53 protein-coding genes and 1 other RNA gene (2 of these 54 only partly in view) are annotated in these 57,671 nt (G+C 49.3%); 28 read left to right on the forward strand and 26 right to left on the reverse strand.

Features of this window, described 5'->3' with window-relative positions:
- The 9 genes from IOQ59_RS01335 to smpB form a co-directional block, all read right to left on the reverse strand.
- Positions 1 to 638, reverse strand: partial view of a type II toxin-antitoxin system HipA family toxin gene (locus IOQ59_RS01335; RefSeq protein WP_193951452.1) — the 5' portion only. The gene continues 310 nt to the left of window position 1, outside the view; 638 of the gene's 948 nt are visible here — the first part of the coding sequence; it begins with the start codon at positions 636 to 638; the stop codon falls past the left edge of the window.
- A 53-nt stretch (positions 639 to 691) separates the two neighbouring features.
- Positions 692 to 1,012, reverse strand: coding sequence for a HipA N-terminal domain-containing protein (locus tag IOQ59_RS01340; protein WP_193951453.1), 321 nt, complete (start codon positions 1,010 to 1,012; stop codon positions 692 to 694).
- A complete protein-coding gene (locus IOQ59_RS01345; RefSeq protein WP_193951454.1) occupies positions 1,000 to 1,308 on the reverse strand; it encodes a helix-turn-helix domain-containing protein in 309 nt (102 codons plus the stop codon). Before IOQ59_RS01345 ends, IOQ59_RS01340 begins: the two co-directional genes overlap by 13 nt.
- Before the next feature lie 276 nt (positions 1,309 to 1,584).
- Entirely contained in the window at positions 1,585 to 2,601 is a 1,017-nt protein-coding gene (locus tag IOQ59_RS01350; protein WP_193951455.1) for a cell envelope integrity TolA family protein, read from the reverse strand.
- Between the two features lie 134 nt (positions 2,602 to 2,735).
- On the reverse strand, positions 2,736 to 4,511 hold the full coding sequence (locus tag IOQ59_RS01355; protein ID WP_193951456.1) for a restriction endonuclease subunit S: 1,776 nt from the start codon (positions 4,509 to 4,511) through the stop codon (positions 2,736 to 2,738).
- On the reverse strand, positions 4,511 to 6,007 hold the full coding sequence (locus IOQ59_RS01360; RefSeq protein WP_193951457.1) for an N-6 DNA methylase: 1,497 nt from the start codon (positions 6,005 to 6,007) through the stop codon (positions 4,511 to 4,513). The genes IOQ59_RS01355 and IOQ59_RS01360 overlap by 1 nt, the downstream gene beginning before the upstream one ends.
- 75 nt (positions 6,008 to 6,082) lie before the next feature.
- Positions 6,083 to 8,521, reverse strand: a complete 2,439-nt coding sequence (gene hsdR / locus IOQ59_RS01365; protein ID WP_193951458.1) for an EcoAI/FtnUII family type I restriction enzme subunit R — start codon at positions 8,519 to 8,521, stop codon at positions 6,083 to 6,085.
- A gap of 226 nt (positions 8,522 to 8,747) precedes the next feature.
- Positions 8,748 to 9,105: a transfer-messenger RNA gene (gene ssrA / locus IOQ59_RS01370) on the reverse strand.
- Positions 9,106 to 9,149: 44 nt separating this feature from the next.
- Positions 9,150 to 9,626: an SsrA-binding protein SmpB gene (gene smpB / locus IOQ59_RS01375; protein WP_193951622.1), complete on the reverse strand. Its 477-nt coding sequence runs from the start codon at positions 9,624 to 9,626 to the stop codon at positions 9,150 to 9,152.
- 190 nt (positions 9,627 to 9,816) lie between these two features.
- Between smpB and IOQ59_RS01380 the strand changes: the two genes are divergently transcribed.
- The 3 genes from IOQ59_RS01380 (at position 9,817) to IOQ59_RS01390 (ending at position 12,038) form a co-directional block, all read left to right on the forward strand.
- Positions 9,817 to 11,184, forward strand: a complete 1,368-nt coding sequence (locus IOQ59_RS01380) for a sodium-dependent transporter (RefSeq protein ID WP_193951459.1) — start codon at positions 9,817 to 9,819, stop codon at positions 11,182 to 11,184.
- A 110-nt stretch (positions 11,185 to 11,294) separates the two neighbouring features.
- Positions 11,295 to 11,723 carry a type II toxin-antitoxin system RatA family toxin gene (locus IOQ59_RS01385; protein WP_193951460.1) on the forward strand — a complete coding sequence of 143 codons (429 nt, stop codon included), beginning with the start codon at positions 11,295 to 11,297 and terminating at the stop codon, positions 11,721 to 11,723.
- 15 nt (positions 11,724 to 11,738) lie between these two features.
- Positions 11,739 to 12,038, forward strand: coding sequence for an RnfH family protein (locus IOQ59_RS01390; RefSeq protein ID WP_193951461.1), 300 nt, complete (start codon positions 11,739 to 11,741; stop codon positions 12,036 to 12,038).
- 35 nt (positions 12,039 to 12,073) lie between these two features.
- Here the strand turns inward: IOQ59_RS01390 and IOQ59_RS01395 are convergent, their stop codons facing one another.
- Positions 12,074 to 12,403, reverse strand: coding sequence for an outer membrane protein assembly factor BamE (locus tag IOQ59_RS01395; RefSeq protein ID WP_193951462.1), 330 nt, complete (start codon positions 12,401 to 12,403; stop codon positions 12,074 to 12,076).
- Positions 12,404 to 12,489: 86 nt separating this feature from the next.
- Between IOQ59_RS01395 and fur the strand changes: the two genes are divergently transcribed.
- Positions 12,490 to 12,915 carry a ferric iron uptake transcriptional regulator gene (gene fur / locus IOQ59_RS01400; protein ID WP_193951463.1) on the forward strand — a complete coding sequence of 142 codons (426 nt, stop codon included), beginning with the start codon at positions 12,490 to 12,492 and terminating at the stop codon, positions 12,913 to 12,915.
- A 68-nt stretch (positions 12,916 to 12,983) separates the two neighbouring features.
- On the opposite strand, the gene recN is transcribed toward fur, so the two are convergent.
- Positions 12,984 to 14,651 (reverse strand): DNA repair protein RecN, encoded by a 1,668-nt coding sequence (recN, locus tag IOQ59_RS01405; RefSeq protein ID WP_193951464.1) that lies wholly within the window; start codon positions 14,649 to 14,651, stop codon positions 12,984 to 12,986.
- Positions 14,652 to 14,856: 205 nt separating this feature from the next.
- On the opposite strand from recN, the gene grpE reads away from it, so the two are divergent.
- The 9 genes from grpE to IOQ59_RS01450 all read left to right on the forward strand — a co-directional run bounded on the left by grpE (position 14,857) and on the right by IOQ59_RS01450 (position 25,980).
- Complete coding sequence (gene grpE, locus IOQ59_RS01410) at positions 14,857 to 15,462, forward strand: nucleotide exchange factor GrpE (protein ID WP_193951465.1); 606 nt, start codon at positions 14,857 to 14,859, stop codon at positions 15,460 to 15,462.
- A 129-nt stretch (positions 15,463 to 15,591) separates the two neighbouring features.
- Positions 15,592 to 17,514, forward strand: coding sequence for a molecular chaperone DnaK (gene dnaK / locus IOQ59_RS01415; protein ID WP_193951466.1), 1,923 nt, complete (start codon positions 15,592 to 15,594; stop codon positions 17,512 to 17,514).
- 164 nt (positions 17,515 to 17,678) lie between these two features.
- Positions 17,679 to 18,809 (forward strand): molecular chaperone DnaJ, encoded by a 1,131-nt coding sequence (dnaJ, locus tag IOQ59_RS01420; RefSeq protein ID WP_193951467.1) that lies wholly within the window; start codon positions 17,679 to 17,681, stop codon positions 18,807 to 18,809.
- 56 nt (positions 18,810 to 18,865) lie between these two features.
- The gene (gene cysE, locus IOQ59_RS01425; RefSeq protein ID WP_193951623.1) at positions 18,866 to 19,666 is read left to right on the forward strand and encodes a serine O-acetyltransferase; all 801 of its coding nucleotides are present in this window, start codon (positions 18,866 to 18,868) and stop codon (positions 19,664 to 19,666) included.
- Between the two features lie 36 nt (positions 19,667 to 19,702).
- A complete protein-coding gene (gene dapB / locus IOQ59_RS01430; RefSeq protein WP_193951468.1) occupies positions 19,703 to 20,506 on the forward strand; it encodes a 4-hydroxy-tetrahydrodipicolinate reductase in 804 nt (267 codons plus the stop codon).
- 353 nt (positions 20,507 to 20,859) lie between these two features.
- Positions 20,860 to 23,373 (forward strand): putative bifunctional diguanylate cyclase/phosphodiesterase, encoded by a 2,514-nt coding sequence (locus IOQ59_RS01435; protein ID WP_371871807.1) that lies wholly within the window; start codon positions 20,860 to 20,862, stop codon positions 23,371 to 23,373.
- Between the two features lie 183 nt (positions 23,374 to 23,556).
- Complete coding sequence (locus IOQ59_RS01440; protein WP_193951470.1) at positions 23,557 to 23,973, forward strand: rubrerythrin family protein; 417 nt, start codon at positions 23,557 to 23,559, stop codon at positions 23,971 to 23,973.
- Between the two features lie 60 nt (positions 23,974 to 24,033).
- On the forward strand, positions 24,034 to 25,380 hold the full coding sequence (locus IOQ59_RS01445) for a heterodisulfide reductase-related iron-sulfur binding cluster (protein WP_193951471.1): 1,347 nt from the start codon (positions 24,034 to 24,036) through the stop codon (positions 25,378 to 25,380).
- A 12-nt stretch (positions 25,381 to 25,392) separates the two neighbouring features.
- The gene (locus IOQ59_RS01450; RefSeq protein ID WP_193951472.1) at positions 25,393 to 25,980 is read left to right on the forward strand and encodes a DUF3501 family protein; all 588 of its coding nucleotides are present in this window, start codon (positions 25,393 to 25,395) and stop codon (positions 25,978 to 25,980) included.
- A 62-nt stretch (positions 25,981 to 26,042) separates the two neighbouring features.
- On the opposite strand, the gene folX is transcribed toward IOQ59_RS01450, so the two are convergent.
- From folX to IOQ59_RS21495, 4 genes are all read right to left on the reverse strand, one after another.
- Entirely contained in the window at positions 26,043 to 26,405 is a 363-nt protein-coding gene (folX, locus tag IOQ59_RS01455) for a dihydroneopterin triphosphate 2'-epimerase (RefSeq protein ID WP_228050591.1), read from the reverse strand.
- Positions 26,406 to 26,459: 54 nt separating this feature from the next.
- Complete coding sequence (locus tag IOQ59_RS01460; RefSeq protein WP_193951473.1) at positions 26,460 to 27,356, reverse strand: D-hexose-6-phosphate mutarotase; 897 nt, start codon at positions 27,354 to 27,356, stop codon at positions 26,460 to 26,462.
- A 79-nt stretch (positions 27,357 to 27,435) separates the two neighbouring features.
- Positions 27,436 to 28,200, reverse strand: a complete 765-nt coding sequence (locus IOQ59_RS01465; RefSeq protein ID WP_193951474.1) for a slipin family protein — start codon at positions 28,198 to 28,200, stop codon at positions 27,436 to 27,438.
- Positions 28,197 to 29,585 (reverse strand): NfeD family protein, encoded by a 1,389-nt coding sequence (locus IOQ59_RS21495; protein WP_371871808.1) that lies wholly within the window; start codon positions 29,583 to 29,585, stop codon positions 28,197 to 28,199. The genes IOQ59_RS01465 and IOQ59_RS21495 overlap by 4 nt, the downstream gene beginning before the upstream one ends.
- A 214-nt stretch (positions 29,586 to 29,799) precedes the next feature.
- Here IOQ59_RS21495 and IOQ59_RS01475 point away from each other — a divergent pair, with 214 nt between their 5' ends.
- The 7 genes from IOQ59_RS01475 (at position 29,800) to IOQ59_RS01505 (ending at position 35,187) form a co-directional block, all read left to right on the forward strand.
- Positions 29,800 to 30,912, forward strand: a complete 1,113-nt coding sequence (locus tag IOQ59_RS01475; RefSeq protein ID WP_193951475.1) for a 4Fe-4S dicluster domain-containing protein — start codon at positions 29,800 to 29,802, stop codon at positions 30,910 to 30,912.
- Complete coding sequence (locus IOQ59_RS01480; RefSeq protein WP_193951476.1) at positions 30,909 to 31,772, forward strand: FAD/NAD(P)-binding protein; 864 nt, start codon at positions 30,909 to 30,911, stop codon at positions 31,770 to 31,772. The genes IOQ59_RS01475 and IOQ59_RS01480 overlap by 4 nt, the downstream gene beginning before the upstream one ends.
- 1 nt (position 31,773) lies before the next feature.
- Positions 31,774 to 32,559: an NADH-quinone oxidoreductase subunit B family protein gene (locus IOQ59_RS01485; RefSeq protein WP_193951477.1), complete on the forward strand. Its 786-nt coding sequence runs from the start codon at positions 31,774 to 31,776 to the stop codon at positions 32,557 to 32,559.
- The gene (locus IOQ59_RS01490; protein WP_193951478.1) at positions 32,552 to 33,844 is read left to right on the forward strand and encodes a Ni/Fe hydrogenase subunit alpha; all 1,293 of its coding nucleotides are present in this window, start codon (positions 32,552 to 32,554) and stop codon (positions 33,842 to 33,844) included. The genes IOQ59_RS01485 and IOQ59_RS01490 overlap by 8 nt, the downstream gene beginning before the upstream one ends.
- On the forward strand, positions 33,841 to 34,296 hold the full coding sequence (locus tag IOQ59_RS01495; RefSeq protein ID WP_193951479.1) for a hydrogenase maturation protease: 456 nt from the start codon (positions 33,841 to 33,843) through the stop codon (positions 34,294 to 34,296). Before IOQ59_RS01490 ends, IOQ59_RS01495 begins: the two co-directional genes overlap by 4 nt.
- A 54-nt stretch (positions 34,297 to 34,350) precedes the next feature.
- The gene (locus tag IOQ59_RS01500) at positions 34,351 to 34,803 is read left to right on the forward strand and encodes a hypothetical protein (protein ID WP_193951480.1); all 453 of its coding nucleotides are present in this window, start codon (positions 34,351 to 34,353) and stop codon (positions 34,801 to 34,803) included.
- Positions 34,804 to 34,875: 72 nt separating this feature from the next.
- The gene (locus IOQ59_RS01505; protein WP_193951481.1) at positions 34,876 to 35,187 is read left to right on the forward strand and encodes a YqfO family protein; all 312 of its coding nucleotides are present in this window, start codon (positions 34,876 to 34,878) and stop codon (positions 35,185 to 35,187) included.
- Position 35,188: 1 nt separating this feature from the next.
- Here the strand turns inward: IOQ59_RS01505 and IOQ59_RS01510 are convergent, their stop codons facing one another.
- Positions 35,189 to 35,770 carry an NUDIX hydrolase gene (locus IOQ59_RS01510; RefSeq protein WP_193951482.1) on the reverse strand — a complete coding sequence of 194 codons (582 nt, stop codon included), beginning with the start codon at positions 35,768 to 35,770 and terminating at the stop codon, positions 35,189 to 35,191.
- Positions 35,771 to 35,889: 119 nt separating this feature from the next.
- Here IOQ59_RS01510 and IOQ59_RS01515 point away from each other — a divergent pair, with 119 nt between their 5' ends.
- From IOQ59_RS01515 to IOQ59_RS01545, 7 genes are all read left to right on the forward strand, one after another.
- Positions 35,890 to 36,453: a CoA pyrophosphatase gene (locus IOQ59_RS01515; RefSeq protein WP_228050592.1), complete on the forward strand. Its 564-nt coding sequence runs from the start codon at positions 35,890 to 35,892 to the stop codon at positions 36,451 to 36,453.
- 10 nt (positions 36,454 to 36,463) lie between these two features.
- Positions 36,464 to 36,991, forward strand: a complete 528-nt coding sequence (locus IOQ59_RS01520; protein ID WP_193951484.1) for a gamma carbonic anhydrase family protein — start codon at positions 36,464 to 36,466, stop codon at positions 36,989 to 36,991.
- Positions 36,991 to 37,176 carry a DUF1289 domain-containing protein gene (locus tag IOQ59_RS01525; protein WP_193951485.1) on the forward strand — a complete coding sequence of 62 codons (186 nt, stop codon included), beginning with the start codon at positions 36,991 to 36,993 and terminating at the stop codon, positions 37,174 to 37,176. Before IOQ59_RS01520 ends, IOQ59_RS01525 begins: the two co-directional genes overlap by 1 nt.
- Positions 37,177 to 37,221: 45 nt before the next feature.
- Positions 37,222 to 37,527, forward strand: a complete 306-nt coding sequence (locus IOQ59_RS01530; RefSeq protein WP_371871809.1) for an MTH1187 family thiamine-binding protein — start codon at positions 37,222 to 37,224, stop codon at positions 37,525 to 37,527.
- A 202-nt stretch (positions 37,528 to 37,729) separates the two neighbouring features.
- The gene (locus tag IOQ59_RS01535; protein ID WP_193951486.1) at positions 37,730 to 38,686 is read left to right on the forward strand and encodes a UDP-glucose 4-epimerase family protein; all 957 of its coding nucleotides are present in this window, start codon (positions 37,730 to 37,732) and stop codon (positions 38,684 to 38,686) included.
- Positions 38,686 to 39,708, forward strand: coding sequence for an MraY family glycosyltransferase (locus IOQ59_RS01540; protein ID WP_193951487.1), 1,023 nt, complete (start codon positions 38,686 to 38,688; stop codon positions 39,706 to 39,708). The genes IOQ59_RS01535 and IOQ59_RS01540 overlap by 1 nt, the downstream gene beginning before the upstream one ends.
- A 52-nt stretch (positions 39,709 to 39,760) precedes the next feature.
- Positions 39,761 to 41,722 carry a polysaccharide biosynthesis protein gene (locus IOQ59_RS01545; protein ID WP_193951488.1) on the forward strand — a complete coding sequence of 654 codons (1,962 nt, stop codon included), beginning with the start codon at positions 39,761 to 39,763 and terminating at the stop codon, positions 41,720 to 41,722.
- A gap of 316 nt (positions 41,723 to 42,038) precedes the next feature.
- Here IOQ59_RS01545 and IOQ59_RS01550 read toward each other — a convergent pair whose 3' ends face one another.
- The 7 genes from IOQ59_RS01550 to IOQ59_RS01580 all read right to left on the reverse strand — a co-directional run bounded on the left by IOQ59_RS01550 (position 42,039) and on the right by IOQ59_RS01580 (position 50,804).
- On the reverse strand, positions 42,039 to 43,220 hold the full coding sequence (locus IOQ59_RS01550) for a glycosyltransferase family 4 protein (protein WP_193951489.1): 1,182 nt from the start codon (positions 43,218 to 43,220) through the stop codon (positions 42,039 to 42,041).
- A 168-nt stretch (positions 43,221 to 43,388) separates the two neighbouring features.
- Positions 43,389 to 44,696, reverse strand: coding sequence for a TolC family outer membrane protein (locus IOQ59_RS01555; RefSeq protein WP_193951490.1), 1,308 nt, complete (start codon positions 44,694 to 44,696; stop codon positions 43,389 to 43,391).
- Positions 44,697 to 44,712: 16 nt separating this feature from the next.
- On the reverse strand, positions 44,713 to 46,020 hold the full coding sequence (locus IOQ59_RS01560) for an HlyD family type I secretion periplasmic adaptor subunit (RefSeq protein ID WP_371871810.1): 1,308 nt from the start codon (positions 46,018 to 46,020) through the stop codon (positions 44,713 to 44,715).
- Between the two features lie 52 nt (positions 46,021 to 46,072).
- Positions 46,073 to 47,770, reverse strand: a complete 1,698-nt coding sequence (locus tag IOQ59_RS01565) for a type I secretion system permease/ATPase (RefSeq protein ID WP_193951491.1) — start codon at positions 47,768 to 47,770, stop codon at positions 46,073 to 46,075.
- A 256-nt stretch (positions 47,771 to 48,026) separates the two neighbouring features.
- Entirely contained in the window at positions 48,027 to 48,230 is a 204-nt protein-coding gene (locus IOQ59_RS01570; protein WP_193951492.1) for a DUF6447 family protein, read from the reverse strand.
- A 50-nt stretch (positions 48,231 to 48,280) separates the two neighbouring features.
- Positions 48,281 to 49,525 (reverse strand): DUF4214 domain-containing protein, encoded by a 1,245-nt coding sequence (locus IOQ59_RS01575; protein ID WP_193951493.1) that lies wholly within the window; start codon positions 49,523 to 49,525, stop codon positions 48,281 to 48,283.
- A gap of 115 nt (positions 49,526 to 49,640) precedes the next feature.
- Positions 49,641 to 50,804: a tyrosine-type recombinase/integrase gene (locus IOQ59_RS01580; RefSeq protein WP_193951494.1), complete on the reverse strand. Its 1,164-nt coding sequence runs from the start codon at positions 50,802 to 50,804 to the stop codon at positions 49,641 to 49,643.
- A gap of 329 nt (positions 50,805 to 51,133) precedes the next feature.
- Here IOQ59_RS01580 and IOQ59_RS01585 point away from each other — a divergent pair, with 329 nt between their 5' ends.
- On the forward strand, positions 51,134 to 53,275 hold the full coding sequence (locus tag IOQ59_RS01585) for a beta strand repeat-containing protein (RefSeq protein WP_193951495.1): 2,142 nt from the start codon (positions 51,134 to 51,136) through the stop codon (positions 53,273 to 53,275).
- Between the two features lie 449 nt (positions 53,276 to 53,724).
- Here the strand turns inward: IOQ59_RS01585 and IOQ59_RS01590 are convergent, their stop codons facing one another.
- The 3 genes from IOQ59_RS01590 to IOQ59_RS01600 all read right to left on the reverse strand — a co-directional run.
- Positions 53,725 to 56,436 carry a beta strand repeat-containing protein gene (locus IOQ59_RS01590; protein ID WP_193951496.1) on the reverse strand — a complete coding sequence of 904 codons (2,712 nt, stop codon included), beginning with the start codon at positions 56,434 to 56,436 and terminating at the stop codon, positions 53,725 to 53,727.
- A 195-nt stretch (positions 56,437 to 56,631) separates the two neighbouring features.
- Positions 56,632 to 57,261 (reverse strand): DUF4214 domain-containing protein, encoded by a 630-nt coding sequence (locus tag IOQ59_RS01595; protein WP_193951497.1) that lies wholly within the window; start codon positions 57,259 to 57,261, stop codon positions 56,632 to 56,634.
- Positions 57,262 to 57,637: 376 nt separating this feature from the next.
- Positions 57,638 to 57,671, reverse strand: the final stretch of a protein-coding gene (locus IOQ59_RS01600; protein ID WP_193951498.1) for a tetratricopeptide repeat protein. Its footprint extends 1,340 nt past the window's final position; 34 of the gene's 1,374 nt are visible here — the last part of the coding sequence; its start codon lies beyond the right edge, outside the window; the stop codon is at positions 57,638 to 57,640.

Consider the following 57,671-nt stretch of genomic DNA (forward strand, 5'->3'; position numbering starts at 1 on the left):
AACTCAGTACAAAGGTTGTCGTAGTGCGGTGTCAGCTTGTCATATATGCGGTCTTTATTATCGGGTAATCGCATGACGCTGATATTCTTCAGGTGAAGATCATCGTTGCCGATCAGGTAAGCCAGCAACACCCGCTTGAAGTAGTCGTCCAGAACGGCCACCTTGCCACCTGTCGCCTCTGCGAGGATACGACCGGCCGTTTCATAGGTGCTGTTGTACTTATCGTCCTTGAGCTTGTCAGACAGTGAGCACAAGTCTTCCTGGTGAAGTTTTCCGTTTATAGTACGGTCAAACCGTTTGGTGATATAGGCCCGTTCTCCATCTGAGAACTCCACCAGTCCGCACAACGCGGTTTCAATCTTCAAGGTGCGGCTAATCTCCATGCTCAGGTGTTCCATTTCTGCACAATAAGGCAGGCCGTCCGGAGTCGGTTTGAGAATATACTCCCCGTCTTTATCGGTCGGGATCAGCGTGTTCGTGGTCGGGTCGAGTTTAAGGGACAACTTCTGCTGCACGCCTGAGATTGACATACCTTGGGTAAACTTCACACCTTGGGCGAACAGCTCCTGGCGGGTGATGTTTAAGCGGGCATTGACCTTGTTATTACCGTACAGTTTGATCGCCGCTGAATCTTTCATCAGCAGGTTTCTGTTCCGTTCAGATAAGGTATCCAACGTTATATAACACTGTGTCATGCGCTTATTTCCTTCAGGGACACCGCCCCAATTAGGTCATCCCCATTTCGTATCAACAGACCGAAGGTGTCCTGTTCATCAATCTTCATGCGGGTGGATTGCATTCTTTTCATCCAGCCCTCCGATGCTAAATTCTCAAAGAACGGAAACAACACATCTGATTCAAAGGGGACGTCTTGCAACGGTAAGCGGAATGCCAACGGTGCCCCATGAGCCAGATAATCCGGGTGGTATTCAAAGCGGTAACGCGTGTCATCTGTCTCGGTCAGCGTACCCGCCCGATAACCGTTGTAATACACTTCGGCTATCCGACCCACAGGTCCATACCCAGTGCCTTGAGCACCGCACGCAGTTTTTCCGTATTGACGTTAACCTGCCCCTTTTCGATCTTGCCAATTGTGACCTCGGAAACACCGCTGTAACTCGCCAGATTCTCAAGGGTTAGATTTTGACGTAGACGCGCTTCGCGAATCGTTGAACCGACTTCGTCGAACGGTTTGAGATGACGCTGGCCGCGTAACTGAGCGATCTCTTTAGCCTGAGCATCAATATAACTGCCGACTTCGTTCATCAATGACAGAGCATCATCGGCCGTTTCAGGTTTGTCAGTCATATAAATAACCAAATATTTTTTAATTTTTAAGGGTAATTTGTTCGGTTTTGTAAATAAATATTAGCACTCTGTTTCTAAAAGTTAAACTTTCTAAGGGACTCTGTTGTTGGGGGGGCTTTTATTAAAAAATATTTATTCTACAGGTGGGGGATATTGAGCATGATGGATGATGCTAACCAACATATGTGGTGTTGGTGTGATGATATTGTTGGTTTTAAGGGGCGGACAGCTAAGGTGTTCATCAATCTTAGATGCCCGCGTACGAACAAGGTTGGCTTATTGTGTATCTGTAGCTGCGTCTACATGGGCGTTTGTCCTTGGGCTGATATATTCGGCCCAGACTGTGTAGGCGTTTTCAAAGTGCTGAGGGGTTAGCTCCACTAAACTCAGCAATGATAGGAGGGAGAGAAGGCTGAGCGCAATGGTAAGGCGTGTGGCACGTTTATTCAGCTGCTTTTCGCGTTGCTGTTCTTTCACCCAGAGAGCTTTGTCTCGTGCCTTCTCTTCCTTGATCTGTTGTTGTTCCCGTTCACGCTCATGTTTGAGTGTCTCTTTTTCCCGTTCGATACGTGCCTGATCGCGCTGCTCTTTTAGCATCAGCGAGAATCCAGATAGCTGTTCAGTCATTTCGCGATTGGTCGCTTGCAGGCGGAAGTGTCTGGCCAGCAAGTCCCACGCGGTAGATAACTCGTGTCGATCCAGGTGGATAGGATGGCGGAAGTAGTCTGCCGCATTAAAACGCAGAATCTGTTCGTATAATTTCAGGGTGACTTCGGTGTTATCTGACTTAACGGATTCGGAGAGGTCGGTCATGCACTGGTACATCACCCGTTTGTAGGCTATTGCGAGTGCTTGTATTAAAATGATGCGGCGGAAATTCCGTTCATTACCTGAAAAGTAAGCGATCGCTTCCCGGTCGGTCACCATACTGCGCGTTGACGTCAGGGGCTGCACGTTGTCGATGGTCAGCGTGCCTGAATTCCGTACGAACTGGGATGCCGTCACGATTAGGTGCTTGCTAATCGCGCCTTTGTCTTCAGTATCCAACCAGATCGCTTTTGCCAGAGGGTAACCGCTGACCGGAGTGTCCGAGCTATCAAACTGGATGCGAAAACGCTGCTCGAACGGGGTGTTTTTAAAAAAACAGACCGTCCAGTGATCACCGCAGGATGATTGCACCATCGAGGTGTTTTTTAGCACCGGGTCGACAAAAAAGCTCACACCTTTGCCATCGATTTTGAGGGGATTGCTGTAGCGTGCGTTGTCTTCTCTCAGAAAAATATAGGCTTTCATTTAACATCCATATCGGGCTGCACATGCCTTGTGCAATGTCTTTGCTGTTCAAGTTTTAAACGGCTCCGGTAGTCGCGCCACTCGCAGCGTGCCTGTCTTGGGCATGATGGGCATTCCATTGCCGTATGTGGGTGTTACTTCAGCGACTCCTGAATCAGTGTGTCGGTCAGCAGCAGTTGGGTATGCTGGTTCTGTTGCAGACGGTCTTTTAGCTGGTCGCAGAGGGTAAAGAGTTCGTTGACCTTCGTGACGATGCGGTGTTGTTCTTCTAGCGGAGGAACTGGGAAAATTAGGGACTTAAGAATGCTTTGATTCAAAAATAACCTAGTTGTACCCGCGCATAGTTGCTCCAGTCTTTCTAATACGAAGTCGTTACCTTTAAATATGAAACAAAAATATTCGGGCATTACTATTGAATCTAGTAATGAGACTCTTAGAAGATTGGTTGAAATCAGGCCGTTCTCGGTACCAGCTGGTATCGTGCATATTTCATCAATTGTTCCAGATCTGGAAATAATTAGATCCCCGGGAGCAGCGTTAAATGCCTTTAGTTCCTTAGCTTTTTCACTTGAAACAAATATTTTATTTCTATGCGTAAATCGACCGTGCTTAATTGACTCAATTCCCCAAACAGGCACCCCGCTTTCCTGATGCTCGCTCTTCTTTAAGGCAGACCCAAAAGGCCCAGTGATCATTCCTCGTTTTCTAAAGTCTAGGAAGTGCTCAATTCTAAGTAATGACCATCCTATTGGAATAGCAGTAGGCCTTTCATCACTATTAATGGGGGGGATTGGCTTTTGCTTTTTGATCTTTTTCTCTTTGATCAGTTGTTCTTTTTCGGTGGCGATACGTTTCAGCAGTTCGCTGGCGGGTTCGTCGTTGGGGTTTTGTGGCACGAGTTTGCCCATCACGGCCAGTTGCAGGATGGTTTGTTTCAACTGGTCGATGCTGGCGACGGTGGTGAAGAGGGTGCCGAAGTGCTGGCTCAGGCGTGCCCAGTTTTCGGCTAGTGCGTCGGCGTTCTGGCTTTGGGTTAAGGTACCGAGCAGGATATCCACCAGCTGCTGGTGGGCGTCGATCTGCCGTTCGGTCTGCTGCTCCAGCTGGTCGCACAGGGCCATCAGTTCATCGACTTTGGTGACGATACGGTGTTGTTCTTGAAGCGGAGGAAATATCACAATGCATTCAGTTATATCTTCACGAGATATACCGGGGATGGCTATACCTGTGCCTTTAGATTGAAAATAACCATACAAAGAGTCAACGAAGAGTTTGATGTACGACTTGTTAATGAGCAAAGGTTGAATCGACATAAGCTGTCGACTGATGGCGAGCGTACGATTTGAAATATTTGTTTTGCCAATGCCTGAACCTTTGCAGGTGATAAGAATATCGCCAGTTTGTGCAAGGGCTCTTTTTTCAATAGTGTATTTTGAGAAGGTGGGGGATATACAGCCAAATTCGGCTGGTCCAGTTATATATGGAATACCATCTTGAATACATTCGCGACTGTACTCTGTTGGCTTTAAGTGCTGGCCGGATACCAGATTAATCAGCGCTCCAAGCCTCGCATACGCCCACCCCTCTGGCAGCTCAAGCGGCGGTTCCTCGTTTTCGATCTTTGGCAGCTTTTTCGGCTTCTTAATTTTATTCTCTTTTACCAGCCGGTCTCGTTCTACCGCGACCTGTTCCAGCAAAACACAAGCCGGTTCATCATTTGAATCCTGCGGCACCAGTTTGCCACGCACGGCCAGTTCCAGAATCAGCTCACGCAGCTTCTTGATGCCGTGCAGGTGTTTCTTGCCATTGTTGCCACGACCTGCGCTGCTTTTCTGTTCGATGGTGCCGGTCCAGAGGTCGATATTACCGGTGAGCAGTTGTTGTACTTTATCCACAGCATCCACAGCCATCAGTGATTCTCTCCCTGTTGTGGGGCGAGGGCGGTGGCGAGGATATCTTTAATCTGGTTACGCAACTGGCCGATCTCGGCTTGCTGCGCCTGATAGTCGGCCAGCAGCTGTTCAGGATCGTGAATGATTACTTCTTCTTCGTGCGGGTTTTTGATATCGAGGTTGTAGTTTCGCTCGATAATTTCGTCGATATCAACTTTCCACGCCTGCGGGTTGCCTTGGCGGTTCTGGCGTCTGATCTTCTCGCTGAGCGTATCACCTTCGCCCCACCAGTCGCGGCAGCTGTCCAGATGTTCCAGCTTCATGGGTTTGGTTTTGTTAAAGGCTTTGACACCGTTTGGCAGTGGCAGCTCGTAATACCAGACCTCTTGGGTCGGTTCGCCTTTTTCAAAGAACAGAATGTTGGTTTTGATGCTGGTGTAGGGGGCAAACACAGAGTTGGGCAGCCGTACCACGGTGTGCAGATTGCACTCCTCCAGCAGCAGTTTTTTGATCTTGGTTTTTACACCTTCACCAAACAGAGTGCCGTCGGGCAGGACCACGGCGGCGCGACCTTTTGTTTTGAGAACCTCGATAATCAGCTGCAAAAACAGGTCGGCGGTTTCGCGGGTCTGGTACTCGGATGGGAAGTTCTTCTCGATACCGTCTTCTTCGGTGCCACCAAAGGGTGGATTGGTCACGATCACGTCTACCTGATCTTCTGCTTCCCAGCTGGAGAGCGGTTTGTTCAGGGTGTTGGCGTGGCGCACTTGCACCGGCACTTCGATACCGTGCAGCAGCATATTGGTGGTGCAGAGCAGGTGGGGCAGCTGTTTCTTCTCAACCCCGCGGATCTGCTGTTGCAGGGTCTGATGATCGGCGGCGCTATCGACGTAGTGGCCCTTCACATGGTCAAACGAACAGGCCAGAAAGCCCCCGGTGCCACAGGCCGGGTCAAAGATGCTTTCGCCCAGTTGTGGGTCTATCATCTGCACAATAAAGCGGGTGACGGCGCGCGGGGTGTAAAACTCACCGGCGTTACCGGCGCTTTGCAGGTCACGCAGAATCTGTTCGTAGATATCACCAAACAGGTGGCGCTCTTTTGAGTCGGTAAAGTCGATCTCGTTCAGCTTGTTGATCACCTGCCGCAGCAGGGTGCCGTTTTTCATGTAGTTAAAGGCATCGCTGAACGCTTCTTTGGCGACAAAGCCGCGTGGATTCAAGCTGATCGGTGCGGTCAGGTTTTTCAGATCGGGAAACAGATCGTCATTGATAAATTCCAGCAGCTCTTCGCCGGTTATGCCTTCCGCATCCGCTGCCCAGTGACGCCAGAGGTATTGTTCCGGGATGGGCGTTTTATAGTTGTCCTGCTCGAACTCCAGCAACTCTTCCTGTGCGTCGAATACCTTCAGGAATAATAGCCATGACAGCTGGCCAAGGCGCTGGGCATCACCGTCGACACCGGCGTCTTTGCGCATAATATCCTGAATCGATTTAATCACTGAGCTGATGGACATGTTGGAGCATTCCTTAAAAACGAAAAAACGGGCTGATCTTAACTGACCTGCCCGTTATAAAAAATGGGTAATGACTCAGGCTGAGCGGGGTTCGTCGCTGTACAGCTCAGCCTCTAGTTCACTGATCGCCTGCTGGTACTGGGGTTTACCGCCAAAACCCTTTTTGATGATCTGCATGGTGTTTCCCAGCTGATCCAACGGTTTGACCTTGAGCACGTCCATGCTTTCGATCTCATGTACTCCGGCATCGGCGTATTTATCCAGCAGGGTGTCCAGTACGGTTTGTGCGGTATCAGAGTATTTAGTGAAATAGTTGCGCTTTTTAACGTTATTGGCTCGCTCCTGACGGGTGAGCGGTGGCTGGTCAAAAACGACGTGGCAGATCAGATCAAAGGGGTCGAGGTCTTTGCCGACCTCTTCGCTCAGGGCTTCCCAGATCACACCGGCTTCGGCCAGCTCGTCAATGATCGCCTGTTTACGTTCGCTGTCCTGCCATTTGCGGGTAAAGGCATCCAGCGAGGTAAACTGCTTCTGCACGGTTTTACGGGTGTAATCTTTAAAGGATTCGGTCACCAGTTTGCCGTCACTGTCGTAATACTGCACGCGCTCGGCGAGCTTTTTCACCGTTACGCCGGAAACGTGGTATTTGATGTAGCGTGACTCATCTGCGTCGTTCCACGCACCTTCGCCTATGGTGTTCGCCGTTGCCGAATCATAAGCACCAGCATCGTCGCTTAGATTGGAGTCGGGTGTATATTCGTCGGTGTGTTCGGTGTCCGGCTCTACGCCGTTCAGCTCATCGAGAAAGTCCTGATTACCTTCATCGGTGATATCGCCGGGCTTAGTGACCATGATCTTTTCGGGGATACCGTCGAAACGTTCATCTGCAAACAGCTCAGTGGCTTTTTTGAAATCCAGAATACTAAACCAGAGCTTGCCATAGCGGTCATCGATACGCGTGCCGCGCCCGATGATCTGCTTGAACTTGGTCATGGATTGGATGTTTTGATCCAGCACCACCAGCTTACAGGTTTTGGCATCCACGCCGGTGGTCATCAGCTCGGACGTGGTTGCAATAACCGGATAGGCTTTTTTCGGGTTGATGAAGCTATCCAGCTGGGCTTTGCCAAGTTCATCATCGCCAGTGATCTTCATGACGTATTTATCGTTTTTGGCGACCTGTTCCGGGTTGAGATTCACCAGTGCACGGCGCATGCGTTCAGCGTGGTTGATGTCGTTGCAGAAAACGATGGTTTTCGCCATGGGGTCAGTGCGTTTCAAGTAGGCGGTAATGGTTTCTGCTACCACTTGAGTACGCTCATCAATCACCAGTGTGCGGTCAAAGTCTTTTTGGTTATAGATGCGGTCCTGAATAACTTCGCCGTTATTATCCACTTGTCCTTTGGTAGGGCGCCAGCCCTGAAGATCGACATCCAGATCAACACGTACCACTTTGTAGGGGGCGAGGAAGCCATCTTCAATGCCCTCTTTCAGGGAGTAGGTGTAAACCGGTTCACCAAAGTAATCGATGTTGGATACTTCGTCTGTTTCCTTTGGGGTGGCCGTCAGGCCGATCTGAGTGGCGCTGCCAAAGTATTCCAGAATCTCGCGCCACGCGCTGTCTTCGGCGGCGCTACCGCGATGGCACTCGTCGATCACGATCAAATCAAAGAAATCAGGATCAACCTGTTTGTAGGCCTTTTGATGTTCTTCTGGGCCAGTGAGTGCTTGATAGAGGGCAAGGTGGACTTCGTAGGCCGGATCAACCGTGCGACCGGTGATTTTTGTCATCACTGCACCGAAAGGCTGAAAGTCGTTAATGCGGGTTTGATCGACCAGCACGTTACGATCTGCCAGAAATAGGATGCGTTTCTTTTCGCGGGCTTTCCATAAGCGCCAGATAATCTGAAAGGCGGTGTAGGTTTTACCGGTGCCGGTGGCCATCACCAGCAGAACACGATCCTGTGCGGCGGATATGGCTTCAATCGTTTTGTTGATCGCCTGCAACTGGTAATAACGTGGGGACTTATCACTGCCGTCGTCGTAGTAATCCTGAGTGATGATCGGCAACTGGGCTTCGGTGTAGCCTTTCCAGAGACAAAACTTCTGCCAGAGCTGTTCAGGTGTGGGGAAGTCTTCCAGGCGGATTTCGGTTTCAATAGCGGCAGGGTTAGTTTTGTCGTGGAAGATGAAACCGTCCCCATTACTGGCGAAGATAAAAGGCACATCCAGCAGGCGGGCGTAATCCAGGCCCTGTTGCATCCCTTTGCCGATTTCGTGCTTGTTGGCTTTCGCTTCGATTACGGCCAGAGGAATGTTTGGCTTGTGGTAAAGAACGATGTCAGCAGACTTTACGGTTTTGCGTACGCCCATCTGGCCACGCACGATCACCTTACCGTCTCGTAACTTCACCTCCTGGCGGATCTGGGTCATCGAATCCCAGCCCGATGAGCCTAGTGCGGGCAGAATAAACTTGGTGATGATGTCCGTTTCGGTGAGATGCTTCTTGTCCATGCTGAACGTCCTGTTTGTAATTCCGCCTTTTCCAAGGAATCCAATATAGCACTGGAGGGAAAGAGCGTCATTTTAACTAAGAGGCATAGAGGTGTAGCAGGTGGGTGTTTATCTTAAGCCTAAAAAGCAGACACAAAAAAACCGGCCTAAGCCGGTCTCTTTGTGGACCACAGGTGGTCCCTTTCATTTGGGTTCTTTATATGTCTAAGACCTATAAAGAGAAAGGTGGTGGAGGTGGCGGGTTTCGAACCCGCGTCCGCCAATCCTCTGCCCCCGGATCTACATGTTTAGACACCTTTATTAAGTTAACCCATCACGGCCCAAGGGTCAGGGCGTTTAGGGCGAGCCTCTTTAAGTTTTAACCGTTCAGCTTGAGACAAAGCTTCCGGGCGATTCTGTCTCGAATGACACCACGAACCTCTTAGTTACAGACACCTGAGAGTGTGGCGTAGCAGACTTATGCTGCTAGTGCGTAGTTATCGTCGTTAGCAACTATAACTGTGTAGTAATTTATTTACGTGATTCACTACACTCACGACATGCACCTGAGGTTTCGCAATCAGCGTCGAAGCCAAGTCACCCCCAAAATGTGCGGCCATTATAGCCTAAGACAATAAAGAAGGAAGAATTACTTCGCTGCCATGAGACGTTGTTTCTGTCTTGCCCAGTCCTTATCTTTGTCATCAGCGCGTTTATCGTGCTGTTTCTTACCTTTTGCCAGAGCAATCTCGCATTTTACACGATCATTTTTCCAGTAAAGGGCAAGTGCCACGCAGGTATAACCTTTGGCATGAATAGCGCCCGCAAGGTTATCGATTTCGCGACGGTGCAACAGCAGCTTACGCTCACGTCTAGGATCTGCGACAACGTGTGTGCAGGCGGTTTTTAGCGGTGTGAAATGTGCACCCATGAGCCAAGCTTCGCCATTCTTCAGAATGACGTAGGAGTCGACGAGTTGAGCACGTCCTTCACGCAGGCTTTTAACTTCCCATCCGGCCAGAGACAGACCCGCCTCGAATTTATCATCAATATGATATTCGTGACGTGCCTTCTTATTTTGACAGATGGTGCTGCCACCACTTTTTGCTTTCTTCTTTTTTGCCATGGCGGCGATTATATCGGGGTGCAGGGTGCAAGGAAAGCCGCAGGAAACTATGTTTCTTACAGGGCGTTGTTGATTTATGACTAAATAATCGATTTTTCGTGTAGTTTTCGTTGCAAGATCGATCAGGATATGAACAATGTCGAAACTTTGTACACTATACGAAACTCTCGACACTAAATTAGAGACCGCAATGCAAGAGAAACAATCAATTCATGGTTCCTGGGCGAACCGCTGGATCTTTATTTTGGCAGCAACTGGATCCGCTGTTGGTTTAGGTAACATCTGGAAGTTCCCGTACATTACAGGTGAGAACGGCGGTGGCGCTTTCGTTCTGGTTTATCTGGTCTGCATCCTATTAGTTGGTGTTCCGATCATGATGGGCGAAGTGCTGGTGGGTCGTCGTGCCCGGCAGAGCCCAATTAATGCCATGCGTGAGGTTGCTAAGGAGTCTGGCCACAGTGGTAAGTGGTCGCTCGTGGGCCTGATGGGTGTCATGTCCGGCTTCATGATCTTTTCCTTCTATTCTGTTGTCGCTGGCTGGGTACTGTATTACGTCGCCGGTATGGGTAAAGGTGACTTTGTTGGTGTTGGCAGTGAACAGGCGGGTGCGATCTTTAATAACCTGCTGGGTGACTGGCAGAGCCTGATGATCTGGCACACCGTGTTTGTGGTTATGGTCATGGCGGTTGTAGCAGGCGGGGTGAACAAAGGCCTGGAGCGGGCAACGCGTGTCATGATGCCTGCGCTGTTTGTGCTGCTGCTGTTATTGCTGGGTTATTCGATGAACACCGGTCATTTCGCAGAAGGCTGGAACTTCCTGTTCAAGTTTGACGTCAGTAAGTTGACTTGGGATGCCGTGCTGGTAGCACTGGGCCATTCCTTCTTTACCCTGTCTCTGGGTATGGGCGCGATCATGGCATACGGTTCATACATGCCTAAAAAAGCGTCCATTGGCGGTACGGTGATGACCATCGCTGCGATGGATACGCTGGTAGCTTTGGTGGCTGGCCTGGCGATTTTTCCTATCGTATTTGCGAACCAGCTGGACCCAGGTGCAGGCCCTGGTCTGATGTTTGTTACCTTGCCGGTAGCGTTCGGTCAGATGGCAGGCGGTCAGTTGTTTGGTTTCCTATTCTTCGTACTGATCGGCGTGGCGGCATGGACGTCTGCAATCTCTCTAATGGAGCCTGCAGCGGCTTGGTTGGTTGAGAACTTCAATATGTCGCGTAAGGTGGCTTGTGTGTTGCTGGCACTCACCGTGTGGGGGCTGGGCATTCTGGCGTTGGGGTCATTCAACTTCCTGTCTGACTTCACCATTTTTGGGATGAACACCTTCGACTTCCTCGACTTTGCGACAGCAAACATCATGCTGCCATTGGGTGGAATCTTTATCTCATTGTTTGCGGGTTGGTTTGTTAAGAAGAAAGTCAGTCTGGATGAATTGGCGATGGAAGAAAATAACCTGTTTTACCTGTGGTATATCTCCATCCGTTTTATCGCACCGGTTGCGGTATCGATTATCTTCGCGATCAATCTGTACCAGAAACTAGTCGGTTAAGTAGTTCGATCGGCGGTTATCATCAGGTAACCGCCTTCTGCCTTAGTCGCCCGTGAAAAAGCGGCCGAATCACGTATAATCAGCCGCGAATTATTTTCAGAGGTCGTGAGATGACACAGGTTGATCGCAGCGCTTTGGTTCTGCACACAGCAGAACAGATGTTTGATCTGGTGAATGATGTTGAAAATTATCCCCAGTTCTTACCTTGGTGTGCGTCGGTGGATCTCATCAGCCGGACAGAAACCGAGCTGGTTGCGACACTGTATGTGTCGAAAGGTGGTTTGAAATATAGTTTTACCACCCGCAATCGTCTGACCCGCCCACAAGAGATGACGATGGAACTCGTGGATGGGCCATTCTCATCACTATCCGGTGTGTGGACATTTACCCCGTTAAGTGATGAAGCCTCAAAGGTTGAACTGAATCTGTCGTTCGACTTTTCCGGTAAACTGACGTCTCTGGCGATGGGGCGTGTGTTTAATCAGGCAGCAACCACAATGGTTGAAGCGTTTGTGACCCGTTCTGACGAGATCTACTAACCGACAGGTATTTTCATGATCCGAGTAGAAGTAGCTTATGCATTGCCGCATGATCAGAAGATCATTGCGTTGCAGGTCGAGGAAGACTGTTCTGCGTATGATGTGGTGATACGTTCCGGTATCGTGGAAACATACCCGGAGATCGATCCCGAAACGATTCCTATGGGAATCTTTGGTAAAGCGATTCGTAATCCAAAGGATACGATAATGAAGGAAGGTCAGCGAGTAGAGTTGTACCGACCATTGATTGCCGATCCGAAGGAGGCAAGAGCAAAACGCGCAGCTAAAATGAAAGCGAAGAAAGACGCTGAATAAGCTGCACGTTGCAGAAAAACTGAAGAAGGTCGTTCTTAGTTGGTGGTATCAGGGCGGTAGTCACCGCGAATTGCAGCGAGTGTGTCATTTTCAAACACAACGGTCAGGTTTTTGCGGCTATAGTCGCCTTTGCCTTCCTGCATGGTGTAGATATAGTCCCAACGATCTTCATGGAAGGTGTCAGTTAGCAACGGTGTCCCCATAACATAGCGGACCTGGCTGCGGGTCATTCCAGGGCGTAGCTGGTCAACCATTTTTTGGGTGACAACATTACCTTGCTGAACATCAATCTTGTAAACACCCGGAAATCCGGAACAGCCTGACAACAAAGCTATAAAAGCAACGCTAACAAGAATTTTTTGCATTTCTTTCTGTCTTCCACTTTCGTCATTAAATGCGGATAATGGAGCGAGTGTATCATTCCGTGTCAGGAACAGCATAGAGAATTATTATGGCAATCGAAAACCAGGAACTGCGTAAGGCCGGACTAAAAGTAACGCTTCCACGCGTTAAAATTTACCAGATCCTCGAGCAAGCGGATGCCGGTGAGCACTTCAGCGCGGAAGATATCTACAAGCTGTTGATGAACTCAGGTGAAGATGTAGGTTTAGCCACGGTTTATCGTGTGTTAACCCAGTTTGAGGCGGCGGGTTTGGTGTCTCGTCACCACTTTGAAGGTGGTCACTCAGTATTTGAGTTGGCGCGTGATGATCAGCATGACCATGTAGTCTGTGTGAAATGTGGCAAGGTTGCTGAATTTTCGGATGCAGAGCTGACACGGCGTCAGCACGAGATTGCAGAAAGCCTTGGCTTTACCGTAACCGATCGCACATTGTATCTGTACGGTGTTTGTACTGCAGGCTGCGAAGATAAGTAATCTTCTAAGCAACGATTAAAATTGAAAAGCCGACCTCAGGGTCGGCTTTTTTGTGCCTGAGGTTTCGATTAAGCGCCAAAACCGAGCATTTCACGAGCGTGCTCAACAGAACGTTCAGTAATATCAATGCCCCCTAGCATCCGGGCGACCTCTTGTACGCGCTCATCACGTCTAAGGCGGTTTATGCGGGTAAAGGTTTGTTGTTTGCGTGCTTTCTTACTAACAAATAAGTGTTGATGGCCTTGAGAGGCCACTTGAGGCTGGTGGGTGACGCATAGAATCTGAGCTTGTTCACCCAGTTGGCGCATCAGACGCCCTACCACCTCCGCGACGGCGCCGCCAATACCCACATCCACTTCGTCAAATATAAGGGTAGGGGTGCTGGAGGTTTGGGCGGTAATCACTTGTATGGCCAAACTGATCCGTGACAACTCGCCGCCTGATGCGATTTTGGCCAGTGGTCGTGCTTGTTGGCCTTTATTGGTACTGATGAGGAATTCAACCTCTTCCAGTCCTTGTGCGTTTGGCTGGCTTGTCTCGTTGGTCGTGAGTTGCACCTGGAAGTTTGCAGCCAGCATCCCCAGATTATGCAGTTGCTCATCGACGGCCTTATTCAGTTTGCGCGCTGCTTTGGTGCGGCTGGCACTGAGTTTTTCTGCTTCTTTTAGAAAGAGCGCATAGTGTTTATCTACACTCTGTTCTAGTTGTTCCAGAGCCTCATCGCTGTGATTCAGGGTCTGGAGCTCGGCTGTCAGTGTTTGATGCAGTTTTGGCAGCTCTTCGGGCAGTACTTTATGCTTGCGTGCTATGTCATACAGCGTTGATAAACGTTCTTCGACTTCCTGCTGGCGTTCAGGGTTTAGTGCTACCCCGTCCAGGTAGTGACGGAGCTCGCCACCCGCTTCTTCGATCTGAATATGTGCACTGTTGAGCATTTCCGACACTTGCTGAATGCCTTGCTGATCGGACATATCGCTTAATAAATGTAGGCACTGATTCAGCAGTGTCAGACAGTTATTGCCATCTCCTTCGGTGGTCAGATTCATCAGTTGATGGCCGTTGTGCAAAATGTCAGCGGCGTTGGCGAGCTGTTTTTGCTCTTGTTCCAGAGCCTGTAATTCACCGTCGGAAGGGTTTAGCTGGTCCAGCTCTTCGATTTGATAGCTGAGCAGTTGAATGCGAGCGATTTGCTCGTCGCTGACTTCAGTGAGCTGGCGGAGTTGTTTGTCGAGTTTGCGCCACTGGTTATAAGCGCGCTGGGTTTTTCCGGCCAGTAAAGTGGCACCGGCGTATTGGTCGAGCAATAGGCGATGATGATCTTTATTCAACAGACGTTGATGTTCGTGCTGTCCGTGGATATCAATCAGATGTTCGCTGAGTTCTCGCACAGCGGTAATCGGGCTCGGACGATTATTGATGTAGCAACGTGAGCGGCCTTCACGGGTGATGACCCGACGCAAAATACAGTCACCTTCCTGATCAAGTTCTTGCTGTTGCAGCCACCGGGTTGCTTCAGGAATTTGTGATACATCAAAACTGGCAGTAATCTCCGCACGTTCTGCATCATGACGAACGGTAGCGCTATCCGCGCGGTCGCCCAAGGTCAGTCCCAGCGCATCCAGCATGATTGATTTACCTGCGCCAGTTTCGCCGCTAACAACGGTCATTCCGTTCTGCAGTTCCAGATCGAGTTCGTCAACAATTGCGTAGTCACGGATGGTTATCTGATTCAGCATCGTCAGTTGCCTGTCTTTGTTTGCTGTGTATTTATACAGTGTTTTGTACTGTATAAGCGATAATCAGCGAGAGTGCAAACAGAAACGCTATTCGTGACAAAAAATTGTGGTTTTTACCGTTGAAAACTATTTGTCGGTCCCCATATACAGCGACAGGTATAAATAACTGTGTGCACCGAAGTGCGGTAAGCGTTGGAGATTCCAGATGGCGAACGAAGATAAAGCCCCTGAAACTGAAGCAACTGAACAAGCTGAACAAACCGTTGCGGAAGAAGTAACCGTAGAAGAACAGGCAGCGACCGAGTCTGATCCTCTAGCGGAAGAGGCAACGCCAGAGCTGTTGAGCATTGCGGAATTGATGAGCCAGCTGGAAGTCGCGCAGGCGGACGTGGCGGCGTTAAAAGACCAGATTCTGCGAGGTCAGGCTGAGACTCAGAATATTCGACGTCGCGCAGAGCAGGATGTCGAGAAAGCGCATAAGTTTGGCGTTGAAAAGTTCGCGACGGAAATGCTGGGTGTTGTTGATAATCTGGAGCGTGCAATTGAAGCTGCGGGTGATGACGAAGCGGTGAAGCCGATGCGTGAAGGTGTTGAGATGACACTGGATATGCTGATTGGTGGACTGGCGAAATTTAACGTTGAGCAGCTTAATCCGGAAGGTGAAGCGTTTAACCCAGAGCTGCATCAGGCGATGTCCATGGTGCCTGCAGAGGGCGTTGCGCCAAACACTGTTGTTGCGGTTATGCAAAAGGGTTACAGCCTGAACGGTCGTCTGGTTCGTCCAGCGATGGTGATGGTGTCAAAAGCCTGAAACTGACTGAATAAAAATTGGTCGCGGCCCTTGAAACTGGTTCAGCTGCACCAATATAGATTGCAAAGCATATTTTAAAGATTTGATCGCTGACCCGTCTTAACGGGCAGAAACTTGGAGTGAATTCGAATGGGTAAAATCATCGGTATCGACCTGGGTACTACCAACTCATGCGTAGCTATCCTGGATGGTGAAAAGAGCAAGGTTATCGAAAACGCAGAGGGTGATCGTACCACCCCGTCTATCGTTGCATATGTTGACGATGGTGAAACACTGGTAGGTCAGCCTGCAAAGCGTCAGGCGGTAACTAACCCGGACAACACTCTGTTCGCGATCAAACGTCTGATCGGCCGTCGTTTTAAAGATGATGTTGTACAGAAAGACATCAAAATGGTGCCGTACAAAATCGTAGAAGCCGATAACGGTGATGCGTGGGTACAGGTGCGTGACGACAAACTGGCTGCACCTCAGATCTCTGCTGAAATCTTGAAGAAGATGAAGAAAACAGCTGAAGATTATCTGGGCGAAGGTGTGACAGAAGCGGTTGTAACCGTACCTGCATATTTCAACGATGCACAGCGACAGGCAACTAAAGATGCTGGCCGTATCGCGGGTCTGGAAGTAAAACGTATCATCAACGAGCCAACCGCAGCAGCGCTGGCTTACGGCATGGACAAGTCCAAAGGCGACAAAACCATTGCTGTATTTGACCTGGGTGGCGGTACCTTCGATATCTCTGTTATCGAGATTGCGGATGTTGATGGCGAGCACCAGTTCGAAGTACTGGCCACCAACGGTGACACATTCCTGGGTGGTGAAGATTTCGACTTGCGCCTGATCGAGTATTTGGCAGCAGAATTCAAGAAAGAGTCCGGTATCGATCTGCACAATGATCCACTGGCACTGCAGCGTTTGAAAGAAGCGGCTGAAAAAGCGAAGTGTGAACTGTCTTCTGCACAGCAGACTGACGTTAACCTGCCGTACATCACCGCTGATGCAACCGGTCCTAAGCACCTGAACGTAAAAGTGACCCGCGCGAAGCTGGAGTCTCTGGTGGAAGAGCTGGTGAAACGTTCCATCGATCCTTGCCGCATTGCGCTGCAGGATGCAGACCTGTCTGCTTCTGAAATCGACGAAGTTATTCTGGTTGGTGGCCAGACGCGTATGCCGATGGTGCAGGCTGCCGTTGCAGAGTTCTTTGGTAAAGAGCCTCGTAAAGATGTAAACCCGGATGAAGCTGTAGCTATGGGTGCATCTATTCAGGGTGCGGTTCTGGCCGGTGACGTAAAAGACGTCCTGCTGCTGGACGTAACACCTCTGACGCTGGGTATCGAAACCATGGGTGGCGTGGCAACGCCTCTGATCGAGAAGAACACCACGATCCCAACGAAGAAATCTCAGACGTTCTCTACTGCAGACGACAACCAGACAGCGGTAACGATCCACGTTGTACAGGGTGAGCGTAAGCAGGCTGCACAGAACAAATCTCTGGGTCGTTTCGACCTGGCAGACATTCCGCCAGCACCACGTGGAATGCCTCAGATCGAAGTAACCTTCGATTTGGATGCCAACGGTATTCTGAACGTACACGCGAAAGATAATGCGACGGGCAAAGAACAGTCTATCGTTATCAAAGCCTCTTCCGGTCTGAGCGATGACGAAATCGAACAGATGGTACGTGACGCAGAAGCGAACGCTGAAGAAGATAAGAAGTTTGAAGAATTGACTCAGGCGCGTAACCAGGGCGATGCAATGGTTCATTCTGCGAAGAAGACCATGGAAGAAGCTGGCGACAAAGCGACTGACGAAGAGAAAGCAAACATTGAAAGCGCAACCGCTGAACTGGAAGAAGTCCTGAAAGGCGACGACAAAGAAGCGATTGATACAAAAACTGCTGCACTGACTGAAGCGATCTCTGGCGTAGCCCAGAAGATGTACGCGGACGCAGCTCAGCAGGCTGAAGCAGAGCAAGCGGCAGGTGGCGAAGAAGCTAAACCGGGCGACGATGCTGTGGATGCTGAGTTTGAAGAGGTTAAGGACGACAAGAAGTAATTTCTACGTCTGACTTCTGAACAGGGAGTTATTCGGTATGGATCATCATGAATCTGCCGGGTAACTTCTATTCAAGGCATCGCGGGATTCGGGGCTCAACAGCTTCGGCCCGCGTTGTCGTATCCGGCCGGTGCCGCCGGCAACAGTGATAGCCAGAACCGACTATGTCAAAACAAGACTACTACGAAGTACTCGGCGTTGATAAAAACGCCTCTGACCGCGACATCAAAAAAGCCTTCCGCCGCATGGCGATGAAGTATCACCCGGACCGCAATCCGGATGATAAAGAGTCCGAAGAAAACTTCAAAGAAGTTAACGAAGCTTATGAAGTGCTGTCTGACGCCCAGAAGAAAGCGGCGTATGACCAGTACGGCCACGCGGGTGTGAACCCTAATATGGGTGGTGGTCAGGGCGGTGGCTTTGAAGGCGGTTTTGGTGACATCTTTGGTGATGTCTTCGGAGATATCTTCGGTGGCGGTGGTGGTGGCCGTCGTAGCTCTGTGCAGCGCGGTGCTGATCTGCGTTACAACATGGATCTTTCGCTGGAAGATGCGGTCCGTGGCGTAGAGAAGACCATCAACATTCCAACGTTGGTGAACTGCGATACCTGTCATGGTAGTGGTGCGAAACCGGGTACACAGCCTAAAACATGTGGTACCTGTGGCGGTATGGGGCAGGTGCGTATGCAGCAGGGATTTTTCTCTGTTCAGCAAACCTGTCCAACCTGTCGCGGTGAAGGCCATGTGATTTCTGATCCATGTGGTGACTGTCGTGGTCAGGGGCGTATCGAAAAAACCAAAACCTTGTCCGTGAAGATTCCACCGGGTGTGGATACGGGTGATCGTATTCGTCTGGCAGGCGAAGGTGAAGCGGGGACGCATGGCGGACCTGCCGGTGATCTTTACGTTCAGGTGAATGTCGTTGCGCATCCTATCTTCGAGCGTGATGGTAAGCATCTATACTGCGAAGTGCCTATTAGCTTTATCGATGCTGCATTGGGCGGCGAGCTGGAAGTGCCAACGCTGGATGGTCGCGTGAAACTGAAGGTGCCGGCCGAAACTCAGACCGGAAAACTGTTCCGATTGCGCGGCAAAGGTGTGAAACCTGTGCGCGGTGGTTCGGTTGGTGACTTGCTGGTACGTGCGGTTGTTGAAACACCAGTGAATCTGAGCAGTCGTCAGAAATCCTTGCTGAAAGAGTTTCAGGAAGAGATGGAGCAGGGCAACAGCAAGCATTCACCGAAAAAACACGGCTTCTTTGATTCCGTGAAAAAGTTTTTTGAAGATATGACCTAAGTGATGGGCCGCTGCGGTGGCCCATGCTGTTTTCTGGTCACACCATTGAGGGCGTCATGACCTCCATACCGCTAGAACCCAAAGCGCTTTGGGCAATAATTCAGGAAGAAGCACGCCTCGAAGCGGAAAACGAACCGTTTCTGGCTAGTTTCTTCCACGCAACCATTATAGGTCATCGTGATCTGGCATCGGCCCTTTCCTACCTTCTGGCAGGAAAGTTGGCTGATGAAGTGATGCCAGCCGTTACCTTGCGCGAGCTGATCGAGCAGGCGTACGAATCTGAGCCACAGATTATTATGTCGGTCTGCCACGATCTGAGCGCTGTGCGGACGCGAGATCCCGCCATTGGCAAACTTTCTACGGTACTGCTCTATCTGAAAGGCTTTCATGCTATTCAGGCTCACCGCATCGCAAATTGGATGTGGAAACAGGGGCGTACTTCGATGGCTCTGTATATCCAGAGCCGTGTCAGCTCCACCTTGCAGGTTGATATTCATCCAGCGGCTTGTATTGGTCGTGGTGTGATGTTTGATCACGCAACCGGTATTGTTGTGGGTGAAACCTGTGTGATCGAAAACGATGTATCGATTTTGCAGAACGTGACTCTGGGCGGGACCGGGAAAGAATCCGGTGACCGCCATCCTAAGATCCGTGAAGGCGTGTTAATTGCCGCTGGTGCGAAGATCTTTGGCAATATTGAAGTAGGTGCTGGCGCTAAGGTCGGCGGTGGCTCAGTGGTACTGGAAGATGTGCCACCACACACAACCGTCGTAGGTGTGCCTGCGAAGATTGTGGGCAGTGCTGGGTGCGAAAAACCCGCACTGGATATGGACCAGAATATTCCGAACGAAGAATAAGTCGTGATAAACGGCAATGAATCAGGACAGAATCGCATGATCAGAATTGCAGTGACCGGTGCAGCCGGACGTATGGGTAAAGCGAACATCGAAGCGATCCAGCAGGCGGAAGGCGTTGAACTAGGTGCCGCGATTGTTGAGCCTAGCAGCTCTTTGATTGGTGCCGATGCGGGTGAAGTTGCGGGTGTTGGTAAGCTGGGTGTGAGTATCGTGGGTGACTTGGCCGATGCTGTGAATGATTTTGATGTGCTGATCGATTTCACTGCGCCTCAGGCAACGCTGAAAAATCTGGCGTTCTGTGCTGAAAACGGTAAGCAGATCGTAATCGGCACGACTGGCTTGAGCGATGCTGAGCGCGAAGAGCTGAACAGTTATGGTGACAAGCTGGCGGGCGTTTTTGCTTCGAATATGAGTGTCGGTGTGAACTTGTGCTTTAAGTTGTTAGCCATGGCCGCTAAAGCATTGGGTGACGATTACGATGTGGAAATCATCGAAGCGCATCATCATCACAAAGTGGATTCTCCATCAGGTACCGCGTTGAGCATGGGCGAAGCGGTGGCCGATGCACTGGATCGTGATCTGAAGGAGTGTGCGGTCTATGGTCGCGAAGGCCAGACCGGTGCGCGTCCGAAGAAAGAGATCGGTTTTGCAACCATTCGTGCGGGCGACGTGGTAGGTGATCACACAGTTCTGTTTGCGACTGAAGGCGAGCGTGTAGAGATTACGCATAAAGCCAGCTCCCGTATGACCTTTGCTAAAGGTGCAGTGCGTGCAGCGCGCTGGGTGAACGGCAAAGAAAACGCAATTTACAATATGCAGGATGTGCTGGATCTGCACTGATCCAAATTGATGTGTTTAACTGATCGTTGAGCATTGAAACGGTCGACGTCCTCCCAGGCCCCTATTCAGGGGCCTGTTTGTTTTTATCTCCTAATACTTACTTTTTAAGTAAACGTTTGTTTGAATTTTTGGTGCTCGGGCAGGAAAAGGAAATCAAACAAAAGTTAAACTGATCTCGTCAGCGTTATTTAGACTTTGTTGAATATTTTCTTTTAAAACAGTGGTCTTGTGCTACGTTTAAGTGCGCTTTCTGTTTTGTGGTGGAAAATTAAAACAAAATGCAATCTAAACGCAGTACTATCAAAACCTATCTCCTGAGATGGATCCTGCTATTTTCGGCACTTGGATTTCTGGTGATTTTTCTAATTGCCAGCCATGCCTTTACCAGCAGTATTCGTGACAATGCTAACGAGATAGCAGAACGTGTCGCTCGGCAAACGTTCAATTCTATGTATCTGGTGATGAGCCAGGGCTGGAGTCGTCAGCAGCTCGAGCAATTTCTCGGTCAGATGGAACAGGATAATGCCCAGTCAGATCTGAAAGTGACGCTCTATCGGGCACCCGTTGTGGATCAGCTATTCGGCCGTATAGAACAACCTGTGATGGATGACAGCCTGAAAGAGGCGATCCGTACAGGCGAAGCCCGTTCCCAAGAAGTGGGTGATTCCAGCCGTTACCTTTACCCGTTAACTGCGAAAGAAACCTGTCTGGCGTGCCATACCAATGCCATATTGGGGCAATCGTTGGGATTGATCGAAGTTCAACAAGAGTTGTCGGCGACGGTTGCTCAAGCTAAAACCAATCTAATTTATAACCTCTTGCTCATCGCACCCTTGCCGTTGTTGCTGGGTTTTCTGGCGGTACGTTCGCTCACCCGCCGGGTCGATGAGTCAATTAATCAGCTGACGACCAGTGTGGCGACGGTTGAATCGATAGCGGATCTGGAGAAGTTAGAACGGGAGCGTTCCAAACTTGCCTTCCATGAACTGGCGCGGATTTACGATGAGGTGGGCACGCTGGCAACCAAACTGCGTCATGTGGCGGTGGATAAAGAGTTGCTGGAATTTGAGATCCGGTTGCTGGAAAAATTTGTGATCACCTCTGAAGTGGTTCGGGACTGGCGAGAGTACGTCAGTGACCTGCTACTTGAGATCAACAAGGTGATTGATGCGCACACGATGTTCTCCATCTTTAAGGTGGATGATGAACTCTTTGACCTGGAGATCTTCTGGTTACGCCCGGCGAGTCAGGAAACCCAGGACAATATGGAAAAAGCGGTGATCCGCCGCTTGAAAGAGAGTGACTCGCAGTTGTACTCCGCCGGCTTGAATGTACGTCACAACATTGCCAGCCGAGAGGGTGACTTGATCGAGTTGGATCAGGACAGCATTGAATTGCAGTGTAAATCCCTACTCGTGGATACGCCGAAAATTGGCGGCATCGTCGGGATTGGCGTGCAAGCCGAAATCATCCGGGATCAGACCAAATTGCTGGTACTGGAAAGCGTGTTATCAACCCTGTTAAACGTCGTGGGCTCGGTGCGAGCGATCTACAAGTACACCAACGATCTGGAATATTACGCAACGCGGGATCCGCTGACCAATCTATACAACCAGCGGATGTTCTGGGAATTGCTGGAATATGAGCTGGATCGTTGTGCTCGTCACGACTACAAAGTGGCTGTGCTGATGATCGATCTGGATAACTTCAAATCGATCAATGACGGTTATGGTCACAGCTGGGGCGATAAGCTGTTAGAAATGTTCGCCGAATGTTTGCAAAAGACCTTTGAGCAGGGTGCTGTCGTGGCCCGCTATGGCGGTGACGAGTTTGTTGTGATGTTGTCAGAAGCTTCGCTGGAAAGTGCTGAGGAGGCGGGGCGGATGTTGCTGGATCGTATCCGTTGCTTCTCGGTTGAGCATAGTTCCGGGGCGGAGCTAAAGATCACGGCATCAATCGGTATCGGTATTTATCCTGATCATGCGCAGAGTAAGAAAGATCTCTTCATGTTTGTGGATAACCTGATGTACCGGGCCAAGCAGGACGGTAAGGACCGTTTGTGTGTACCGGACGAGCATGACCTTGTAAATATCTTTAAAGATATGAGCGAGAAAACACTGCTGGTGAAACATGCTATTGAACATCGCAAACTGATACCGGTCTTCCAGCCTATCCAACGCACTGATAATGGGAACGTTACCGCAGTGGAAGTGCTGAGTCGTATCGAACTGCCGGATGATAGTTTGATGAAAGCGGCTGAATTCATCGAGATCGCAGAGTCGATGGATAAAATTCACGCGCTGGATTATATCGTCATGGAGAAGGCGTTTGCGGCGGCGCGTGAGATCAATTACCGGGGACTACTGTTTATCAATATGTCGCCCCGTGCTGTTGTCGTGAGTGATTTTATCCAGCAGGTTAAACGCTTAACCCGGCAGTACGAAATCAATACCGGTAACATCGTATTTGAGATTACTGAACGCGATACGGTGAAAAGTATCTCGATGCTGGAACAGTTTGTGGCCAACCTTAAAGATGAAGGCTTTAAGCTGGCGATTGATGACTTCGGCTCAGGTTTCTCCTCTTTCCATTACCTCAAGCACCTGCCCATTGATTACGTCAAAATCGAAGGTGAATTTATCGCCAATATGGCCAGTGATAAGCGTGATATGGCGTTTGTGAATAGCATCGCCAAGTTATCCAGGGAGCTGAATCTGGAAACAATTGCTGAATTTGTAGAGAGCGAAGAGGTACTGGAATTGGTTGAAGCCGCCAACATTACTTATGCACAGGGTTATCATATTGGCCGCCCGACGCCGGATCTCGCCAGCATTGTCGTTCAGACATACGAGCCAGCAGAAGTTTAACCTCGGTGGCAGCGTCGGTTATGGACGACCTCAGCTGCCACCACCCCTGCCTTGCCTTTTGGTCGTATTTTGATCATAGCTGCACTCAATAGAGCAGATAAATATTCTCTATTTAGACTCCTTTGGCATGCCTATCTATCATTAAATTGAGCTGTCTTGATTCACTGATAGAGGAGAGTGACTATGTCTCTCAAAGGTAGCAGGACGGAGCAAAATCTGAAGGATGCATTCGCGGGCGAATCTCAGGCCAATCGTCGTTATCTTTACTTTGCCGCTAAGGCTGATGTTGAGGGTTATAACGATGTGTCAGCCGTTTTTCGCTCCACCGCCGAAGGTGAGACCGGTCATGCGCATGGCCATCTCGATTATCTGGAAGAGGTGGGGGATCCCGCAACGGGTCTGCCAATCGGTGAGACCTCCAACAACCTGAAAGCGGCGATTGCCGGTGAAACCCACGAATATACGGATATGTATCCGGGCATGGCGAAAGCGGCCCGGGAAGAGGGGTTCGACGAAATTGCCGACTGGTTTGAAACACTGGCGAAAGCTGAACGTAGCCACGCCAATCGTTTCCAGAAAGCACTGGATGCACTGGACTAACTCTGACCTGGAAATCAGGGCAAGACGATTGCGCTGATTTCCGGCAGTGAGAACAACGGTATGAGCAAATCGCCTGACCGTGAGGGCAGTTTGGACGCACCTACACGCCATCCGCTGGATTGGAAGAACGAATCTTTTTATAACGTCGACGATCTTAATCAGGAGCTGGAGCGGGTGTTTGACATCTGCCATGGCTGCCGGCGCTGTGTGAACCTCTGTGATGCCTTCCCGACGTTATTTGATCTGGTTGATGAATCCGACACCATGGAAGTGGATGGTGTTGATCCCATGGATTTCATGAAGGTCGCTGATCAGTGTTATCTCTGCGACATGTGTTACATGACCAAATGTCCCTATGTACCGCCACATGAATGGAACGTCGACTTTCCCCACCTGATGCTGCGGGCGAAAGCGGTGAAGTACAAAGACCAGGGGGCGAACTTTCGTGACCGGGTGCTAACCAGTACCGATCAGGTAGGACGTTGGGCAACTATCCCGTTGATTGACGTCACCATCAATGCACTGAACGAACAGCGCTGGGCTAGAAACCTGATGGAACAGAGCATAGGCATTCACCATCAGGCAGTGTTACCCAAGTTCGATTCGAAAACACTGCGTAAACGGGTGACCTCTCAACTGACTGAGCTACGTGCCGTCACCACCACCGCTACGGATAAAACCCGTGGCAAAATAGCCTTGTTCGCGACCTGCTACGGTAATAACAACAGCCCCAAATTGGGTGAGCATCTGGTCGATGTTTTTCATCACAATGCAATTCCCGTCAAGCTGGTAGGTAAAGAGCGATGCTGTGGTATGCCCAAAATGGAGTTGGGGGATCTGGAGTCGGTTAGACATGCCAAGGAAGCTAACATCCGAGAACTGGCTGAATGGGTGGATCAGGGATACGACCTGACGGCACTGGTGCCATCTTGTGTCCTGATGTTTAAACAGGAGTTACCCCTGATGTTTCCCGATGATCCGGACGTGAAAAAAGTGCAGCAGGCTTTTTTTGATCCCTTTGAGTATCTCTGGTTGCGCCACAAGGCGGGGCTGTTACGCAAAGACTTCTCAAATCCACTCGGTGATATTAGCTATCAGGTGGCGTGCCATCTACGGGTGCAAAACATCGGATACAAAGCGCGAGACGTATTGAAGTTGATTCCCGACACGCGGGTGACTGTGCTGGAGCGTTGTTCCGGTCATGACGGGACCTATGCGGTCAAAGTCGAAACCCACGATAAAGCCGTGAAAATTGGCAGTCCGGTTGCCCGCAAAGTGAAATCGGCCGAAGGCGCAACCCTGAGCAGTGACTGCCCGATGGCCGGTAGTCATATCGCGCGCCTGAGTGAAACGGCAGAAGGTTCGCAGCACCCCATCAGCCTTTTGCACAAAGCTTACGGACTCTGAGGAGTGTTGAGCATGAACAAACTTACACGTGATGATCTGCTGTCATTGGAGGCATATGCCACCTGCCGTGATCAGTTCCGGCGTGATGTTATGACCCACAAAGCCTGTCGTCAGATTCAGCTGGGTGAGCATATTCGTTTGTTATTCGAAGATCGCCTGACCATGCAGTATCAGATTCAGGAGATGCTACGTGTTGAACGGATTTTTGAAGCGGATGCGATTCAGGAAGAGTTGGATACCTACAACCCCCTGATCCCTGATGGCAACAACTGGAAAGCCACCATGATGATCGAATACAGCGATGTAGATGAGCGTCGTAAGGCGCTGTCTGAGTTGATTGGTGTGGAACGCAAGCTGTGGATACGCGTCAACGGCTATGAACCTGTCTACGCGATCGCTGATGAAGATCTGGAGCGGGATAACGACGAGAAGACGTCCAGCGTGCATTTTTTACGTTTCGAGTTGCCATCGAAGGTGATGAAGTCTGTTATGAATGCAAAAACGGGTGTACGTATGGGTGTTGATCATCCCGGATACTATGTCGATATGGATATGCCGGATCAGAGCCGAATCGCCCTGTTAAAAGATCTGAATAGATAGGTTGTGTTGAGCAATATGATCCTCGACACAACCTCCGGATGAATTTGATCTGCCGCCAGACGTTACTTCCGCCACTCCAGTGACAATGATACGGAATCGGCAAAGCGCAATGCGTGGGGTTTGTCGATTGTCACCCGCGCATATTCAGTCCAATCGTGTTCGCTGCAGATGTCGAGCACGTCGGATACCAGCTTTTCGAGCAATTTAAAGTGCCCGGCTTCTACATGGGATATGACCTTTTTTGTGATGACTTTGTAGTTGAGCGCGGCTTCTACATCGTCATTGGTCATCGCTTTGTCAGCGGGGTAGTGAATTTCGATGTTGATCACAACGTCCTGTTGTTTGGTCATCTCTTCCGGATTAAATCCGATAAACGTGCGTAAGCGCAGATTGGTGATGTTGATGACCGCATTGCTGATCGACATACAAGCTCCTTAGTGTGATCAGAAAGTTTATCCAGAGGGTAACAGATCTGCCGCCTAAGATGACCCGGTGATCTGTAGGGTTGCCTGACGGCTCTCATTCGGCACCAGGACCCAGCGGTTGCCGAATGCCGCGCCTCTTTCTACGCAGATAAACTGCTGATGGATCCCTTCACCAACATCGTTCATGGCCGCTGCATTTTCAGCGCCGGGATTCCATACAATAGCCGTTTCGCAGTTGTGTCCGCGGATGGTGATAGCGGGCTCACCGAGTATCTGCTGGGAGGTGGGTACGGATTCATAGACACGATCAACTTCGCCGCTAAAGCGGATATTACCGTCCTGATACGTGGGTTGAAGCCCTCGCAGGTTATCCAGATAGTCCAGACCCGACAGTCCTGTAACAGCAGCGGATGCCAGATCGGCTACCGGATGATAGCTGTGCAGTGCCCAACTGAATTCGGCGTCTGAATCTGAATGATTGTGGAGTGTGAGTTTAAGCTCGATCTCATTCGATAGTGTGATCTGTAGTTGGGCGGTAAATGGATGCGGGAAGAGAGCCAGATCTTCGGCGTTGGATGCGAACGTAAAAACCAGCAGGGTCGTTTTCGGGTCAGGTTCCTGAATTTCGCTGAGTTGCCAGTCCTGATTTCGGACAAAGCCGTGCTTGGGTTTGGAGGGGGCATTTTGATTTACGCCGAACCAGGGTAAGCACACGGGGATCCCGCCACGAATCGCGGTGCCTTTGGCAAAGACGGCGTTAGGGCTGAGCCAGAGCAGTTCTGCTCCCGTTTGGGGTTTGAACTGGAGTACCTGCGCCCCTTGAACTGCAATGACCGCCTCGCAGCTCTGGTTGCGGACCAACAGCATAGGTAACGCAGGTAACTCTTTCTGGAAACGACTAACGCTGTCGGTTAGCGCGACCGTTTGGGTGTGTTGAACGATGTCCTGCAAAGCGCAATCCCTTCTATATACACGTGTGGATAACGCGATGGTAGGCGATCTCTATGTCAAAGTGCAGTATTTACAACGCTCATTTTTCAGCGCGGGCCATGTTTTCGCGAAGACTGTTGATCATATCAATCGGTAGTGGGAAAACGATGGTATTGCTGTGCTCGCCAGCGATCTCTGTCAGCGTTTGAAGGTATCTCAGCTGCAAAGCCTGGGGTTGCTTGGACAGGATCTCAGCGGCTGCGCTTAGCTTTTCTGAGGCTTCCAGTTCCCCTATGGCGTGGATAACTTTTGCCCGTCGTTCACGTTCCGATTCCGCTTGTTTTGCGATTGCACGGATCATCGATTCGTTCAGATCAACATGTTTGATCTCTACATTACTAACTTTGATGCCCCAGTCATCGGTCTGCTGATCGAGGATGGTCTGGATATCCCGATTGAGTGTGTCGCGTGAGGCCAGCATTTCATCCAGTTCGTGCTGTCCGAGGACAGAACGTAATGTGGTTTGCGCCAGTTGGCTGGTGGCTTCGTGGAAGTTTTCCACATTGATAATGGCTTTTTGCGAGTCCACTACGCGGTAGTACACCACGGCATTGACCATCACCGAGACGTTATCCCGCGAGATGACATCTTGTGTCGGTACGTCCATGACCACTATACGAATGTCCACGCGAACCATCGTCTGGATCAGCGGGATGACGATGATCAGTCCGGGGCCTTTCACCTTGTAAAAGCGCCCGAGAAGAAAAATGACACCACGTTCATACTCTCGCAGGATACGGAAGGTGCTGATCAGCAGGGCGAGGACCAGTACAACCATACTGATGTAAAAATATAGTGTGATCATTGGGGATCTCCCGTTGTTGGACGGTCGTCTTTGGTAACTTCCAGTAGCAGTCCTTTCACGTTGAGGATCGTTACCTGTTCGCCTGCGTTGATTGGGGAAGCGGATTGGGCGTTCCAGATTTCGCCGTGTAGTTGGACCTTGCCCAGTTCATGAAAGTCTTCCAGTGCCAGTGCTTTCGCGCCGACCAGCATGCCGGTGCCGCTCACAACCGCGCTGCGCCGTGAACGCAGTGCCATCGCCAGCACAAATATGCAAAGCCCACCGGTGACAGCGGTAAAGGCTGCAATGACCGGGATTGCAATTTGAAACGCGGGTAGCTCGGTGTCCATCAACAGTACGGAGCCGATGGCAAATGAGACTGCGCCGCCGATACCAAATATACCAAAGCTGGGAGACATGGCTTCCGTGACCATCAGGCCGACGCCCAGCGCAATCAGAGCCAACCCTGCGTAGCTCACCGGCAGCAGCTGGAAGGCGTAAAGTGCGATGAGTAAGCTGATACCACCGATAACACCAGGCAACCCCACTCCTGGGTTATAGAACTCCAGTAACAGACCGTAGAGACCTGCCAGCATCAGGATGTAGGCAACGTTAGGGTTGGTGATCACCGAGAGAAAATCGTAGCGCCAGTCGGTGGTGACTTCGTAGAGGCGGGCTTGTGTTGTCATGAGTTGATAAGGCTGGTCACGGACTTTGATTTCTCGTCCATCCAGTTGCTGTAACAGATCGTGGAGATCATTCGCCATCAGATCTATCACTCCCTCTTTTAGTGCTGCCGAGGCACTCAGGCTGGCGGCATCGCGCACCGCTTTTTCCGCCCAGTCGGCGTTACGTCCGTGCAGATCGGCCAGTCCCCGAATGTAGGCGGCGGCATCGTTCATGATCTTTTTTTGCATCGGATTCTGGGCCGCTTCACCCAGGGAGTCTTCTTTGTCATCTTTGCGGGTTGGATCTTTGGGCTGTGGCGGTGTCATGCCAATCTGTACCGGCGTGGCGGCTCCCAGATTGGTGGCCGGTGCCATCGCGGCGATGTGGCTGGCGTACAACAAGTAGGTTCCGGCACTGGCGGCACGGGCCCCTTTAGGATGAACAAAGGTGGCAACAGGCACGGGGGAATCAATAATGGCCTGAATCATGTTGCGCATTGATGTATCGAGACCGCCGGGCGTATCCAGATGCAGAACTAACAGGTGGGCTTTTTTCTCATTGGCGTCGCTCAGTGTACGGACCAGCAGATCACCGCTGGCAGGACCAATAACACCGGATATCTTCAAGTGCCATATGTCACGGCTGGTTGTGTCCTGAGCCAGAATGGATGGCATCGCCAAACCAATCAAAAGCAGAAGTGAGCAGATCATCCATGACAGATATGTTCGTATCGGCACGGCCTAAATCCTGCTGTTGGATATACAGCAAGTATAGCGGGTCATTTTTCTAAGAGCGGAAGCCGTGAATGAACGCCGTCCCAATCTATATCAATAGTGGGGCTTTCCGCCTTTCTAATCTCCCGTTCATGCTCTAATCTGGCAGATACGGTGAAATTTTGTCCAGGAGCCTCCGGGGCAAACATGATACGCGTCTTCGGGGAGCTGAATTGCTATGCAGCCACAACTTGCCGGTTTTTTACCACGTGAACATCTGCAGCAGCTGGTGGAACTGTTACAGCTGCACGACTATGAGGTATTTGGACCTCAAGTGCGTGACGGCGCCATTGTGTATCTCAACCTGCAGGATGTAACCCAGTTGCCGCAGGGGGTTAATGATCATCAGGCCGCGGGGTACTATCGTCTCGGGAATACACCCTCAGTGCGTTATTTTGACTGGGCGAATGGTCCCGAGTCACTCAAGCCGTTTCTATTCGCCCCGCGAGAGGTGATCTGGCAGGCCCGCCGTTCGAGCGAGGGTGCCATTGAATTTATTCCACCAGAGCCGGTCATCCAGAAGCGAGCGGTGTTAGGTGTCAGGGCCTGTGATCTTGCTGGTCTGCGGTTACAAGATCTGCATTTCCTCAAAAGTGAATTCAAAGACCCATGGTATGAAGCGCGGCGCAAGGGGTTATTCCTGATCTCGGTTAACTGCGCGCGTCCCGCCGATACCTGTTTTTGTGCATCAACGGGTGACGGCCCTGCGGCCGGGATGGGATTTGATCTGAACCTGACTGAGTTAGATGACGGATTCCTGATTGAAGTGGGCAGTGATGAGGCCGAAGACTTGATCGCAACGCTTCGTCTGAAGCCCGCGTCAGAAGAACAACTGTCTGCACAATATGCGCAGTATAAGCACGCCGTTGAGGTGCAGCAGCGTGCTCTGCCTGATATCCCGCTGATGAACATTTTGCAAAACAACCACGACCATCCGCGTTGGGATGATATTGCGGAACGGTGTTTAGCCTGTGGTAACTGCACCCAAGTGTGTCCCAGTTGTTTCTGTCACAGTGAGGGTGATGTGGTCACGCTGGATGGTGAGCAGAGTGACCATGTGCGTGAATGGGATTCTTGTTTCACCGCTGATCATGGCTACTTAGCGGGATTTCAGGTGCGTCCTGACACTAAGAGCCGTTACCGCCAATGGATGACACACAAGCTGGATAGCTGGCACGCGCAATATGGACGTAGTGGTTGCGTCGGGTGTGGGCGCTGTACAACCTGGTGTCCCGCTGAGATCGATTTCGTGAAGGAAGCACGCATTGTTAGCGGGGAGGATGAGGTATGAGTGAGGTGTGTCTCCCTGGAACCGATCCGATCAGTGCCACGTTACCCATAGCGGCAGAGGTGGTGGCGTTTGTGCAGGAATCTCCCAGTATTTTTACCCTGCGGTTACGGCTGGTCGATCCGGATCAGCGCGCTGCGTATCGTTTTGTCCCCGGCCAGTTCAATATGTTGTACCTGTTTGGCGTGGGTGAAGTGCCGATCTCTATTGTCTCCGATCCACAGGATGAAACCCTAATTGATCACACGATTCGCGCGGTGGGTCGTGTCACGGATGGTTTGGCGAAGCTGCGTGAGGGTGATCAGCTCGGTTTACGAGGCCCTTTTGGTCGGGGATGGCCGATGGCTGAGGCGGAAGGCAAGGACGTCATGATTGTGACGGGTGGGCTTGGCTGTGCCCCCGTGGTTGCCGTGATCAACTATGTGCTGATGCGACGACAGCATTTTGGTCAACTGACCATCATTCAGGGGGTTAAACACTCTGATGAGTTGATCTGGCGTGCGCGCTACGACTATTGGAACAGTTTGCCTAAAACGCAGGTGCTGATTGCCGTCGATCACGGAGGCACGCTCTGGCCCTATCACCACGGGCGTGTGACGGAAGTATTTGATCAGTCTCAGGGTGATCCGGCGAATACGATTGCCATGTTGTGTGGCCCCGAAGGCATGTTGAAAGCGGCCAGCGAAAAACTGATGGCGATGGGGGTGATAGAGGATCAGATCTATCTCAGTATGGAGCGCAACATGCAGTGTGCGATTGGGCATTGTGGACACTGCCAGTACGGGGCTGATTTTGTTTGTAAAGATGGGCCGGTCTTCGCTTATCCACAGGTCAAAGCGTTTTTAGGCGTGCGAGGGATCTGATATGAGCCATAAGCCACGGATTGCGGTGCATAAATTCAGTTCCTGTGATGGGTGTCAGCTGGCTTTTCTCAACATGGGGGCCGGATTGCTGGAGCTTTCGGAGCAGGTGGATATTGTGCACTTTGCTGAAGCCGGACCGTTGGCAGAAGACTACCGGGTCGATATTGCCTTTGTTGAAGGCAGTGTCGTCACCGCGCATGATGTGGAACGTATTCAGCGTATTCGTGCCAACAGTGACTATTTGGTCACCATCGGGGCGTGTGCGACCTCCGGAGGGATTCAGGCGCTGAAGAACCTGGCGCATGATCGTGAGCACTGGCCGGCACAGATCTATACCCATCCTGAGTATATCGATAGTCTGCCCGAGTCCCAGCCGATTAGTGATCACGTCAAGGTGGACTTCGAGTTGTGGGGATGTCCGATCAACAGTGAGCAGGTTGTTGCGGCGGTTGGCAGTTTATTGCAAGACGTTGTGCCGAAAGATAATGCCGAAAAACTCTGTCTGGAGTGCAAACGTCAGCGTGTGGTGTGTACCTTGGTGACTCAGGGTGAGCCTTGTATGGGGCCTGTGACGCGTACAGGATGCGGTGCGTTATGTCCGAGCTTCGGACGTGACTGCTACGGATGTTACGGGCCGGCAGAGAGCAGCAATGCGGCAGGGCTGGCGCGGCGTTTTTCAGGGCTCGGCCTGGTGCCCGATGAAGTCTCGCGCAGAATGCATTTTATCCACCCCATCGCGTCCGATTTTGACTGTATTCCGGTGCAGCAGGAGCGTTGCGATGACTGAGCGGAATATATCCATCAAAGTCCCTATTCTGGCCCGCGTTGAAGGTGAGGGAGCTTTGCATCTGGAGATCAGGGACAACCAGATCGAACGGTTGCAGTTCAGCATCTATGAGCCGCCCCGCTTTTTCGAGAAGTTTCTGGAAGGACGCAGTTACACCGAAATACCGGATATTGTGGCGCGTATCTGTGGTATCTGTCCGGTGGCTTATCAGGTCAGTGCTGTGAATGCGATTGAATCAGCATTTGATATTGATGCGGGACCTTGGGTAAGGCAAATGCGTCGCCTGCTCTATCTGGGGGAATGGATTGAAAGTCACGCCCTGCATATCCATCTGTTGGCTGCGCCGGATTTCTTTGGTTGTGACAGTGGCATCGCTTTGGCAAAAGCCCATCCCCATGAGGTGAAGCGTGGGTTGCAGTTACAAGGCTTAGGCAACGAGTTGCTGCGATTGATGGGCGGACGTTCGGTACATCCGATTGGTGTAAGGGTGGGTGGTTTTCATAAAGCGCCTGACCTGATGGCCGTCGAACGCTTATTGGATAAGTTGCATCAGGTATTGCCTGAAGCGGAGGCTATGGTGGATTGGGTCGCGATGATTGATCTGCCTGAAGTGCGGCAGGATTTTCAGAGCGTGGCGCTGTCCGCGAATGATTATGCGATCGAAAATGGTCAGTTAAAAACCTCATCGGGTTTGCTGCTGACACCCGAGCAATATGAACAGCACTTCAGTGAGATGCATGCGCCACACTCTACGGCCCTATGGAGCTTGTGTGATGGTAAGCCCTATCTTGTCGGACCGCTGGCACGGATGAATCTGAACCACAGTACGTTACACGGTGCGGATGCCCATCAGTTCTCTCGCTATGCCGGACGTTTCCCCAGCCTTAATATGTTTGACAGCATGCTCGCGCGAGCCCTTGAGATCTGCTTTGCATTGCGTGAGGCGATTCGCATTCTTGAGCAATACCGAATGCCCGTAGCATCTTGTGTGGACGTTGAAGCAAAAGAAGGGCACGGGGCGGGTTGGAGTGAGGCACCCCGAGGCTTGCTTTGGCACCGCTATCAGCTGGATGAATCGGGTATTGTCCGAGCGGCCAAGATTGTTCCGCCCACCAGTCAAAATCAGGCGCGGATTGAGGAAGACCTGCATCAATCGCTGCAACTGTTTGGTCTGGATCGCAGTGAAGATGAATTGCGTTTGCACTGCGAAAAAGTCGTGCGTAACTACGATCCTTGTATCTCCTGTGCCACCCACTTTTTGAAGCTGACGACGGTGCGTTCTTGAAGAACGTACGGATTATTGGGCTTGGCTCGCCTCATGGAGACGATACCTTTGGTTGGGTCGTGGTTGACTTGTTGCAGCGGCAGATCGTGCCTGAGTCAGTAGAGCTGGTGGTGTTGGACAGGCCGGGTGCGGCACTATTGTCCTATCTGCAGGATGCAGATCACATCTGGGTCATTGATGCGGCAGACATGGGGGAAGTGCCCGGTACATTACATCAAATGGATGCTGTACAGCTGCTGAGGGAGCCTCGTCTGGCCAGTATCACCTCACATGGTATCGGGTTAATTGAAACACTTCAGCTGGCTGACGCATGCCAGATTACATTGCCGCCCATCCATGTATTTCTGGTCCAGCTTGCCCACCTAGAGTCAGATCAGCCGCTGTCACCGGCCGTACAGCTCAGCGCAGAAACACTGGCGGCCGATATCCGGGATCTGTTCACCTCTGATTAAGACTTAGCGCGGTATAACTGACAAGGTAAGACAGATTCGGCTAAGAGGTGTCCCATGAAAACGTTACTCGTTTTGGGCCTGTCTGCGCTGATCCTAAGCACGGATGTTGAAGCCAGTCTGGGGTATCCCGGACAGGAGGTTCAGCAAGATATTCCCATCCCTGTTCAGGCATCCCCCTGGGGCGCTGATGATCAGGACTCTGCTACCATCGATCCGCTTGCACGCATCTATCTCGATTTTGGTATTCACGCCCCTATCGGGCGACATGGACGGATAGATCTCTACTTTGGCGGTCCGGGCTATGGCTACAGTTATCCTTCTCACTACCGCTACCGTCATCACTACAAGCGTTATAACAGGCATTATCGTCCGCACTACCGGCCGCACTTTAGAAACCATTACCGCCCGCATCGGAGTTATCCACACCGCTGGAAACGGCATCACAATCGCGGCTATGATCGTAACAGGTATCATCCGGGGTCACATCAGCATCGCCAGTGGCGTTGACATGTTGCAGAGTAAATTGCCAAGACTATAAAAAGTACGGATAGTTCAGGCGCTTGGATAAGGGAGTCGTGAGTGTATAAGCTAAGTTTTTTTGTGCCGCAGGAGCAGCTGGAAACGGTGAAACAGGCGCTATTTGATGTGGGTGTGGGAAAGATCGGAAACTACGATAGCTGCTGTTGGCAAACCTTAGGTGAAGGACAGTTTCGTCCATTGGCGGGCAGTGATCCGCATATAGGTGCACTGGATACTGTCGAACGCTTACCTGAGTGGAAGGTGGAGATGGTCTGCAGCGATCAGCTTATCCGCTTAGCCGTTGAGACTTTAAAGCACGCCCACCCCTATGAAGAGGTGGCATACGATGTGTGGCAACTGTCGGACATCTGAATCAGTCAGCGGCGCTGCTATCGTGGCATTCAGTGCGGAATTTCTGAGTATCACTGGCGTCCAGCGAGATGTGTCTTAGAGGATACAGACCTGTTTGTCGATCAGCGAAATAGAGCTTCAGTGCATTACGGATTGTCTGAAAGGCCAGCTCATCCCAAGGGATGTCGTCTTCGCTGAACAGTTCCACTTCGAGCGACTCTGAGCTGATGGCGTATTCTGGCTTATCCATGCGGGCCAGATAAAACATCTGTACCTGATTGACATGCAGAATGGAGGTCACTGTGTAGAGGCTTTCAATCTTAACCTCAGCAAATGCCTCTTCATAGGTTTCACGCAGCGCGGCCTGTTCGGTTGATTCGCCATTTTCCATAAACCCGGCGGGTAGCGTCCAGTAACCCAGTCTGGGTTCAATCGCACGCCGGCACAGCAGAACCTTATCTTCGTATACCGGTAAACACCCTGCAATAATGCGGGGGTTCTGATAGTGAATGGTGCCGCAGCCGTCACAGATATGACGTGGACGGTTGTCACCTTCCGGAATGGCAATATGTACGCTGTTCCCGCAGTGGCTACAGAAATTCATCATCTATCCTTTAAAGAAGTGCTTTCTATTTTAAGGTGGGCAGAGGCACAGGGACAAGGTTATCATGAACGGAAACCCCTTGTGTCCATTGGATTATGTTACAAAATCTTAGAGACCGATTGACCAGCTATACGCCGCGACGCTTTTCGTCAGATCAGCCGAAAGCCAGTGTATTGATTGCACTGACGGACCATCCGAGCGAACCGGAAGTCATTCTGACGCAACGTTCAGTGCACCTGTCCAGTCATAGTGGAGAGGTTGCTTTTCCCGGTGGTAAACACGACCTGACAGATCCTGATCTGTTATATACCGCCTTAAGAGAAGCGGAAGAGGAGGTCGGTTTAAATCCTGAACAGGTGGATGTTATCGCACCTATGGGGCAAGTGATGTCCAAAAACCGACTGCAGGTGACGCCCTGGGTCGGTATTGTACCTCATGATGTCAGTTTGAAAGCCAACCCAGATGAGCTGGACGCTATCTTCCGCGTGCCTCTGACTTACCTGATGAGTGACCCGCGTCGACGTACAGATGCTATACGTTTAACCGACGTCACGCATTATGTGCCCGCGTGGGAGTTTGAAGGGTATCTTATATGGGGGTTAACCGCGTATATGTTGGCTGAGCTGCTCAATGTTGGGTTTGACGCACAGATTCCGATGAAACCACGGCCGGAACACCGATAGGAGTGAATGAATGTTATATACGCTGGAAGGGCAGCAGGTCCGACTGATCGGTGAAGAACACTTCATCGCCGAGAATGCCACTGTGATTGGTAATGTGGAGCTGCATGATCGCACGAGTGTCTGGTTCAACGTGGTCATTCGGGGGGATAACGACCCGATCATCATCCGTGAAGGCACGAATATCCAGGACGGTGCGGTGTTACATACCGATCCGGGTTTTACGCTGGACATCGGTGCCAATGTGACGGTCGGCCATCAGGCGATGTTACACGGCTGCACGATCGGTGACTGCTCGCTGGTGGGGATTGGCGCGGTGGTATTGAACGGCGCGAAAGTGGGGAAGGGCTGTCTGATCGGCGCGAATGCGCTGGTTCCAGAAGGCATGGAGATTCCTGATTACTCTCTCGTCGTGGGGGCGCCGGCAAAAATTAAGCGTTTGCTCAATGATGAGCAACTTAAAGCTCTGGAAGCTAACTCTGAGCATTATGTGGACAATATGCGTCGCTTCCTGAAAGACTTTAAACCGCAGGAAGTTTGATGAGTGATGTAAAAAAACCGGTGCGCAGTCCTTGTGTGGGTGTGTGTGCACTGGATGAAAATGATATCTGTATCGCCTGTCACCGCCACGGTATCGAAATTGGTGAGTGGGGCGTGATGACCGATGCTCAGAAGCGAGAGGTGCTGCAAAAGGTAGCACGCCGTGAGCAAGGGGATATCTGCTGATATCCCGGGTTATATTGCAAAACACACATCTGAGGAGATAAACCTGTGAAGGTGATGATTGATCTTTGTGTAATCCCGTTGGGTGTTGGGGTCTCCGTGTCTGAATATGTAGCTGCGTGTCAGCGGGTGTTGAATGATGCAGGACTCGAACATCAGATGCATGCCTATGGGACTAATATCGAAGGCGAGTGGGATGAGGTGTTTGCGGCGGTCAAACGTTGCCACGAAGTGGTGCATGAGATGGGAGCGCCAAGAGTGTCCACCTCAATGCGAGTGGGTACCCGGACGGATCGTTCGCAAACGATGAATGATAAGATAGAAAGTGTAGAGCTTAAACTATCCAGCGATTGAGTCATTCCCTGTGGACTATTAGAAGTACGCGTTAGAAAAAGTGTACTTGCAGCCAGCCAGATATTGATCTTGCACTTAGATGTTTAAGAGACAACTTCTCACGGAATAAATCGATTGTTTAACCTTTTGATAGTAAGGGATTTATTGTCTTTTATGTATCAGATAACTACGCTATAGATTCACATCATCGGGTGCTTTTAAGTTGAATGTTTTATTGACCGGTGCGAATGGCTTTTTGGGCCGGGCATTGAAAAAAGATCTGGAATCTCGACCTTCCATTACATTGAGTACTGCTTACCGATCTCGTACGTCTGATAATGATGAGCCTGGCTCCCATATAGTGGGAGATATTGATTCCCACACTGACTGGGCTAAGGCATTAGAGGGGGTCAATGTTGTTATCCATTGTGCCGCTCGTGTTCATGTAATGAATGAAACAGAGGCGGCTCCCGAGAAGGCCTTTAGGTCCGTTAATGTCCACGGGACGGTTCAGCTTGCACGTCAAGCAATTGCCGCGGGTGTTAGCCGATTTATATTTATCAGTACCATTAAGGTTAATGGTGATCTGACCGCCCGCGATGAGGCTTTCTATGCTGATGATGTACCGTGCCCTTCCGACGCATATGCTCAATCAAAATGGGAAGCTGAACAGGAATTGATGTCGCTTGCTAAGAGTAGCGGGTTGGAGCTTGTTATTATTCGGCCACCGTTAGTTTATGGGCCAGGTGTTAAAGCGAACTTCTTAACTTTGTTAAACCTGGTAGACAAAGGGATTCCTTTACCGCTGGGGGCTGTCGACAACAGTCGAAGTATTGTATTTGTAGATAATCTTGTTGATCTCATAGTTACTTGTGTCGAACATCAGGATGCGGCTAATCAAGTATTCCTCATCAGTGACTCGGATGACGTGTCTACCGCGGTTTTGATCCAGCGAATAGCCCATGTTTTGGGTGCTAAGTCCAGACTCTTTAACGTACCCGTTTGGATGTTGATAGCCGTATCCACTATGCTTGGAAAGCGAGCGCTCACTCAGAGGTTATGTGAATCTTTGACGGTCGACACATCTAAAACAGTTCAGACGCTCGGTTGGTCACCCCCTTACAGTCTTGATGAGGGGCTTAAAAGGACTGTAGAAGCTTACAAGGATGCTAAACTTTAATGTGGTTCTTATTTGTTGGGATATTGGCATTTCTCGCAACATATCTACTTACGGGATATTTTCGCTATTACGCGCTGAAGAACCGTTTGATGGATATACCTAATGAACGAAGTTCGCATGAGATTCCAACTCCAAGGGGGGGCGGGGTCGCGATTGCTTTAGTTCTAACGGTTTTTTTCACAGCTTTGGGTTTTGTCGAGCCTGATATTCAGCAGTCGTTATTAGCCATTATTTTTGCTTGCGCTGGAATATGTTTGGTGGGTTTAGTGGATGATCATCGGCATGTTTCTGCACGTTGGCGTTTGTTGGTACACTTTTCCGGAATCAGTTTGGCGCTTGTGATGATGGGAGGAGTGCCTCCTATCGAAGTATATGATGTCAGTGTTGAAGCAGGCTTTATAGGTTCTGTTTTGATCGTAACAGGTCTGGTGTGGCTTCTGAACCTGTTTAACTTTATGGATGGTATTGATGGAATAGCCTCGATTGAGACTATTACATCTGGATTGGCACTTGCTTTCCTGAGTTGGATGGTGGTTCCCGATTCAATGATATGGGTACCTCCATTGTTTATGGCGTGTTCGGTTTTAGGTTTTTTGATATGGAACTTTCCCCCGGCAAAAATTTTTATGGGTGATGCCGGGAGTGGGTTCATTGGTGCTTTACTGGGCTTACTTGCGGTGCACGCTGCGTGGGAATCTCCGGTATTACTTTGGTGCTGGGTTATTATGCTGGCCGTCTTTGTCGTGGATGCAAGCGTCACACTAGCGAGACGTTTAATCGCGTTGGAACCGGTTTATAAGCCCCATAGAAGTCATGCTTATCAGAATGCGTCTCGGCTTTATCGTTCCCACCTTCCTGTGACATTAGGTGTAGCGGGGATAAATGTTGTATTTCTGTTTCCAATTGCTTTTAGCGTAGCAACAGGGTTGGTTGAAGGTGTTGTGGGTGTGGTTATCGCGTATGTGCCATTATGCTTTATTGCGTTATACCTGAAGTCCGGTGTTAGCGAGGAAAAGGTATAAATATGATTGCTGATTGTTTTGTCACTCAAGCAATATCTGTACTTAGTGAATTATGACTAAACTATTCCAATGGTTTTTACAGTTATCCCGGCCAAATAAAAGGGTATTTAGTGTCCTTGTTGACATTATTATGCTCTTTATCGCGTGCTGGTCAGCAGTGGCTTTGAGTTTAGGCACATATAAAGGAATATTGGATTCATATTGGATCATATGTTTGCTTGCTCCCGTCTGCGCTATACCTGTCATGATTCCAATGGGTTTATATCGAGCGGTGATAAGGTATGTAGGCTATCGAGCAATATGGACAGTTGTTAGGGCTGTCAGTATTGGCGTGGTCGTTTGGGGAATCACTCTAGCATTGGCAGATCTATTTGTGCTTTTGCCGTACTCATCAGTCATCATCTTTTGGATGGCGGCATTAGTAATGGTAGGCGGTACCCGAATATTAGGGCGCTGGATGTTTCGTCAATATACGCCTGTCGGCCGAAGCTATAAAAATAGACATGCCTGTCGCGCGTTAATATACGGTGCAGGGGCCGCAGGGCAACAGATGGCAACTGCATTATTAATAAGCCCTGAAGTCAGTCCTGTCGGTTTTCTAGATGATGATCGGTCTGTTTATGGTAGTGAAATAGCGGGCTTACGTGTTTATGGAATAGGGGATATTGAAGACCTTATTCGACGATATGATGTTGATACAGTATTGATGGCCATAAGGTCTCTTTCGACAAAAAGGCGTCGCGAGATTATACGTAAGCTTGAGCAATACCCGGTGGAAGTGAAGGTCATGCCTCCTCTTGGTGACCTTGCTAAAGGCCAGATTCAGCTGAATGATATGGCTAATGTTGATGTCGTTGATCTGTTGGGAAGGGATTCTGTTAAGCCTGATGGCGCTTTGTTAGAACGCTGTATTAAAGGGAAATCCGTACTAGTCACCGGTGCGGGTGGTTCCATAGGATCTGAGCTTTGTCGTCAAATACTGCAGCAAAAACCCGCACTTCTTATTCTTTTTGAACTGTCGGAATATGCTTTATATGTGATCGAGAAGGAGCTGTCAGAAAGCATTTCTGCCAATCAGCTCGATGTTCTGGTTTATCCAATGTTGGGTACAGTTCAGGATCAAAAGCATTTAGAAGATATTATGCGAAAGTATTCAGTTGAGACCGTTTATCATGCTGCGGCGTATAAACATGTTCCTCTGGTCGAGCATAATATTGTTTCGGGCATACGCAACAATTTGTTTGGTACCATCAAAACCGCAGAGGCTGCTATTGCGACGGGCGTTAAGAATTTTGTATTAATTTCTTCTGACAAAGCCGTACGCCCAACGAACATTATGGGAGCGACCAAACGGATGGCTGAAATGAGTTTGCAGGCTATTAGTCATCGTGAAGCAAGTGCTGGCAATAAGGTGTGCTTCTCAATGGTGCGTTTTGGGAATGTGCTTGGCTCATCCGGGTCTGTTATTCCGCTGTTCCGTCAGCAAATTGCACGGGGTGGTCCTGTAACGGTCACTCACGAGAAAATGACTCGCTATTTTATGACGATTCCAGAGGCCGCATCCCTTGTGATTCAGGCTGGAGCGATGGGGCATACCGGTGATGTATTCTTACTCGATATGGGAGAATCGGTAAAAATAGTTGATCTCGCAAAGGAGATGATCGTTCTTGCGGGATACTCTGTCAGGGATGAAGCTTATCCTGAAGGGGAAATCGAAATTGTCTTTTCAGGTTTGAGGCCGGGCGAGAAGCTATATGAGGAGCTTTTGATTGGTGGTAATGCTCAAGGTACCGATCATCCAATGATATTGCGGTCCTCAGAAGCGTTTTTAGAATGGCCTGAGATGAACGCAGAACTTGTTGAAATGGAAGCCTTGTTACACAGTGGTGATTATCTGCAGATTTCTGAGAAGTTAAAGAAGCTGGTGAGCGGTTACGAGCCATCAACCGGAATTGAGGACTATCTTTACAATGGAACGGCTGGAGTATCGTCTTTGGATATAATCAGGCACTAGCCTTGTCTGTGTGGAGGTAGAAAGTATTGGGTGTACCTTACTATAAGGTGAGGTACTTAATGGGTAAGCTGACACTCATCAACACGCCGAGAAAGATACCCAATATATTGGCGATCATATCGTACCAGCAGAATCCGCTCCCGAAATAGTGATCCCAGATCTCTTTCAGTAAACCAATCAATAGCGTTAACACAAAGGCTATATCGTTGGTTGTGACAGTGCCTAAGCAGATGAAGATAAATAAGCTATAAAAGAAATGCTGCTTTTTATCTTCCTCGTGAGATAACTTAAATATTAAATTTAGTATAAAGGCGCCTTAAGCCGTACTGGCCTGTTTCAGAGTGTTCATTAAGCGTTCGCCTGAACTCTTCCAGGTATATTCTGCTGCAATTATCCTGCCTTGATTGGATAGGCGTGATCTCAGGTCTTGGTCTTCTAGCAACTCCAGTAACGATGAAGTAATGCTTTCTCTATCGTAGGGATCTGCAAGTAAGGCACTCGACTGCGAAACTTCGGGCATAGAACTGGTCTTTGAGGTTAATACAGGAACACCGGAGGCCATCGCCTCTGCTACTGGCATCCCATATCCTTCGAAAAATGAGACGTATACCATGCACGTTGCCTGCGCATAGATCAGCGGAAGATCTGCCTGGCTAACATAACCTAATCTAAAAGCTTCGCCCTTTTTTAGGAGTGGTGTTAGCACTTTCTCCAGTTCCTCATTGAGCCAGCCTCGTGCGCCAACCAGCACCAAAGGAAAGCGCTTACGCAGTGGCGCAGGTAAATCAGAAAAAGCTTTTATTAGGCCTTCGATATTCTTTCTCGGCTCCAAAGTTGCGACGGATAGAATATAGCTTTCAGGGAGCGAATAGGTTCTTCTGACGTTAGCGAGCTGGTCGGACGTGTAAACTTCCCTAAAACTATCGCAAACCGCCGGCGATACAATATCGATCTTATCTGCAGAGATGCCAAACTGCTGGACAATATCGTTACGCGTATATTCAGAGATGGTTACAATCTTTTGTGCCTGATTGAGGCTGCTCTCTAGTTTGTTTGCCAATAAACTCACACGTTCAGCAGGATGGTATTGCGGAAAGTGAAGGTGTGATAAGTCGTACACCGTAAGTACTGACGGATTTTCCAGAGGAAGTAACGTGTAGTTTGGTTCCCAGTAGAGGAAGTCATGACACTTCTTTGCTGTCTGAAGCGCTCTGTACTGCTCCAGTATGCGTTTTATACTTCGAGCATAGGGTACTTGGCGGGCAATATTGATCAGCTTTGTTTTGGATGTTGTGTTCGATGTGCTTCCTTTGCTCGCAGCCATCGTCGGGAGCAAGAGCTTTTCGAGTTCAGCATGCTCATAAGCCCCCATCATCGAAATCCCTTTACACTCTTTCAGCGATTCGTCAGCCATAATCTGGAGTAAAAGCTGGCGGGTATAATGCCCAATGCCAGTCAGAGGGGTCAGTAGAGGGGTGACGTTAGTGAGCAGTTTCATGATATGAGCACTAGCTGTTATGCCATTAAAGACGTGAACTCATCATGACGCAGGTCTAATGTTGTGCGTTTGAACACATCAGTCATCTTGTTCACTTCAAAGGGGTTTCTAATCAGCCTTTAACATCGCTCGAAAGAGTGAAGAAGTATTAAAGGCAGAATAGGTTTCTTACGAACTTGTCATCCAGTTGTCTACACGTCCGATGTGTTCTTCAGTCAACGTGCCGGATATGCTCAATAGCTGAACCCAGTTATTGATGTAATCATACTGAGCCTGGTGAAAGTCCTTCCTGAATTTGTATTGTTCACGAATAGCATCCAGAACATCCACAACCGTGACTGTCCCGTACTTAAAGCCTTTTTCCTGAGCTTCTCGGGATTTTACTGATGATTTCAGTGCTTTTAGAGCGGCAGCCATAATCGCTTCATTAGATTTTACATTTAAATAAGCGGCGCGGGTTTCTTTCAATATGTTACGCCTCGCCTCCTCATATTCCAGTTGAGCTATGCGTAGTGTGGCGCGCTTCTCGGCTTTTCTGGCGGAAGTGCCACCGCCTTCAAAAAGAGGGAAAGTTAAATTAAGAGAGGCAACATAGGTATCTGTACGGGCTGCCTGCGTGTTCTCAAAACCAATATCTGATTTCTGCGCACTTAAAGTCAGATCTATTGTTGGATAGTGGCCGGAATCCGCTTGTCTAAGGGCAGCTTCTTCAGATTTTACCTTTAAGCTTAGAGCCTGTAGATTTGGATTGTTTAGTAAAGCCTTTTCCGTCCAAGCGTCCAAACGTCCCGTTTCGCCCAGTAAGCTAGTGTTATCGGTAAGACTATTTAGATGAGGTGGAACGGGATACCCTACGAGTTCAGAAAGCGCTTCGAAAGCAATTTCTAACTCACCTTTAGCTGCAATCTCGTTTGCCAACGTACCGTCCAGTCGAGCCTCTACTTCAAGTATATGCGTAACGGTCGATAGTTGATGTTTATAGCGGGTTTTCAGCAGTTGCAGCTGCTTTTCTATCGCATCCTTTTCAGCGGTGACAAGCTTAAAAGCATCCTGTTGTGACAATGCAGCAAGGTAGCGCTGGGTCAGATCAACAGACACCAGCATTCTTCTTTCTTCTAGCCTTAGGCGTGATTCATCCGAAAGGTGTTGATACCGGTCACGATTATGCCAAGCATTCAGGTCGAAGAGCTTTTGTTGGGCGACAAGACTGTACTTTTCCCCTTTATACCGCTCAGTGTTGGAGGTTTGGATTACTTCTCTTTGATTCTCGGAAAGTGTCGAGTACATTCTAATCTGGGGCAATAGTTGAGCCCCCGCCTGATCAAGCTGAGCCGAACTCACCTCTACTTGTTGGGCTGCGATTCTTAATCTTGGGTCAGACCCAATTGTTTCGCCATAGAGTTCATATAAGCTGGCAGCGTTTGCAGGCGAGCTTAAAATAGACGCAACAGCAATAGATAGGAATAGTTTGTACATTTTTTTCCTTCAGTATTCAGTCTTCGAGCATTGAGCGGGCGAATGCATCGGTTGCAGGCTGAACCAAGTATTCAAATAGTGTTCTGTCGCCAGTATTTATGAGCACTTCAGCAGGCATCCCTGGCAGTAGCTGAAAGCCTTTGAGGGCGTCCGAGGATGAGTCAGTAAGCTCCAAATGTGCCAGATAATACGGTGCGCCATCCTCTCCAACGATACGATCAGCGGATAAAGTGGTTACACGACCTTGAACAACGGGTGTAATCGAGCTTTTGAATACACTAAAACGAACGTCTGCATCCAACCCAAGAGTGACTCTATCTATATCCGCTGGTGCTACCTTCGCTTCGATGATCAGGTCATTTTTTTCAGGTACGATCTCAAGGATTTTGTTGCCTGGGGCGATGACGCCACCCAAAGTATGGAAGCCAAGGCCGAGTACGACACCGCTAACGGGTGCCATAATGGTCGAACGTTTAATTCGGTCAGTGATTGCGGATACACGCTCCTGAACATCAAATGCTTTTGCTTGAGCTTGGGACAGCTGTTCAACAACCTCAGCGCGAAAGTCTTTCTTTTGCTGTAGAATTTTTAGCTTAGCTTCGCCGGATTGTATTGTGATACCCGCAATCGCCGCTTTATGCTCAGCCACTTCCCCGGCAAGCCCTTCACGTAAACGTTGCAGGTCCCGAAGCCGTTTTTTATCTACAAAACCTTGGGATAGAAGGTCAATGTTATCGCTAATCTCTTCATCATAAGATGCGATCAGTGCTTTCTTGCTGGCAATCAGTGCATTAAGACCTTCGGATTGAGAGTTCAGTTGCACAATGCGTTGCTGTAAAACTTCAACCTCACCGTCACGTGAGATTTTGCGAACCAGAAACTGCTCTGCTTCCTGTTCTTTGGCCTCTGTTGCACGTTTATCGTCGGAGAGCAGTTCGTCCGGGAATGTAATGCTCTCCAGCTCGTCACGTTCAGCTAACAGGCGAGACTCTTGTGCCAATAGAACAAACAGCTGTCCTTTAAGAATCTGGTGCTCAGCCTGAAGTTGTGTGTCATCAAGTAGAATCAGTGGAGCCCCTGCCTCAACTTTGTCGCCGTCTTTGACGTAGAGTTGCTGGATAATGCCCCCCTCAAGGTGTTGCACTGTCTTCTTGTAACCTTTGACAGTTAAAACGCCAGGGGCAAGTGCCGCACTATCTATTGGTGCAATCATTGACCAGCCGCCAAATACGCCAAATGTTAGAAAAACGATAATTAGTCCGATCATTCGCGTCGGCATATCGTTTGTGTAGACGCTCATATCAGTTGACAGTTCTTTGTTCACGACTTTAAACCTTCGCTTTGCTTGATCTTCAAGCTGCTCGAGAAAATATGCTTTATGAAGCTGTAGCTACTGTGTTTTGTTGCAACTGCCTTAAAACTTCATCTCTAGGGCCTTGGTTGATCATTCGACCATTCGCAAGCACAACCATCATATCGACTTGAGCCAATACAGATACTCTATGGGTGATAATGATCACCGTAGCACCGCGAGCTTTTGCTTCGGTAATGGCGGCGGCCAGTGCTTTTTCACCCGTATCATCAAGGTTTGAGTTGGGCTCATCAAGTACGATAAAAACGGGTTCTTTGTAAAGGGCTCGTGCGAGGCCAATACGCTGGCGTTGTCCGCCGGAAAGCATAATCCCGCGAGTACCGATTTGAGTATCATATCCTTCAGCCAAGGAAAGGATCATTTCGTGTACACCGGCGGATTTTGCTGCAGTTACAACGGCTTCGGCATCAATTTCATCAAAGCGAGCGATGTTTTCACTGATTGTTCCATCAAAGAGTTCAATGTCCTGAGGAAGGTATCCAATATAAGGACCGAGTTCTTGGCGATTCCAAGTGAAAATATCGGCGTTATCTAACCGAACCTTACCAGAGGTTGTTGGCCAAATGCCGAGCATTGCCCTAGCGAGGGACGATTTACCGGCCGCGCTTGAGCCTAATACCGCCCAAACTTGGCCTGGTTGTGCATTGAAGGATACGCCTTGTAATACGGGGGCTCTGCTGCCTGGCGGCACAACGACAATATTATCGACATGTAAATGCCCTTTCGGTGTCGGTAGGGACATGGTTTCACGATCAGCAGGGATCTTCGTCAATACCTCGTCAAGGCGTTTATATTGTGATCGGGCGATAACAAACCCTTTCCAAGCACCAATCATCTGATCTATAGGGGACAGAGCACGTCCGAGCAAGATCGATCCCGCAATGACTAAGCCTGGTGATATCTCCTGCTGAATAACAAGGTATGCACCTAAGCCCAGAATTAGTGACTGAATAATAATTCTGAATGTTTTTGTTGCTGAAGTGATGATTGATGCGACATCGCTGGCAGAGGACTGTAATACAGTGACCCTATTTTGTTTGGTCTGCCAGCGTTTGCGAATTTGTTCAAGCATACCCATTGATTCAATCACTTCAGCATTGCTCAGGCTGCGTGAGACATCATTATTCGCAACAGATGATTCTTTGTTCGCTTCTTGTAGTTTTTTGCTAGTGAGTTTTTCGTTCAACACAGCAAGAATGGCAAGCAGGATGGCACTAAAGACACCGACCCAGCCATACCACGGGTGAAAGGCAAACATAACTGCGAGGTAAATGGGCAGCCAAGGGGCATCAAAGAACGCAAAAAGCCCATTCCCAGTCATAAATTGGCGCAGACCGGTGAGATCTTTAATGCATTGTGCAGAGTTATTACGGCCGCCGGAGTAGAGTGACTGTTTGAAACTTGCGCTGAATACGTTGTTAGAGAGGAGAACGTCCAGTTTGGCGGCGATACGAACCAGAATACGTGACCGGACCCACTCAAGCGAACCCATTGCAGTGAGTAAAAATACCATGATTAGCGTGATCATCAACAAGGTGCTTTCGCTACCGCTGGTGATGACCCGGTCATAAACCTGAAGCATGTAAATCACGGGTACGAGCATCAGTATGTTAATAAACATACTAAAAAATCCCGCTGACAGGAAAGCGCCTTTAGTCTGCTGTAAGGCTCGTTGCAGGTCTGTTTGTTGTTCGGGATTCACGACGAATCGTCTCCATTCGGGTTGTTCAGGCGTAGGTGCCGGGTGTGTATGGCTCTAGGCCTAAAAGCTTGAGCATCAGGCATTAAAATAGGAGGGCGGATTATACCAGAAGCGGGGGCGTTTTATAATGGAAATTCGCGAGGCTTAGGGGCCTTTATCAAGAGGAAACCCTAGAAGATCTGGTTTACGCCAGGCATCTGGGGCGGCAGCCGAGAAGTCCGGCTACCGGTGTGTTACCAATTGAGAAATATAAGACCTAAAGCGCAATTTCTTCGCCCGGCAGCTCTTTTTTCAGTTCCTTAGCATATGCATTGCGCGCTGTTTGCAAAATAGCCAGTTGCTGTTGGGCTTCAGCTATTTTCTTATCTACTAACTGTAGAGAGAGCAGCTGTCCTTTAGCTGACTCTGAAAGTAGCTCAAGCGGATATTCTTTGCCGTCAATATTGATATTATTTGACATATTGTTCCCATAATAGCTAGGTGAAAAACTGGATCTGAGATCGTCGATATTTACGGCATGAATTCTAACACGCCATGAGCTGCGACAAAGCCTAAAAGCTGTATGCCATCGTGAACATTGCCGTGGGTTTGTTCCACGAGACCACCGTCATCGACCGGATCACGTAACAGCTCAAAGTCCCGCTGTTCAATACCTAGTGTGGACATTTCGTTTTCAGTGATATACAGGTTGTTGATACTAAAGCTGAAGTTTAAGCGTGGCAGCGTCGGAACGTCGTCGAGTGAATTGATAAAGCGGCCTTTTTCTGTGTAGTGAACGTCTACTTCCAGATTCATCCCTTGAGCGTTAGTCCCATGTACCAATATGTCAATTTGGTTGCCCCTTTGATCAAAAAATAACGCTAGCTTATCCGCAAGTTGGGCATGAGAAGTCGTAGGTAAAACGAAGCCTCCCCGTTCATCGGCTGCGGTTACTTGGGTAGCAGAGCGCATGCTGTTACTTAGCAATGAACTTACAGTGGAGTTAGGATCTTTATCCAAATATAGTGCGCCATCGAATGCGGGTAATAAGTTTTCTCCCAGTGAAAGCGTATCCCCTAATCCAAAGTTTTTGATGTCATATTGCCAATAGTCGCCATCATCTGGGTCTCTATCTGCGAGTACTCGAAAGTCTCCTTCTGGAAGGGTAATTGTTTGTTCGCGATGTTGCCCCGGTGTGCCGGGGATTGGCTTAGGGTCATAGTAGTTCTTTGATTGGGGTTGATCGCCGAGCTGTAGTAAGTCGGTATCTATATTCAGTTTGGATTGGTTGACCGTGTTTATATCGGCGTTGACATCATTGACGGCAGATGCGGCAAGTGTAAGCAGCGCTGAATCGACCTGCTTGGTCTGGGTTTTTTGGGTGAAGTACTGAGCAGAGTTGACCTTGTTGGACAATACTTGGGCATCCTCGCTACCGCCCGCTTTCGCAGCATTAATGACGGCCAGTACGAACATATCCGGTGTTACCGGACCATCTCCATCTAGCTCCGAGGTCCAATATGCAAGGCCTTCTTGGTCGGGGTCACGTCCGAGCATGTTTTGGTAGACTCTGGTCACTAGGTCGCCTGAACTCAGGTTTCCGTATATAGACGTGTATTCAGTCTGTTGAGTAAATGCTGCGCGCGTATTTTCCAGTACCATCTGGCCAGCTTCGATTTCGTCTGCCCAGTATTTGAGGCCAGCGGCATCTGCTGCGCGCCCAAGAATACCGATGTAGAGTTCTTGTATTGAGCTTTCTATATCTTGACGTACCACGTGTGAACATCCTTGCTGCAGTTGATGGATTATCTATGAATATAATTCATGTTTTTGATCGTGACTATGTTTGGTAGTACGCGCTTATGTCTTCTTTCGTTGAATGCTTTCGTAGCTATGAGCTAGAAAACGAAACTTGACCGATGCAATTTGCAGCACTATCGGCTGCGCTCTGCAGTGCTTTCGTTGACAAGTGGGCGTAGCGCATCGTGACGGACGGGTCAGAATGCCCCAAAATATGCTGGACTTCATATAGACTCCTTCCACTATTCACCAAAAAAGACGCAAACGAATGCCGCAAATCATGCATCCGCAGATCGGGTAAACCTGCTTTCTCTCTTATGCGGAACCATGCGTGCGTTATGCATCTCAACGGGCGACCATTATAGATACTGATAAACAGTGATTGCTCGTTTGATGTGGGTTTTCCTAGCTCTTGTAGCACGCCCAGCGCTGTGTCGTTTAGTGGGATTGCACGTACTTTTTTGCTTTTTGCATTTTCTGCTGGAATGCGCCAGACCCGATTTGCCATATCAATATCTTTCCAGCGGGCCTTCAGGGCCTCGCCGCGCCTTGCGCCTGTACTGAGCAAAAAAATCAGGGCTAAAGCGACCGGCCGATTATGATCGTTTTTGAGGATCTGCAATAAATGCTTTGTTTCTTTGTCTGTCAGGTAGCGCTCGCGTTTGTACTCCTCGCGAAAGAGTTTGATCTTGGACGTTGGGGAGTATTCAAGGTGCTCCCATTCGACCGCAAGGTTAAAGATATATCGGACGAGTACCAAGTGTCGGTCGCAGGTGGAAGGTTTCAAGCCGCTTTCTTTAAGCTCGGAATGAAATGTCTGCACTTGGGCGCGACTAATCTCATCTAATGTAAATTCGCCAAATGCAGGCAAAATACGATTGGTCAGTAATGATAGGTCTGTCCGCCAGGAGCGCTTACGTACTTTCACATAAGGCAGATAACTCTCTTCGACAAATTCTCTAAAAGTCATCGCCGTCTGTTTGGCAGGCTCTTGCCATTGTCCTAGCAACGATTGTGCTTTGATCTCCTTTGCACGTGTACGAGCGTCATTTACTGACAGTAAAGATGCATCTCCAATTCGTACTGTTAGAGTCCGTCCGTCCTTTCTGATTCGTTGAAAGAAGGTACGTTTACCGCTTTTCGCAACCTGAAGGTAATAGCCCTTCAGACGCTCATCGAAATAATCGACTTTATTCTTACCTGGCGTGCATATAGCTGAGCGACAGAACCTTTCTGTGATTCTCACAATAGGCATCTATTAACTTCCTTTGTTGATGATCTCCCTTTAAAGCGAGGGCGATCATACGGAATCGCTATATTTGCGCATTAATACTTTAGTCTAGTACGGTTGTTTTGTTTCAGAGCGGTGTGCCCTGCGTAGGTAAAGTATAGGTAACGTTTGTTCAATAATAAATTTCTGTTCTTGAAAATTTATTTCATTATTTCAATGTGTTGAGTGTCGTGTGATTTTTATTGAGTATTCGTTACTGAAACTTTTTGATCTTTTTTTTTGATCAAGTGGGTAGAAAAAGTGTAGGTAAAAAAATTAATGTTTTTTTTGTTGTTTTAATGCAAGTAGTTAGCTTGCTTACTGCTTTCACTCTGACTGCGGATCAGGACACCCTGACCGGCACCGCAAACGACGACACTTTCACTGCAGGCGTTATCAACGTCAACAATACGCTCAACGATTCCCTGCAAGCAGTTGATGCCCTAAATGGCGGAGACGGTTCGGATACTTTGACCGCAACCATGAATGCGGGTGCTGTTATCACTCCAAGCATGAGCAATATTGAAAACGTAACTGTACGTTCTACTGCTGACGGCTCCGGTATAGACCTATCTGCTGCAAGCGGCGTTGAAAAAGTGACTGTAGAAAACAGCACCGCAACCGCTGTTGTAGAAGGCTTGGGTTCTGTTGCGTCTCTGGCTGTTAACAACCAGAACAAGGACGTATCTTTCGACGATTCCACAGCAACCACTCTGGGCCTGTCTGTTGATACTGTAGGTAAAGTTAGCAAAACGGCTGCTGTAGAAGTTGCTGTAGATCTGGGTGCTACTGTTGCATCTAAAGCTACTGCTCTGAACCTCACAGTGAATGCATCTAACATTGAAGTAAAAGACACTGCCGGGACTAACGTTGCGACTTCTGCAACGATCGCTGCTACCGGTGCGAACGAAGTTAAGCTCACCAATGGTGCAGCTTCACTGACTACATTGTCTGTTAGCGGCACAGGTTCTGTTGACGTATCAGAAACAGCACTGACTAAGCTGAAAACACTGACTGCTACCGATGCAGGTGTGACTGTAGATGCAACTGGCGGTGTGCTGGAAACTGCAACAACTGGCGCAGGCAAAGATGACATTACTGTCGTTGGCGCGACCGTTAAGAGCATTAACACCGGCGCAGGTGACGACAAAGTAACTTCCGTTACTACTGGTCTGGCAGCAACTTCGACTGTAGACCTGGGTGCTGGCGATGACACGCTCGCACTGGGCAACGCATCTGCTGCAGGCGCAGTCCTGACGGCTGGTGAAGGTACCGATACTCTGGCGGCCGCGCATGCTGATTACGCTACAATTTCTGGCTACTCTACTGCTAACAAAGCCAAAATCACTGGCTTTGAGCGTCTGAACATCACTGATGTACTAGCAAATACCGATGTTGTAGATCTATCTGCAATTGGTGGTTTGGTAAGTGCTCAGATTGCAGGTACTGCAAACACTGGCGCTGCAAGCGTAACAAACGTTGGCGCTAACTCTACCGTGACCATCAAAGGCAACATGGTTGCAGGCCAGGCAGATGGCGCTGTAGCAATCTCCCTGAAAGATTCGACAGGTGCTGCTGATGTGCTAAACCTGACAATTGATCAGGCAATCACTCAGAACAACGATGCAACAGTTGATACCGCGACCAGCGCAATCACCGGCATCACAACAACCGGCGTTGAAACTGTTAACGTGACTTCCACTGGCACGCTGTCTACTGCAGTGACTGCGGGTGCGAAGACAGATGCTGCGGTTAATGGCCTGGTTATGGTCAACAATGACTTGGAAGTGCTGAACATTTCCGGTGACCAGGGTCTGACATTCAGCTCTGCTGCAGGCATGGTTGACCTGAAAACGGTTAACGCTTCTGCAAACACTGCGGGTGTTACAGTAAACGTTAGCGCTGCTGCTACCGATGGTAGTGCTGAAGATATCACTATCACAGGCTCTGCAGGCGATGACACCGTTGTTGGCTCTGGCAATGTTGATACTATCTCCGGTGGTGCTGGCGCAGACACTATTACGGGTGGTGCTAAAGCGGACGTACTGTCTGGTGGTGCGGGTAACGATATCTTTGTTATCGCAGCAGCAACTGATTCTACGCTGGTAAACCTGGACGTTATCTCTGACTTCTCTGCTAACACTGCAGGCCAGGGCACTAACGGTGCAGCAGATGAAAACGGCGCAACTGCAACCGTTGCAGACCGTACAGGCGACATCATTGACCTGTCTTTTGCGACTCCAGCTGTTCTGGAACTGTCTGTTCAAAGCAATGCATCTGACGCACAGACATTCCTGCAGAACGCATCAACTGACGCAACTCTGGCAGCGGTTAACGTTGCACTGGATTCCAGCTCTGGCAATCTGTACATCGATGCCGACAACAACGGCACCGTTGATACTGTTATCCAGCTGAACGGTGTAACAACCATCACTGAAGCTGCATTTATCATCTAAATCCTATCAGGATAGGGCTCTTAAAATTAACTAAGAGCTCTGGATAAACAGCCAAAACCGCTATCTTTAGGGATAGCGGTTTTTTGTATTAAGAGTGAAAATAAATACAAGCCTCCCTGTCACGAATCTAGTCGGTTTTTAGATAGCACTGGTTCTTGTATCGGCGCATAGGTACTCGAACTTCAGGTCCGCTACCCTAGTTCTTCCATCAACGCTCACTGCGTTCTTGATCCCATGCTTCTTCAATCCTACTGCGGGAGGGGTAAAATTAAGAAACGTGCGGGATCGCTGGCAGAATTAATGCCACTTGGTATTTTTTCGTCGACCTGTTTTTAGACACAAAAAAACCGCTATCCCAAAGAATAGCGGTTTTGACAGGTCTGAGGAAAGGGTCAGATCAAGCGGTCAAACCGGTAACTAAATCTAACCTATTTTCCTTTCTTCTCAGCTTAAACCAAGAAATCAGCGAAGTTATCTACAGTCAGGCCGGATGGAGTGTCCACGCCGGTCAGCGTAACCAGCAGATCGATATCATCTGCTTGGATAGCTGTAGTAGCGTTTGCACCCTCTGCACCTTCAAACAGATAAATACCGGTGTCAGTACCATCGGTTACAGCAAAGTAGAATACATTATCTGCATTGTTTGCGAGGATGTCATTCGTACCAGCAGCCAAGAATGTAGCAACATCTGCTTCAGTCAGGCTTGCAGCTGTTGTGCCATCATCAGTAGAGATAATGTTCATACCTGAAGTCAAAGAAACATGACCACCAGTATCGCTGTTGTCTACATCAAGAGTGATCTCTTTGTAAGTTGTAGCCGTTACACCAGTACCTGAAGCGCTGTTAGACACAAAATCAAGCTTGTCGCCTGCTGCACCTACAACAAAGTCAGCAACAGTGATGTTGGTCGTTACGTTATCACCAGCACCTGCAGAGAACATATCTTCAACAACCAAAGTATCAGTACCGTCACCCAGGGTGATTGCTTTAGCAACAGTACCGCCTTCACCACCCAGGTCAACCTTATCGTTACCCGCGCCAGCATCAATTGTCAGCTTCTTAGCGATTGTGGCGTTGCCTGCAGCGCCTGCAGTCGCGATTGTATCGTTACCTGCACCTGTGGAAACTGTTGTTGCTACAGCGCCCAGAATGTCGTTCACCGTATCGTTGCCTGCACCTGTTGTGACGGATACAGATTTATCAGCAGTTACTGAATTATCTTCATCTGCAGCCACATCAAGCTCCAGTAATACGCCGCCATTAGCAGCAGAAGCGTCAACAGTACGAATTGAATTATCCAGGTTAACACCAGACAGATCCAGCAATGTTTCAGACGCCAGTGTCAAAGTTTGAACTTTTGATGCTACAAGGTTTAGAGCCAAGCCACCGTCCTGGACGGTAGATTTAGTGTCCGCACCAAGAACTGCTGTATTAACAGAGATGCTCTCCATGTTATTTGCAACAACAGCTGATGTGATCTGAGTGCCTTTACCTGCATCAACATGATTGCCATTTGCATCAGTGTTGGTGTAGTTCAAAGTCAGTTCGTCGCTAGATCCTGTTGCTGTTGCCAGCGCAAAAGACACGCTGTCCATCACTGCATCAGCTGTAACGCCACCTGCTTTAAGGTTGATAGTTTGCAGAGATGCCGCGGCCTTAGTAACAGAAACGCTATCGCCGTCAGCACCATCATCAATACCAACGTTCAAAGCAGTTAGTGAAGCTGATTTGCTCAGATTCAATGTAACGTCAGTGTCAGCACCGGTAGCAACCAGTGCCAGCGTTTCAACATTAGTAAATGTTGGTGCTGTAGTCACTGTTGTATCAGTAGTAAAGTTAACGGTTAATGTATCAGCGCCTTCGCCCAGATCAACAGTGTCGTCTTTGGTCAAGTTGCCAATAGTAACTTTGTCCGCGCCTGTGCCAGTTGTGATTGTCTGATCTAGAGCGCCAAACTCAGCATCTGCCTCCAAGGTAAGGTCGCCAGTAAAAGCGGATGCATCGATTGTTTTCAGAATCGTTGTATCTGCATCGGCGGAAGTATCATCAGAAAACGACAGATCCAGGTCTGCGGAACCTGTTACGACTACCTTGGTAGCTGTTGCATTTGCATCTTCCAGGCGAATAGCGGATTTGCTGCCTTTCGCTTCAATTTCAAAAGATTCAATATCTGCATCGTTGAAGTCCAGATTGGTGGCTCCTGCCGCTGCAGTAACATAACCATCAACAGTAATTTTCTGAACGTCAGTATTGGAGTTTACTGCGGCAGCATCATAACCAATAGATACTGTCTGCTTGTTGATGTCAGTTACAGACAGGTCCAGCAGCTGAGCGGCGTTAGTAACGTTGCTGGATGCTACAGAGTTTGCAATATTCAGTGTGGTTACGTCTGCAGAGTTAGCCATGTTATAGCCAACGCCACTGAAATCGGTGTAATTAACCGTTTCAACATTTGCAACTTTTGCTGCAAATGCAGCGGCGCCGCTAGTCAGCTGAAGGTTCAGCGTATCAGCACCTGCACCGCCATCAATGATATCAACGCTTTGAGCTGTGTCGGTCAAAGTACCGTTAGCTGTATTGGTGCCAACAAGGCCATTGATAGTATCATCACTTCCAGTAGCAGTAATCAGATCTGCATTGGTCGTCAGAGTAAATGCCTGGCCCGCAACAGGGAATGCTGCGTCAGTAGCAGAAGTAGATGCCGTCACAGATGCATCAGTCGCATCTACAGTATCAACCGCAGCCTTAGCGGAATCTGCACTGTATTTGTCAGCTGCTTTAGCTGTGTAGTACTCAGCCGCCTTAACTTTATTTGCCAATGCGGTAACGTCATCGCCCTGTGCGCCATTAGTCAGTGCCAGAACCAGCTGATCTGCATTGACATCTTTGCCTGCGCCAGTGACCCAGTATTCTTTACCAGCCGCGTCAGACGCACGTTCGAACATATCCTGGTACAGGCTCTCTACCAGATCAGCTCGGGTCATTGCACCTTTGCCATCGGTGTATTCTGCCTGAGAGTTGGTGATGTTTGCACGCAGGTTTTCAATGGTCATTCCATTGTTTGCGATATCATTCAGCCAGTAGTCCAGACCTGCTTTGTCCGCAGCACGACCCAGAAGGCCTACGTAGATTTGCTGAATCTGTTCAGAAACAGTTGCCATGTTTTACTTCTCCGTTAACGTTTTAGATAAACACCCAAGTCTCTTCTTCCATTAAGTAAGAACACTGGTGCTTTTGTTAATGAGATCCGTCGATCTCAAGCCTTTAGAATTTGTCGATTCATGACTTATCCCTTAAATATGCAGGCTGACCAGCCCGTATATTTAAGAAATAACGCAATAACACTCGATCATTGACTACACTCCCAAAAGTGCAGGTGTTACTGTATTTTTGAATAATCGATCAAAGCTCGATGACGCACCATTAACTACACTTTTACTGTCTATTTTTAATTTTTCACCACTACTAACAGTCAGAGTGAAAGTTTGACCCGACGTTTGAGAATTGTCGTTAGTTGCAGCTTTTGATGCATCAACAGACGCTTGAGTTCCGTCTACAGAACTGACGGCTGCTGTGGCAGAATCAGCTGTGTAAGTTGTAACGTTTGCTGTGTAGTATTCAGCCGCGTCTGTTTTGTTGTCCAGTGTCAGGCGGTCAGCTGCAGCTGCGCCTGCAGACAGTGCCAGTACCAGCTGGTCAGCGTTTACAGTAGAGCCGCCGCCGTTCACCCAGTAGTCCAGGCCTTCAGCTTCAGCTGCACGTTCAAACAAGTTTTCGTACAGCGAGTTAACCAGCTGAGCGCGGGTTAACTGACCCAGGCCCGCAGCATATTCTGGTTGTTCATTAACAATGTTTGCACGCAGCTGCTCGATGGTGAGTTTACCAGTGTTGATCTCATCTGCCCAGTAGTCCAGACCACTTTTATCTGCAGCGCGACCGAGAAGGCCGATGTAAATTTCCTGGATCTGTTCGGAAACAGTTGCCATGTTGTTGTTCTCCATAAAGTTTAGTCGAATCGACGTACAACAGATATCGGGCAAATCCCGATATGAGGCCCGTCAGCCTCTTATCTATTGGTTGCACCCTAAAATCTTTTAATTCTTTGTGTTTCCTTAAAAGAGGTGCAACGACCCGTTTTGGGTGTTCCTTATTATGCGTAGTTGCAGTTTCAATACTGTGACGTAGCGCACATTTTTAAAAAATGTTTGTTAACGTCTGCAACGAACATAAAGGGTGTCGGAGGTTATCATAAATGCTCCGCCTTGCAAGTGCTGTACTCAGAGTTTTGGGCTTTCGTTAATGGCGATCAGTATCAGGGGGAGTGGATGTCGTGTTATTGGTATTATTTGAGCTTTGGGAGCATTACCAGAGGTAGCTTAGGGTGCTTTGGGCTTCC

The sequence above is a fragment of the Pontibacterium sinense genome, from assembly GCF_015209595.1.
Classification (GTDB): Bacteria; Pseudomonadota; Gammaproteobacteria; order Pseudomonadales; family Balneatricaceae; genus Pontibacterium; species Pontibacterium sinense.

Excerpts from the sequence above, each read along its gene's own strand:
- IOQ59_RS01490 (WP_193951478.1), top strand. The coding sequence starts at position 32,552 with ATGACTGAGCGGAATATATCCATCAAAGTCCCTATTCTGGCCCGCGTT.
- IOQ59_RS01520 (WP_193951484.1), top strand. The coding sequence starts at position 36,464 with ATGTTATATACGCTGGAAGGGCAGCAGGTCCGACTGATCGGTGAAGAA.
- IOQ59_RS01485 (WP_193951477.1), top strand. The coding sequence starts at position 31,774 with ATGAGCCATAAGCCACGGATTGCGGTGCATAAATTCAGTTCCTGTGAT.
- IOQ59_RS01445 (WP_193951471.1), top strand. The coding sequence starts at position 24,034 with ATGAGCAAATCGCCTGACCGTGAGGGCAGTTTGGACGCACCTACACGC.
- recN (WP_193951464.1), bottom strand. The coding sequence starts at position 14,651 with ATGCTGAATCAGATAACCATCCGTGACTACGCAATTGTTGACGAACTC.
- IOQ59_RS01360 (WP_193951457.1), bottom strand. The coding sequence starts at position 6,007 with ATGTCCATCAGCTCAGTGATTAAATCGATTCAGGATATTATGCGCAAA.
- cysE (WP_193951623.1), top strand. The coding sequence starts at position 18,866 with ATGACCTCCATACCGCTAGAACCCAAAGCGCTTTGGGCAATAATTCAG.
- IOQ59_RS01510 (WP_193951482.1), bottom strand. The coding sequence starts at position 35,770 with ATGAATTTCTGTAGCCACTGCGGGAACAGCGTACATATTGCCATTCCG.
- IOQ59_RS01570 (WP_193951492.1), bottom strand. The coding sequence starts at position 48,230 with ATGTCAAATAATATCAATATTGACGGCAAAGAATATCCGCTTGAGCTA.
- IOQ59_RS01380 (WP_193951459.1), top strand. The coding sequence starts at position 9,817 with ATGCAAGAGAAACAATCAATTCATGGTTCCTGGGCGAACCGCTGGATC.
- IOQ59_RS01550 (WP_193951489.1), bottom strand. The coding sequence starts at position 43,220 with ATGAAACTGCTCACTAACGTCACCCCTCTACTGACCCCTCTGACTGGC.
- IOQ59_RS01345 (WP_193951454.1), bottom strand. The coding sequence starts at position 1,308 with ATGACTGACAAACCTGAAACGGCCGATGATGCTCTGTCATTGATGAAC.
- IOQ59_RS01390 (WP_193951461.1), top strand. The coding sequence starts at position 11,739 with ATGATCCGAGTAGAAGTAGCTTATGCATTGCCGCATGATCAGAAGATC.
- IOQ59_RS01395 (WP_193951462.1), bottom strand. The coding sequence starts at position 12,403 with ATGCAAAAAATTCTTGTTAGCGTTGCTTTTATAGCTTTGTTGTCAGGC.
- IOQ59_RS01465 (WP_193951474.1), bottom strand. The coding sequence starts at position 28,200 with ATGATCACACTATATTTTTACATCAGTATGGTTGTACTGGTCCTCGCC.
- smpB (WP_193951622.1), bottom strand. The coding sequence starts at position 9,626 with ATGGCAAAAAAGAAGAAAGCAAAAAGTGGTGGCAGCACCATCTGTCAA.
- IOQ59_RS01580 (WP_193951494.1), bottom strand. The coding sequence starts at position 50,804 with ATGCCTATTGTGAGAATCACAGAAAGGTTCTGTCGCTCAGCTATATGC.
- fur (WP_193951463.1), top strand. The coding sequence starts at position 12,490 with ATGGCAATCGAAAACCAGGAACTGCGTAAGGCCGGACTAAAAGTAACG.
- IOQ59_RS01480 (WP_193951476.1), top strand. The coding sequence starts at position 30,909 with ATGAGTGAGGTGTGTCTCCCTGGAACCGATCCGATCAGTGCCACGTTA.
- grpE (WP_193951465.1), top strand. The coding sequence starts at position 14,857 with ATGGCGAACGAAGATAAAGCCCCTGAAACTGAAGCAACTGAACAAGCT.
- IOQ59_RS01450 (WP_193951472.1), top strand. The coding sequence starts at position 25,393 with ATGAACAAACTTACACGTGATGATCTGCTGTCATTGGAGGCATATGCC.
- IOQ59_RS01595 (WP_193951497.1), bottom strand. The coding sequence starts at position 57,261 with ATGGCAACTGTTTCCGAACAGATCCAGGAAATTTACATCGGCCTTCTC.
- IOQ59_RS01555 (WP_193951490.1), bottom strand. The coding sequence starts at position 44,696 with ATGTACAAACTATTCCTATCTATTGCTGTTGCGTCTATTTTAAGCTCG.
- IOQ59_RS01545 (WP_193951488.1), top strand. The coding sequence starts at position 39,761 with ATGACTAAACTATTCCAATGGTTTTTACAGTTATCCCGGCCAAATAAA.
- IOQ59_RS01350 (WP_193951455.1), bottom strand. The coding sequence starts at position 2,601 with ATGAAAGCCTATATTTTTCTGAGAGAAGACAACGCACGCTACAGCAAT.
- IOQ59_RS01500 (WP_193951480.1), top strand. The coding sequence starts at position 34,351 with ATGAAAACGTTACTCGTTTTGGGCCTGTCTGCGCTGATCCTAAGCACG.
- IOQ59_RS01440 (WP_193951470.1), top strand. The coding sequence starts at position 23,557 with ATGTCTCTCAAAGGTAGCAGGACGGAGCAAAATCTGAAGGATGCATTC.
- dnaJ (WP_193951467.1), top strand. The coding sequence starts at position 17,679 with ATGTCAAAACAAGACTACTACGAAGTACTCGGCGTTGATAAAAACGCC.
- dapB (WP_193951468.1), top strand. The coding sequence starts at position 19,703 with ATGATCAGAATTGCAGTGACCGGTGCAGCCGGACGTATGGGTAAAGCG.
- IOQ59_RS01355 (WP_193951456.1), bottom strand. The coding sequence starts at position 4,511 with ATGGCTGTGGATGCTGTGGATAAAGTACAACAACTGCTCACCGGTAAT.
- IOQ59_RS01540 (WP_193951487.1), top strand. The coding sequence starts at position 38,686 with ATGTGGTTCTTATTTGTTGGGATATTGGCATTTCTCGCAACATATCTA.
- IOQ59_RS01385 (WP_193951460.1), top strand. The coding sequence starts at position 11,295 with ATGACACAGGTTGATCGCAGCGCTTTGGTTCTGCACACAGCAGAACAG.
- hsdR (WP_193951458.1), bottom strand. The coding sequence starts at position 8,521 with ATGGACAAGAAGCATCTCACCGAAACGGACATCATCACCAAGTTTATT.
- IOQ59_RS01590 (WP_193951496.1), bottom strand. The coding sequence starts at position 56,436 with ATGGCAACTGTTTCTGAACAGATTCAGCAAATCTACGTAGGCCTTCTG.
- IOQ59_RS01475 (WP_193951475.1), top strand. The coding sequence starts at position 29,800 with ATGCAGCCACAACTTGCCGGTTTTTTACCACGTGAACATCTGCAGCAG.
- IOQ59_RS01525 (WP_193951485.1), top strand. The coding sequence starts at position 36,991 with ATGAGTGATGTAAAAAAACCGGTGCGCAGTCCTTGTGTGGGTGTGTGT.
- folX (WP_228050591.1), bottom strand. The coding sequence starts at position 26,405 with ATGTCGATCAGCAATGCGGTCATCAACATCACCAATCTGCGCTTACGC.
- dnaK (WP_193951466.1), top strand. The coding sequence starts at position 15,592 with ATGGGTAAAATCATCGGTATCGACCTGGGTACTACCAACTCATGCGTA.